Source organism: Saccharopolyspora montiporae, from assembly GCF_015209505.1.
Taxonomy (GTDB): Bacteria; Actinomycetota; Actinomycetes; order Mycobacteriales; family Pseudonocardiaceae; genus Saccharopolyspora; species Saccharopolyspora montiporae.
The window spans coordinates 1-53782 of record NZ_JADEYC010000013.1; the positions used below are offsets into that span (position 1 = coordinate 1).

At 71.7% G+C, this 53782-nt stretch carries 37 protein-coding genes, 3 tRNA genes and 1 riboswitch; of the genes, 23 read left to right on the top strand and 17 right to left on the bottom strand.

The features are described 5' to 3' along the window. Nucleotides 1-416: 416 nt before the first annotated feature. Entirely contained in the window at nt 417-2807 is a 2391-nt protein-coding gene (locus IQ251_RS08245; protein WP_228046404.1) for a glycoside hydrolase family 3 protein, read from the top strand. A 106-nt stretch (nt 2808-2913) separates the two neighbouring features. Here IQ251_RS08245 and IQ251_RS08250 read toward each other — a convergent pair. Then, nucleotides 2914-2985 (bottom strand) — tRNA-Lys (locus IQ251_RS08250). A 297-nt stretch (nt 2986-3282) separates the two neighbouring features. Here IQ251_RS08250 and IQ251_RS08255 point away from each other — a divergent pair. Beyond that, on the top strand, nt 3283-4473 hold the full coding sequence (locus tag IQ251_RS08255; RefSeq protein ID WP_228046405.1) for a L,D-transpeptidase: 1191 nt from the start codon (nt 3283-3285) through the stop codon (nt 4471-4473). Nucleotides 4474-4518: 45 nt separating this feature from the next. Here the strand turns inward: IQ251_RS08255 and IQ251_RS08260 are convergent. The 5 genes from IQ251_RS08260 to IQ251_RS08280 form a co-directional block, all read right to left on the bottom strand. Next, nucleotides 4519-4594, bottom strand: a tRNA-His gene (locus IQ251_RS08260). 96 nt (nt 4595-4690) lie between these two features. Next, complete coding sequence (gene orn / locus IQ251_RS08265) at nt 4691-5344, bottom strand: oligoribonuclease (RefSeq protein ID WP_193927897.1); 654 nt, start codon at nt 5342-5344, stop codon at nt 4691-4693. 33 nt (nt 5345-5377) lie between these two features. Further along, nucleotides 5378-7024, bottom strand: a complete 1647-nt coding sequence (locus tag IQ251_RS08270) for an AMP-binding protein (protein WP_370591272.1) — start codon at nt 7022-7024, stop codon at nt 5378-5380. Between the two features lie 137 nt (nt 7025-7161). Then, on the bottom strand, nt 7162-7383 hold the full coding sequence (locus IQ251_RS08275) for a hypothetical protein (RefSeq protein WP_370591273.1): 222 nt from the start codon (nt 7381-7383) through the stop codon (nt 7162-7164). Nucleotides 7384-7529: 146 nt separating this feature from the next. Then, complete coding sequence (locus tag IQ251_RS08280; RefSeq protein WP_193927898.1) at nt 7530-8267, bottom strand: hypothetical protein; 738 nt, start codon at nt 8265-8267, stop codon at nt 7530-7532. Between the two features lie 163 nt (nt 8268-8430). Then, nucleotides 8431-8526: riboswitch (TPP riboswitch) on the top strand. Here IQ251_RS08280 and thiD point away from each other — a divergent pair. The 3 genes from thiD (at nt 8514) to IQ251_RS08295 (ending at nt 10377) form a co-directional block, all read left to right on the top strand. Continuing rightward, nucleotides 8514-9311 carry a bifunctional hydroxymethylpyrimidine kinase/phosphomethylpyrimidine kinase gene (gene thiD, locus IQ251_RS08285; RefSeq protein ID WP_193927899.1) on the top strand — a complete coding sequence of 266 codons (798 nt, stop codon included), beginning with the start codon at nt 8514-8516 and terminating at the stop codon, nt 9309-9311. Its footprint overlaps the riboswitch before it by 13 nt. Before the next feature lie 33 nt (nt 9312-9344). After that, nucleotides 9345-10052 (top strand): thiaminase II, encoded by a 708-nt coding sequence (gene tenA, locus IQ251_RS08290; RefSeq protein WP_193927900.1) that lies wholly within the window; start codon nt 9345-9347, stop codon nt 10050-10052. A gap of 151 nt (nt 10053-10203) precedes the next feature. After that, on the top strand, nt 10204-10377 hold the full coding sequence (locus IQ251_RS08295) for a hypothetical protein (RefSeq protein WP_193927901.1): 174 nt from the start codon (nt 10204-10206) through the stop codon (nt 10375-10377). A gap of 12 nt (nt 10378-10389) precedes the next feature. Here the strand turns inward: IQ251_RS08295 and IQ251_RS08300 are convergent, their stop codons facing one another. The 3 genes from IQ251_RS08300 to IQ251_RS08310 form a co-directional block, all read right to left on the bottom strand. Further along, nucleotides 10390-11517 (bottom strand): polysaccharide pyruvyl transferase family protein, encoded by a 1128-nt coding sequence (locus tag IQ251_RS08300; RefSeq protein WP_193927902.1) that lies wholly within the window; start codon nt 11515-11517, stop codon nt 10390-10392. Between the two features lie 162 nt (nt 11518-11679). Continuing rightward, entirely contained in the window at nt 11680-12102 is a 423-nt protein-coding gene (locus IQ251_RS08305; protein ID WP_193927903.1) for a hypothetical protein, read from the bottom strand. A 13-nt stretch (nt 12103-12115) separates the two neighbouring features. Continuing rightward, on the bottom strand, nt 12116-13045 hold the full coding sequence (locus IQ251_RS08310) for a coiled-coil domain-containing protein (protein ID WP_193927904.1): 930 nt from the start codon (nt 13043-13045) through the stop codon (nt 12116-12118). A gap of 280 nt (nt 13046-13325) precedes the next feature. On the opposite strand from IQ251_RS08310, the gene IQ251_RS08315 reads away from it, so the two are divergent. The 11 genes from IQ251_RS08315 (at nt 13326) to IQ251_RS08365 (ending at nt 31241) form a co-directional block, all read left to right on the top strand. Continuing rightward, entirely contained in the window at nt 13326-14681 is a 1356-nt protein-coding gene (locus IQ251_RS08315) for a GNAT family N-acetyltransferase (protein ID WP_193927905.1), read from the top strand. Nucleotides 14682-14801: 120 nt separating this feature from the next. Then, nucleotides 14802-21971, top strand: a complete 7170-nt coding sequence (locus IQ251_RS08320) for a non-ribosomal peptide synthetase (protein WP_228046406.1) — start codon at nt 14802-14804, stop codon at nt 21969-21971. A 49-nt stretch (nt 21972-22020) separates the two neighbouring features. Further along, on the top strand, nt 22021-22224 hold the full coding sequence (locus tag IQ251_RS08325; RefSeq protein WP_304610914.1) for an MbtH family protein: 204 nt from the start codon (nt 22021-22023) through the stop codon (nt 22222-22224). After that, complete coding sequence (locus IQ251_RS08330) at nt 22224-23684, top strand: MDR family MFS transporter (protein WP_193927906.1); 1461 nt, start codon at nt 22224-22226, stop codon at nt 23682-23684. The genes IQ251_RS08325 and IQ251_RS08330 overlap by 1 nt, the downstream gene beginning before the upstream one ends. 92 nt (nt 23685-23776) lie before the next feature. Next, entirely contained in the window at nt 23777-24598 is an 822-nt protein-coding gene (locus IQ251_RS08335; RefSeq protein WP_193927907.1) for a siderophore-interacting protein, read from the top strand. 91 nt (nt 24599-24689) lie between these two features. Then, entirely contained in the window at nt 24690-26024 is a 1335-nt protein-coding gene (locus IQ251_RS08340) for a lysine N(6)-hydroxylase/L-ornithine N(5)-oxygenase family protein (RefSeq protein ID WP_193927908.1), read from the top strand. Nucleotides 26025-26170: 146 nt separating this feature from the next. Beyond that, entirely contained in the window at nt 26171-26563 is a 393-nt protein-coding gene (locus tag IQ251_RS08345; protein WP_193927909.1) for a DUF3817 domain-containing protein, read from the top strand. Then, nucleotides 26560-27495, top strand: a complete 936-nt coding sequence (locus IQ251_RS08350; protein WP_193927910.1) for a heme o synthase — start codon at nt 26560-26562, stop codon at nt 27493-27495. Before IQ251_RS08345 ends, IQ251_RS08350 begins: the two co-directional genes overlap by 4 nt. A gap of 161 nt (nt 27496-27656) precedes the next feature. Next, entirely contained in the window at nt 27657-30062 is a 2406-nt protein-coding gene (locus IQ251_RS08355) for a GTPase-associated protein 1-related protein (RefSeq protein WP_193927911.1), read from the top strand. Nucleotides 30063-30302: 240 nt separating this feature from the next. Beyond that, complete coding sequence (locus IQ251_RS08360) at nt 30303-30911, top strand: Rv1733c family protein (protein WP_193927912.1); 609 nt, start codon at nt 30303-30305, stop codon at nt 30909-30911. 72 nt (nt 30912-30983) lie between these two features. After that, nucleotides 30984-31241 (top strand): hypothetical protein, encoded by a 258-nt coding sequence (locus IQ251_RS08365; RefSeq protein WP_193927913.1) that lies wholly within the window; start codon nt 30984-30986, stop codon nt 31239-31241. Between the two features lie 103 nt (nt 31242-31344). On the opposite strand, the gene IQ251_RS08370 is transcribed toward IQ251_RS08365, so the two are convergent. Both IQ251_RS08370 and IQ251_RS08375 read right to left on the bottom strand, forming a co-directional pair. After that, nucleotides 31345-31418, bottom strand: a tRNA-Arg gene (locus tag IQ251_RS08370). Between the two features lie 128 nt (nt 31419-31546). Continuing rightward, nucleotides 31547-32098: a DUF3558 family protein gene (locus IQ251_RS08375; RefSeq protein ID WP_370591274.1), complete on the bottom strand. Its 552-nt coding sequence runs from the start codon at nt 32096-32098 to the stop codon at nt 31547-31549. Between the two features lie 97 nt (nt 32099-32195). Between IQ251_RS08375 and IQ251_RS08380 the strand changes: the two genes are divergently transcribed. The 6 genes from IQ251_RS08380 to IQ251_RS08405 all read left to right on the top strand — a co-directional run bounded on the left by IQ251_RS08380 (nt 32196) and on the right by IQ251_RS08405 (nt 45738). Next, nucleotides 32196-34385, top strand: a complete 2190-nt coding sequence (locus IQ251_RS08380) for a bifunctional copper resistance protein CopD/cytochrome c oxidase assembly protein (RefSeq protein ID WP_370591275.1) — start codon at nt 32196-32198, stop codon at nt 34383-34385. 347 nt (nt 34386-34732) lie between these two features. Then, the gene (gene ettA, locus IQ251_RS08385) at nt 34733-36409 is read left to right on the top strand and encodes an energy-dependent translational throttle protein EttA (RefSeq protein ID WP_193927914.1); all 1677 of its coding nucleotides are present in this window, start codon (nt 34733-34735) and stop codon (nt 36407-36409) included. Between the two features lie 11 nt (nt 36410-36420). Then, nucleotides 36421-39423, top strand: coding sequence for a hypothetical protein (locus IQ251_RS08390; RefSeq protein ID WP_193927915.1), 3003 nt, complete (start codon nt 36421-36423; stop codon nt 39421-39423). A gap of 130 nt (nt 39424-39553) precedes the next feature. After that, nucleotides 39554-44506 (top strand): NAD-glutamate dehydrogenase, encoded by a 4953-nt coding sequence (locus IQ251_RS08395; RefSeq protein ID WP_193927916.1) that lies wholly within the window; start codon nt 39554-39556, stop codon nt 44504-44506. A gap of 166 nt (nt 44507-44672) precedes the next feature. Beyond that, complete coding sequence (locus IQ251_RS08400) at nt 44673-45104, top strand: acyl-CoA thioesterase (RefSeq protein ID WP_193927917.1); 432 nt, start codon at nt 44673-44675, stop codon at nt 45102-45104. Beyond that, entirely contained in the window at nt 45097-45738 is a 642-nt protein-coding gene (locus tag IQ251_RS08405) for a DUF8010 domain-containing protein (RefSeq protein ID WP_193927918.1), read from the top strand. Before IQ251_RS08400 ends, IQ251_RS08405 begins: the two co-directional genes overlap by 8 nt. Before the next feature lie 9 nt (nt 45739-45747). On the opposite strand, the gene IQ251_RS08410 is transcribed toward IQ251_RS08405, so the two are convergent. The 5 genes from IQ251_RS08410 to IQ251_RS08430 all read right to left on the bottom strand — a co-directional run bounded on the left by IQ251_RS08410 (nt 45748) and on the right by IQ251_RS08430 (nt 52077). Next, a complete protein-coding gene (locus tag IQ251_RS08410; RefSeq protein WP_228046407.1) occupies nt 45748-47082 on the bottom strand; it encodes a heparan-alpha-glucosaminide N-acetyltransferase domain-containing protein in 1335 nt (444 codons plus the stop codon). A gap of 201 nt (nt 47083-47283) precedes the next feature. Beyond that, entirely contained in the window at nt 47284-48354 is a 1071-nt protein-coding gene (locus IQ251_RS20240) for an alpha-amylase family glycosyl hydrolase (protein ID WP_193927919.1), read from the bottom strand. A 31-nt stretch (nt 48355-48385) separates the two neighbouring features. Continuing rightward, complete coding sequence (locus tag IQ251_RS08420) at nt 48386-48760, bottom strand: globin (RefSeq protein WP_370591277.1); 375 nt, start codon at nt 48758-48760, stop codon at nt 48386-48388. 99 nt (nt 48761-48859) lie between these two features. Further along, nucleotides 48860-49840, bottom strand: coding sequence for a mechanosensitive ion channel family protein (locus IQ251_RS08425; RefSeq protein WP_193927921.1), 981 nt, complete (start codon nt 49838-49840; stop codon nt 48860-48862). A gap of 122 nt (nt 49841-49962) precedes the next feature. Beyond that, on the bottom strand, nt 49963-52077 hold the full coding sequence (locus IQ251_RS08430) for a prolyl oligopeptidase family serine peptidase (protein ID WP_193927922.1): 2115 nt from the start codon (nt 52075-52077) through the stop codon (nt 49963-49965). A 206-nt stretch (nt 52078-52283) separates the two neighbouring features. Between IQ251_RS08430 and IQ251_RS08435 the strand changes: the two genes are divergently transcribed. Next, entirely contained in the window at nt 52284-52913 is a 630-nt protein-coding gene (locus tag IQ251_RS08435; RefSeq protein WP_370591276.1) for an HNH endonuclease, read from the top strand. 3 nt (nt 52914-52916) lie between these two features. On the opposite strand, the gene IQ251_RS08440 is transcribed toward IQ251_RS08435, so the two are convergent. Further along, the gene (locus IQ251_RS08440) at nt 52917-53660 is read right to left on the bottom strand and encodes a right-handed parallel beta-helix repeat-containing protein (RefSeq protein ID WP_228046408.1); all 744 of its coding nucleotides are present in this window, start codon (nt 53658-53660) and stop codon (nt 52917-52919) included. Nucleotides 53661-53782 lie beyond the last annotated feature (122 nt).

The following is a 53782-nucleotide window of genomic DNA, read 5'->3' on the forward strand; positions in this document are numbered from 1 at the left end:
TGTGTGTTCCTGCACCCCCCTGCTTGTGTGTGTGGGTTGTGTGTTGTGGGGGTCCCTTTTTGGGGTCCCCACTTTTTTATGCCCAAACACAGTCGTGGGGGCGCGCGAGGATGCGTTGGAGCTGTCCCGCGATGCCTCGACCCGCCTGATCGGCCCGGCGGTGCGGGCGTGCAGCCCCGCTAACCCTCGCGGCTCTTGCGGTGCTGCTGGGCCCGCATCTTGTGCTGATGATCTCGATAGTGCGGAAGATGTCGGCGTGTCGGGCTTCCAGTCGACAACGCATATGCGGTGACCGAGACTTGCCCTCGAAGATCGGCAACCAGGGGCGCAGCAGCGCACGGGTGTGGCGGGATCTCGCCCCGCGCGCAGCACCGCTGGGGGGAGGCCGATCGCCAGTTGGCGAAAGGGACATGGCAATGCCGGACACCGATGAGGCGCAACTCCAGGCGCAGGTCGCGAAGCTGACCTTGGCCGACAAAGCGCGGCTGCTCACCGGCGCGGATTTCTGGACGCTGCATCCGGAGCCCGAGATCGGGCTGTCCTCGCTGGTGCTTTCCGATGGCCCGAACGGCGTGCGCGGAACGGCCTGGGACGAACGTGATCCGAGCCTGCTGTTTCCGGTGGGCGCTGCATTGGCCGCGACCTGGGACCGGTCCGCGGCGCGGACGGCGGGCGAGTGGTTCGGCGAGGAGGCGCGCAGGCGCGGGGTGCACGTCGTGCTGGGGCCGACGGTGAACCTGCAACGCAGCCCGTTCGGGGGCCGCAATTTCGAGAATTTCTCCGAGGATCCGCAGCTGGTTGCCGAGATCGGCGCGGAGGTCGTGCGCGGGATCCAGAGCCGGGACGTGGCCGCGACGCCGAAGCACTTCGTGGCCAATGACAGCGAGACCGACCGGTTCACCTACGACGTCGTGCTCGACGAGCCGGTGCTGCGCGAGTTCTACCTCGAACCGTTCCGCAGCATCGTGCAGCAGGCCGGCCCGTGGGCGCTCATGGCCGCTTACAACTCGGTCGCCGGGCAGACGATGACCGAGAACCGGCGGCTCAACAACGAGCTCCTCAAGGCGGAGTGGGGCTGGGACGGCCTGCTGATGTCCGACTGGTTCGCGGCGCGGTCCGTCGACGCCACCGCCCTCGGCGGTCTGGACCTGGTCATGCCGGGTCCGGGCGGACCCTGGAGCGGCGGCGAGCTGGAGAAGGCCGTGCAGGACGGCCGCGTCCCGGAGGACGTCCTCGATGACAAGGTGCTGCGTCTGCTGCGGCTGGCGTCGCGTACCGGCGCGTTGGGCGGGCGCGTGCATCCCACTGGCGAAGGCCCCTCCGAACAGGCCCGACCGGTGATCCGCCGCGTCGCCGCCGAGGGGTTCGTGCTGCTGCGCAACGAACCGGCAGGCGAGCGCCCGGTGCTGCCGCTGCCGGCCGACGAACTGACCAAGGTGGCGGTGATCGGGGAGAACGCGGTGCTGCCCGCTCTGCAGGGCGGTGGTTCGTCCCGGGTGTCCCCGGCGCATGCGGTGACCCCGCTGGACGGGCTGCGCGCGGCGCTTCCCGGCGCGGATGTCGTGCACCGCCGCGGCGTCCGGCACCGCAGGCTGCTGGACGCGCTTCCGCGGGAGCAGGTCATCGATCCGGACGGCGAGGGCACCGGGTTCCGCGTCGAATTCCTCGACGAGGCGGGCCAGGTGCTTTCCCGGGAGCTGCGCGGCACCGACCGGCTGTTGTGGATCGGGGGCACCGGCATCCCGGCCGGCACCCGGACCGTGCGGGTGCGCGGACAGCTGGCCGCTGAAGCCGGTGAGCACGTGTTCGCGGTCAACGGCACCGGCCGGTTCGAGGTGCAGCTGTCCGGGCGCGAGGTGCTCGACGAGGAGCTGGCCTCCGACGAGAACGCGAGTGATCCGCTCGCCGATCTGATCGCCCCGCCCGAGCGGCGGTTCGACGTGGTCCTGGTGGACACCGATCTGGACGAGCAGGGACATGCCCCGCTGAGTGTGCTGTTCACCCCGCCGGACACCTCGGGTCTCGTCAACGTCGGCATCGGGCATCGCGCGCAGGAGTGGGACGACGCCAGCGAGCTCTCGGCCGCGTTGGCCGCCGCGCGCGAAGCGGATGTGGCGGTGGTCGTCGTCGGTACGAACGACGAGGTGGAGACCGAAGGGCGCGACCGCGGTTCGCTGGACTTGCCCGGCGCGCAGGACGCGCTCGTCAGCGCGGTCGCCGAGGTGAATTCGCGCACGGTCGTGGTGGTGAACGCGGGGTCCCCGGTGCTGATGCCGTGGCGGGACGAGGTCCCGGCGGTGCTGTGGACGTGGTTCGGCAGTCAGGAGTACGGCGACGCGCTTGCCGATGTGCTGCTGGGCAGCGCCGAGCCGGGCGGCCGGCTCCCGGAGACCTTCCCCGCGGAGCTCGCCGACGTGCCGGTCCCGCTGCCCGCGCTCCAGCCGGTCGACGGTGCGCTGCACTACTCGGAAGGCGCCCTGCTCGGGTACCGGGCGTACGCGGCCGAGGGAGTGCTGCCCGCGTTCGGTTTCGGGCACGGACTGGGCTACACCGCGTGGGAGTACCTGGCGGCGCAGGACGAGGGCGATGCGGTCCGGGTGACGTTGCGCAACATCGGCGAGCGCCGCGGCAGGGAGGTCGTGCAGGTGTACGGCGACCCGGTCCGGTTGGCCGGGTTCGGTACCGCGGAGGCCGAGGCCGGTGAGCAGGTGGAGGTGCGGATCGAGCTGCTGCACCGGCCGGACGGTCCGCTGTCGGTCGGGGCGAGCGCGCAGGACCTGCGGCTCGCGGCGGAACCGGCTCGATGATCGGCGGCTGCTGGAAGAATGCGGCCGCGGATTCCCGGCGAGGAATGAATCGGCCTGATGCATGAAAAATCCGGTCCGGGAGAATTCCCGGACCGGATTTCGAAAGTGCGCCAACAGGGACTCGAACCCCGAACCCACTGATTAAGAGTCAGTTGCTCTGCCATTGAGCTATTGGCGCTTTCCGTCGACCGGCTCGTTCTCCGGATGCTTTCGCTTCCGTCTCCCTCGCTGGCGACAAGGAAAACATTAGCACAGCGTTCGCCGCGGGCCGGTACGCGGGGGTGGATAACGACTGGGACACCGCTCGGTCCTGCGGGAACGAGCGGGCCCCGGCGCGCGTTGGCACTGGTGGGAGGGGAGATCCGAAACCCGGGTCACGCTGTGTGCGCAGGTGGGGGCCTGCTCGTGGTGTTCGAGCGCTGCTGCACACTGTATCTACGGCGCAACCTCTCCTCAGATTGAACGGACTGTGCCCATGAACGTGTCGCGTCACCCGGTCGGGACGACTGTGCGGGGGTGGCGGCTGGTGCCGATGCTGCTGCTCGGCCTGGTCGTGGCGCTCGTGGCGAGCTGCGGCGGCGGAGGTTCGGAAGCCGCCCCGGCGGACTCCGGCCAGCCCGAGGTGCGCTTCGCTCCGGAGAACGGCAGCAAGGACGTCTCGCCGGCCGAGCCGGTGCTGGCCACGGCCGACGGCGGCCGCATCGTGGAGGCCACGCTCACCAACGAGGAGGGTGCGGAGGTCGCCGGCTCCGTTTCCGGTGACGGCCAGACCTGGAGCCCGGACGGCAAGCTCGGCTACTCGCGCACCTACACGCTGTCTGTGGCGGTCCAGCGCGAGGACGCGCCGCCGGTGCGCCAGCAGTCCACGTTCAGCACGTTGTCCCCGGACGCGCAGACCTACGTGTCGATGAACCCGCTCGACGGGGAGACCGTCGGTACCGGGCAGCCGCTGGCCTTCTACTTCTCGGGCGACGCTCCGCCGCCGGACAAGCGGGCGGCCGAGGAAGCGATCAAGATCCGCACGGAGCCGGCCGTCGAGGGAGCGTTCTACTGGTTCGACGACCGCGAGGTGCACTGGCGGCCGAAGGACTACTGGCAGCCCGGCACTCAGGTGTCGGTGGACGTGGACGTCTACGGCAAGAAGCTCGGCGACGGGCTGTGGGGCCAGGAGGACCGCCGGGCGGAGATCACCATCGGCGATGCCGTCGTGCTGCGCGCCGACGGGTCCAGCCACCAGATGCGAGTGGAGAAGAACGGCCGGCTACTGCGCACGGTCCCGATCGCGCTCGGCAAGCCGGACTTCCCGTCGAACAACGGCAGGCACGTGGTCACCGAGCACCACGAGACGAAGTTCATGGACTCCGCCACCTACGGGCTTCCGGTGGAAGCGGGTGGCTACGAGACCGAGGTGCAGTGGGCCGTGCGCATCTCGAACGGCGGCGAGTTCCTGCACGCGGCACCGTGGGCCGCGGCTGACCTGGGGCATCGCAACGTCAGCCACGGCTGCATCAACATGACCGACGAGGACGCCAAGTGGGTCTACGACCTGCTGAACAAGGGCGACGTGGTGGAGATCACCAACTCGGGCGGTCCGGATCTGGAGTCCTGGGACGGCTTCGGCGACTGGCAGGTCCCCTGGGACGAGTGGGTGCAGGGCAACCGCTGAGACGCGAGAAGGGCCCCGTCCGAACGGACGGGGCCCTTCTCGTCGTGGGGTGAGTGACGGGAATCGAACCCGCGACACCTGGGACCACAACCCAGTGCTCTACCGACTGAGCTACACCCACCGCGGCCGCCCGGATCCTTCCGAGCAACGTGTTACATCTTAGCGGGTGCCGCGAGGCGTCTTCCCACCGGCCCCCGCGCAGCCGATGTTGCGCCGGTCAGGAATCGGCCTCGTCGGCCTGCTCCTGGGCCCGGCGCGTCCCGCCGACCGCTTCGCCGCGGAGCAGTTCCGCGGCCACCGCCTGGGCCTGGTCCGTGCTGGGGCCGGGCTGCGGCACGAACGCGGTCCGCCGGTAGTAGGCGAGCTCCCGGATGGATTCGCGGATGTCGGCCAGCGCCCGGTGCGCCAGGCCCTTCTCCGGCTGCGCGTAGTAGATGCGCGGGTACCAGCGCCGGCACAGTTCCTTGACGGAGGACACGTCGACCATCCGGTAGTGCAGGTAGCCGTCGAGTTCCGGCATGTCCCGGGCGATGAACCCGCGGTCGGTGGCGATCGAGTTGCCGGCCAGCGGAGCCGAGCGCCCTTCCGGCACGAACTGCCGGATGTGCTCCAGCACCTGCTGTTCGGCATCGGCGAGGCTCACCGCCGAGCGGCGCACCTCGGCGGTGAGGCCGGAGCGCTCGTGCATGTCGCGCACCACGTCGGGCATGCCGGACAGCGCATCGTCGTCGGCGTGGATGACGATGTCCACGCCCTGGCCGAGGATGTTCAGATCGGCGTCGGTGACCAGGGCCGCGATCTCGATCAAGGAGTCCTTGCCGAGATCGAGCCCGGTCATCTCGCAGTCGATCCACACGAGACGGTCGTTCACCCGAGCCAGCCTAACTCGCCGCGAGCGGCGGATTCACCGCGGCAGTTCACGCGGAACCACCTTGCCGGTCGCGTTGCGCGGTAATGCGGCCAGGAACACGACATCGCGGGGCAGCGCGTACTTCGGCAGCTCGTCGCGCAACGACTCGCGCAGCTGATCGGCGCTCAACTCGGTGTCCGGTTCGAGCACCACGTAGGCCGCCAGCCGCTGCCCGAAGTCCGCGTCGTCGACCCCGATGACGGCGACCTCGGTGACCCCGGACATCTTGCCGATCGCGTCCTCGGTCTCCTTGGGATAGACGTTCTCGCCGCCGGAAACGATCATGTCGTCCTCACGCCCGACGACGTAGAGCCGCCCGCTCTTGTCGAACCGGCCCAGGTCGCCGGTGGCCATCATCCCGTCCAGTCGTTCCCGGGACTGACCGTTGGTGTAGCCCTCGAAGAGCATGTCGTTGCCCGCGAAGATCCGGCCCGGACGTCCGCGCGGGACCGGTGTGCCGTCCTCGTCGAGGATGCGCAGCGCCGTGCCGCGCGGGGGCCGCCCGGCGGTATCCGGCGCGGTGAGCAGGTCCTCCGGGGTGGCGATGCTGACCCAGGAAACCTCGGTCGAGCCGTAGAAGTTGTACAGCATCGGGCCGAAGGCGCGCTGGAACCGCGTCGCCAGGTCCGCGGGTAGGGCCGAACCGCTGGAAGCGACGATGCGCAGCGCGCCGACGTGGTATTTGCCGCGGGTCTCGGTCGGCAGGTCGAGGATCCGGCGCAGCATGATCGGCACCGCGAACAGCGACGTGCACCGGTAGCGGGCGACGGCGCTGAGCGCCTGCTCGGGGTCGAACTTGCGCTGCAGCACCAGGGTCGAGCCCAGCACCGAGCCCAGTTGGAAGGCAGCCAGGCCCCAGGTGTGGAAGATCGGTGCGCACACCAGCGTTCGTTCCCCGGCCTGCAGCGGCATCCGGGCGAAGATGGTGGCGGCGGGGGACAGGCTCGGTGGATCGGGCCGGCGGGCGCCCTTCGGCGTGCCGGTGGTGCCCGAGGTGAGCACGACCATTCGCGAGTGCCGGGTGGGGCGGGGCAGTCCCCGGTTCGTCGACGTCGTGATCAGGTGCTCCAGCGTGGGGCGCTCGGTCGAGCCCTCGGTCCAAGCCAGGACGACCTGCACGCCTTCCGGAACCTCGTCCAAGTGCGCGCTGAACTCGCTGTCCAGCACCAGGACGCCGACCTGCTGCTCGGTGAGCACGGTGGCCAGCTGGGGACCGGTGAGCCCGGTGTTGAGCAGCACGACGTCGGTGCCGAGCTTGCCGCCGGCCACGATCGTCTCGACCGGGCCGTGGTGGTTGCGGCACAGCACCCCGACCCGGTCACCGGGTTGGAGCCGTTCGCGCAGCGCATGGGCCAGCCGGGTGGTGCGCTGGGCGACTTCGGCAAAGCTGAGCGCACCGCGCTCGTCGATGATCGCCGGGCGGTCCGGGTGCCGGATGGCGCCGATCGCGTAGGCCAGCGGCGGGGTGATGCCCCACCGGCGCCAGGCCAGCGCGATGCGCACGATCTTGTCCGGCCGCATCGGCCGGATGACGCCCTGCTTCACCAGGACGTATCCCGTGTGCGCCGCTGTCGCGACGTGCCCGCCCCGACCGCCGGTCAGCCGGGCCAGCGCCGATCGCACTCGTGTCCACGTACCCACGCATCCACCTCTCGCCAAGCCAGGTTACCGGGAGTAGATGATGCCTGGGGTGCGCGGCGCAGTCACTGCCTTCCGGCGGGCAAAGATGGCCGGTTTTTCCCCCGGGCCCGGCCACGGGGCGGGCCCGGGAGATCCGGTCAGGTGCCCGCGGCCGCCCACACCGCCGCATCGCGGAGCGCCGCGCGCAGGCGGCCCACCTCCAGCGGTGAGAGCACGGCCGTCTCGCCGGGCGGGGTGACCAGCACCACGCTGCCGCCGTCGGTGCTGATCGAAACGCCCTGCCGCTTGCCGGTGATGTCCCGGCAGCTGACGTGCCATTCGTCGGCGGTACCCAAGATTCCCCAGCCTCCCTTGGTCAACCCTGCGTCCCCACTGTGCGGGTTGGTCGAGGGACGTGCCCGACCGGTGGGCGTGACGCGGAGGTGGGCGTGTTCATGGTGCCCGTCACAGCGAACGGGGCCGGGCGCGATCGATCGCGCCCGGCCCCGTTGCGGGAGTTCGCGGCTCAGACGGGGCGGACCCGCAGTCCGGAGGCCTCCGTGGCGAGCACGAGGGTGCCCTCGAAGTCGGCGATGGGCAGCTCGTCGCGCACCAGGCGGTGCTGGGCGTCGAAGGCCTGCACGCGCAGCCGGGAGGTGCGCAGCTCCTGCTCGGCGAGCTCGATACCGCCGACCTGCACCACGAGCTGCTGGTCCTGCGCGGTCGCGGTCAGCCAGCCGCCCGCGATCGAGAGCTCGCCGCCGTCGTGCTCGACGGTGATCCGGCCGGTGGACGGGTCCTCGGAGCGCAGGGCGACGTGGGACAGGGCCACATCGCGCTTGCCGGATTCCTCGCCGCTGACCGCGATCACGTCCCGCTCGACCTGATCCGCGGTTCCCTCGACCGGGTTCGGGGTGAGCACGGGGGCGCGCAGCTGCGCGGCCACCCGGTAGGGCTGCCAGGAGCCCGCGCCGATCAGGTTGACCACGGCGACGACCTCGTCGCCGACCAGCTGGTCGCTACCGGGGGCGGGGGTCAGTTCGACGGCCGTCACGTCCCGTTCGGCCAGCAGGTCGCGCAGCGCGCGGGCGCGGCGGCGGCTGTTGCGGTCGAACCCGCGGGTAATCGCGACCTGCCCCGAGCCGGCTTCGGCGGCGGCGGCTTCGGTGAGTTTCGCCAGCGGTGCCCAGATCGCGGCGGGATCCTCGGTGCGGCGCAGCCGGTCCGGGCTGGCGTAGCTGGGTGCGGTCGTCGTCGTTTCCATCCCCTCCAGTCTAGTCCGGTGTCCGGGCAGGTCATGCCTACCGGTGGCGGAGTCAGCGGTGTGAAATCGATCGCGCGGGAACCGGTTCGGCGCCGCCTCCCGGCGAGCTTGATCGGTCGAGTCCCCTGCGCGCGCTCGGGCGGGTGTGCGGGTTGCTAGCTTGGTGGCCGACGCGGGGTGCCCGGATGGCCGGGCTGAGAGCAGACCCGTTGAACCTGACCTAGGTCGCACTAGCGGAGGGACGTCGTGATTCCGAACGTGCTCAGCATCGCGGGCACCGATCCCAGCGGTGGCGCAGGTATCCAGGCGGATCTGAAGGCCTTCTCGGCGAACGGCGCCTACGGGATGGCGGTGGTCACCGCGCTCGTCGCGCAGACCACCACGGGAGTGCGCGAGGTGCGCGAGGTCCCCGCCGGGTTCGTGGCCACCCAGCTGGAGACGCTGCTGGACGACGTGCGGCCGGACGCGGTCAAGATCGGGATGCTCGGCGATGCCGAGGTGATCCTGGCCGTGGCCTCGGTCCTGGACCGCTACGCGCCGCCGCACGTGGTGCTGGACCCGGTGATGGTGGCCAAGAGCGGGGATCGGCTGCTGGCGCCGCGTGCGGTCGGTGTGCTGCGGGACGAGCTGCTGCCCCGGGTCGACCTGATCACGCCGAACCTGCCGGAGGCGGCCGATCTGCTCGGCGAACCGGAACTCGGCGCGGTCGGTGAGTTGCCCGACCAGGCGCGGCGGCTGACCGAGTTGGGTGCCAAGCGGGTGCTGCTCAAGGGCGGGCATCTGTCCGGCGAGGCCAGCGCGGACGTGCTGGTCGCTGACGGAGAAGCCGAATTCCTGCGCGACGAGCGCATTTCCACGACGAACGATCACGGGACGGGGTGCACGCTGTCCGCGGCGATCGCGGCCCTGCGCCCGCAGCGCCCGGACTGGTCGACCGCCGCGCACGAGGCGAAGCGGTACCTCACCGCGGCGCTGGCCGCCGCGTCCCGGCTGGACGTCGGGCGCGGTCACGGTCCGGTGCACCACTTCCACACCTGGTGGTGACGGGTCCGGTTCCCCCGAGCTGAGGAGTTGCCGATGAGCACGCTTCCCCCGCCCGCGGAGGGCGGCTTCTGCGCCCGGGCCTGGGCGCGTACCGAGCGGCTGCAGCGGGCCGTGGTGCAGCACCCGTTCAACGCGGCGCTGGCGGACGGTTCGCTGCCGCGCGAGCGGTTCGCCTTCTACATCGTGCAGGACGCGCGCTACCTCGTCGGGTTCGCGCAGGCCCTGTCCGCGGCGGCCTCGCGTGCCGACGATGCCGCGGATGCCGCGTTCCTGGCCGGCGCCGCGCAGGGCGCGCTGCTGGAGGAGCGGCAGCTGCACGCCGGTTACGTGCACGAGTTCGGGTTGACCGAGGCCGAGATCGAGGGCGTCGAGACGTCGCCGACCTGCCTCGGGTACACCTCGTACCTGCGCGCATGTGCGCTCGGTGAGCCGTATCCGGTGCTGCTGGCGGCGCTGCTGCCGTGCTTCTGGGTCTACCAGCACGTGGGCAGCACGATCCTGGAGTCCACAGGGGACGATCCGGAACACCCGTACAGCACCTGGATTCGCACTTACGCCGACGAGGAGTTCGCGGATTCCGTGCGGGCGGCCCGGGAGCTGACCGACCGGGCGGCCGCCGCGAGCACGCCGGAGGTCCGGGAGCGGATGCTGGCCGCGTTCACCACCGCGACCGAGTACGAGTGGATGTTCTGGGACAGCGCGTGGCGGCGCGAGCCCTGGCCCACGGCGGAGTGGCGCTGACCCGGCCGCCGCCGAACGTGATGCAACTGTTATCCAGCGCCCGAACAGCGCGGATAACAGCCGGCGCCGCCATGCGATGATCCTGGTGAGTCACCCGTTCGGGGACTTCTTCGATCATCATCTCTCATCCCGGGGACGGAGTGTCGGCGCAGTGGGGACGTCACTTCTCGTCGTGCTGCTGGGCATGCTCGTGCCGGTCCTGGCGGCGGCGCCGTTCTACGTCGCGGAGAGCCGTCGGGAACGCGCCGAGGAGCGCGAGCGGTCCGAGCGGTCATCGGGCGCCGCGTTCCCCGAGCAGTCCGCCGTCCGCGCTGAGGAACGGTGAGCAGCGCCGAGATCAGCCGCCGTAGATGGAGGCGGCCAGTTTCGCCTTCTGCTCCTGCGTCTCCTGCAGCGCGGCGGTGGAGAAGCCGCCGCCGGTCGGCACGGTGGGGATCTGTAGCCCCTCGCTGAGCGCCCATCCCGACCCGCGTTCGATCAGCGAGCGGTGCTTGTTGGTGTAGTAGCCGGAGTTGATCGACACCGCCACGCCGTGCGCGCCGACCGCCGCGGCCACCAGGTGCATGTGGAACCGGGTGGACAGCCAGCGCTGACCGGCCGCGGCGGGCAGCCCGGCGTCCATGATCTCGGAGAACGGGTAGAACCGGGCGCCGGGCAGGTCGTGCTCGACCAGGGCGAAGACCTCGCGGTCCACCCGGGGGATGCCTTCGGCGATGCCGACCTGCTCGGGGCGCACGCCCCACGCGCGCAGGGTGTCGAGCAGGAAGCCGGCGAGCGCGGGCACGGACACGTCGAGCATGTCCGACTGCACGCAGATCATGACCTCGCGCAGGTCATCGGTGCGGTAGAGGCTCTGCTCGATGCCGAAGAACATGTCGTCACCGGTCATCACCACCCCGTTGCCCACCAGGCCGGCCGAGGGCTCGTCGCGCACGTCCGCGGTGGCGAACTGGGCGACCAGGTTGCGCAGCAGCGGCTGCGCCTCCTCGGCGACCGGCCACAGGCCCTGCCCGGTCATCACCGCGCGCCCGCCGGAGCGGCGCACCGCGGCCACCGATGCGGCCAGTAGCCCGATGTGCCGCGGCCAGATCCCGTTGACGTAACCGCCGCCGATGACGTGCACCACATCCGCGCGGGCGGCGAGTTCGATGCCCGCGACCCAGCGCGGCGCCATTCCGGGGTTGTTGATCGCGTGCTGGACGAACGACGCGACCTCCCACGGCCCGTCCGAGGGCGCCTCCCAGCACAGCCGCCAGAAGGTGTCGGTGAACCGCACCCGCGGGTGCAGGTTCGCGAGCAGCACCGCCGACGACCCGGGATTGGGGCAGTCCACCCACACTTCGCTGTTCGGCGCGACTCGGGCCAGGTACTTCAGCCAGGTCGCGGTGATCAGCTCGTCACCGTAGTTCGGGTTGCCGGAGGTTCCGACCAAGTAGATGACGGGCGGGCGCTGTTGACTGGGCACGGGTCAGGACTCCAACTCGTCGGGTGCCGCACGGGTTGCCCGGAAAACTAGCAACTCCGCTCCGCTCCGGTGCCCTCGCGGGCCGCCGCGACCGGCGATGGGCCCGTTCGAGGCAACCAGTCGGTGCATGCACCCGGTGATAACAGCGAATACCGGATTCCGCTATTCGTTCTCCAGCTCCGCGCGCAGCCGAGCGAGCCGCTGGCGGGATCGGTTGAACTTCGCTTCGAAGTGCTTCTCGAACAAATCGGTCGGCAGGATCGGGATCTGGATCGGCTCGTTGGTGCGCTGCTGCGGCAGCACCGGCTGCAGGTCCGGCTGGGTGTCCTCGTCGATCCCGGCGACGGCGGGTGCGCCCGCGCGCGCGGCCTGCTCGGCGGATCCGGTCTCGGCCGCCGGCGTGACCGGTGCGGCGTGCTTGGGTCCGCCGGTGCTGGGGCGGCGTTGCGCGGGCGGGTTGGTGTTCGCCCGGCCTGCGATGGTCTCCCGGTCTGCGAGGCGTCGGTTCGCGCGGTGCAGCAGTGGCCAGAAGATCAGTGCGGCCAGCGCGAAACCGACGATGAACATCAGGACGAACAGGTCCACGGTGGGGCTCCGATCAGTTCTGCCGCGCCTGCTCGGCGGCGCCGGTCTGCGGTCCGCTTCCGTTGCTCGACTGCTCGGGGGTGCTGACGGCGGTGGTGTCCTGCTCGCGCGGTTCGGGGACGAGCGCCTGCTGCTGGATGTCGGTCTCCACGCCGATCGGATCCATCATGTCCGGGTGCTGGGCGCGCAGGTTGCTGGCCGAGTCGTCCAGCATCTGCCGCGCGCGGTCCATCGAGGACAGGACCGCGTCGCGCAGCTCCTCCAGCTGGGCCTGCTTGACCCGGATCTCCTCCAGCGCGTCGAGCCTGCGCTGCTCGGTCTCGGCGTCCATCTGCGCGCACTGCCTGCGGGTTTCGGTGATCAGCTCGTCGGACTCGGTCCGGGCCTGCTCGGTGATCCGCTTGTACTCGTCGCGGATCGTCTGGCGCATCTGGTGCTCGCGGTTGCGCAGGTCGCTCGCGTTCTGCTCGTGCTCCCGGCGCAGCTGGTTGCGGCGGGACTCGACGTCGGCCACGAGTTCGCTGCACTCGGTGCGCAGCTCGCCCGCGGCGCGCTCGGCTTCGCCGATCAGCTCACGGGATTCGGTTTCGGCGCTGCCGCGGATGATGTCGGCTTGGCGCCGGGCCTGGTCGCGGAGGGTCTGCACTTCCTCCTCGGCCATGGAGAGCATGTTCTGCACCCGTTGGGAGGCGGCGGGCAAGCCGGTGTCGGAGGATTCGATCCGCTTGAGCCTGGCCTCGGTCTCGTCCAGCGAGTGCCGGGTGTCGTCGCAGAGCTTGCGCAGGTCGGTGTTGAGTTGCGCGGCTTCGTCGCGATCGATGGTGAGCAGGCGGAGCTGGTCTTCGAGCAGCTCGATGTGCTCGACGACCTGGTTGCGGTTGAAGCCGCGAACCTGGATGTCGAATCCCGGCCGGAGCGGGACGACGGCTTCTGCGTCTTCCATGTATGGAACTCCTCTCCGGGCAGCGTTGGGCGGCATGCGATGTCGCCAGGCTAGGGTGGTTCTCGGGGCGGTGCCGGGTGGAAAACCGCTGCGCACCTGATCAGGTACCCCTTCGTGGAAGCCCCCCGGCCAACGCGTTCGGATCGTGGCACAGCGTGGTGGTGGTCGCACGGTGCGCGCACGGTGTGCGATCGCTGCGTTGCAGGTCAGCGCTGTGGAGGTGGGGGAGATCTTGCCTTGTTCGTTAGGTTAGCCTGGGCTTATCAACGGAGGAGGTTGCGTGCGGACTGAAGCTGATCTCGCCCGGCAGGCGCATCGGAGGAGCGCGGCGCTGCTGCGCCGGTGGCTGGCCGAGACGCACACGCCGGTTGCCGGAGGTCCGCTGACCCTGCGGATCGGGCCGCTGCGGGTGGCCACCGATGTCGTCCACGTGTCCCGGGTGGGGGCGCACGGCTTCGGGCCGATCGACGTCGTCGACGAGGACGGGGGCGCGGTGGTCGCCGCCGAGCCGGTGCAGCTGGCCGCGGCCTGCTCGGCCGATGCGCGGCAGCGGGCGCTGCCCGGGGCGCCGGTCAACGAGGCGGGTGCGGGTTCGCCGGTCGATTGGGCGCTGCGTTCGCTGGCCTCCCCCGAGTGCGATCCGGTGGGGCTCGCCGAGGACACGGCGGCCCTGGTGCGTTCGGTGGCCGACGAGTCGCAGGCCCGGCGCTGGTTGGTCGCGCACGTGGAGAGCGGGCTGCGGCCCGCGCTGCGCGAGCTCGCCGAGGGCGGCGCCGGGATGGACCGGGACGCCGCTACCGCCGAGCTGCTCACCGATGGTCCGCTCGCGGTGATCGGTGCGTTCGGCAGGCGTGGGATCGCGCGCGAGCAGGACCTGCTGGGCGACCTCTCCGGCCTGCTGCACGAGATCGCTGACAGCTATCCTTCCACCGAACCGATTGTGCGGCACTGGCTTTCGAATCCGACGCTGGCTTCGCGCGCGGCGTTGAACGGTTCCGAGCTGCGCTACCGCGACGAGTCGGGCCGGGTCCGCGTACAGCCGGTGCTGCGCCAGGTGCCCAATCCGTGGTTCACCGCGCCCGGCGATGTCCCCGGGGTGCCGCTGCCCGAGCTCGGCGGTGGCTGGTCGCTGCGTCCGGTGCAGCTGACCGGCGGGGACGGCGGTCCGGACGCGGAACTGGTGCACCGGTGGATGAACCGCGAGCACGTCGCGGTCAACTGGGAGCAGGACTGGCCGCTGGAGCAGTGGCGGCAGGAACTGGCCACTCAGCTGTCCGGGCGGCACTCGCTGCCGTGCATCGTCGCGCTGGACGGCCGGGAGGTCGGTTACCTGGAGCTGTACCGCGTCGTGCGGGACAAGCTGGCCGGCTGCTACCCGTACGCCCCGCGTGACCTCGGCGTGCACATCGCGATCGGCGAGCCGGACGCGATCGGGCGCGGGATGGGGTCGTCGCTGCTCGCGGCTGCGGCCAAGGGCCTGCTGGACGCCGACCCGGGCAGCGAGCGCGTGGTCGCCGAGCCCAATGTGCACAACCTGGCCTCCATCGGTGCGTTCACCAAGGCCGGGTTCCGGCGCGCCGCGGAAGTCGGTCTGCCGGGCAAGAATTCGGCGCTGATGATCTTCGACCGCGCCTGAACGCCGCGCGGGTCCGTCGGTCGGCGCGCCGTCCCAGGTGAGGCGGCCCACGGGGTCTGTCGCGACCTCGGAGCCTGGACTAAGGTAAGCCTTACTTGTGTCATGATCGTGGGGAGAACGATGTCGGAGCACGCTGCCGGATCGATGCCGTTGCGGGCTGCGGAGGCCGGATCGATGCCGCTGTCGGCCGCTCAGGCGGGGATCTGGTTCGCCCAGCAACTGGACGGGCAGAACCCGATCTACAACACCAGCGAGTACGTCGAGATCCGCGGTGCGGTGGACGGGCAGCTGTTCGAATCGGCCCTGCGCCAGGTGATCGCGGAGACGGACTCGCTGCGCATCCGGCTCGTCGGTGACCCCGCCGGAACCCAGCAGCCGCGCCAGGTCGTCGAACCGGCGGGTGGGTTCGAGCTGCCGGTGATCGACGTCAGCGCTGCGCCCGACCCCGGTGCTGCGGCGCTGGAGCGGATGCGGGCCGACCTGGCCGAACCGGTCGACCTCACCCGCGAACGCGGCCGCAGCGGCGGGCTGTTCACCGCCATGCTGTTCAAGATCGCCGACGACCGGTGGTGGTGGTACCAGCGCATCCACCACGTCGCCATCGACGGGTACGGCTTCTCCATCGTGCTGCGCCGGGTCGCTGAGGTCTACAGCGCCCTCGTCGCCGGGCAGGACCCCGGGCCGTCGCCGTTCGGTCCGCTGGACTCGCTGCTGGAGGCGGAGGGCAACTACCGCGGCTCCGACCGGTTCGGCACCGACGCGCAGTTCTGGAACGCGCATCTGGCCGACCGGCCGGACGTGGTCACCCTCGCCGGGCGCACCGGACCGGTCGCGCACTCCTTCCGCAGGCAGGCCGACCGGGCCCCCGAGGGGGTCGCCGCCGAACTGTCCGCGGTTGCCGAGCAGGCGCGCACCATCTGGCCGGACGCACTCATCGCCGCGTTCGCCGCCTACCTGCACCGGATGACCGGGGCGCAGGACGTGGTGCTGGGCCTGCCGGTGATGGGCCGGCTGGGCTCGGCAGCGCTGCGCGTGCCGGGCATGGTGGTCAACGTCCTCCCGCTACGGCTGCGCGTCACCGCGGAGACCACCCGGGACGAGCTCGTCGTGCAGGTCACCAAGGCCGTGCGGCAGCTGCGCAAGCACCAGAACTACCGCGGTGAGGACCTGCGCCGGGACCTGCGGCTGCTCGGATCGGACCGGCCGCTGTTCGGGCCGATGATCAACATCAAGTCGTTCGACTACGACCTGCACTTCGGCGACCACCCGGCGGTCGTGCACAACCTGGCCGCCGGGCCGGTGCAGGACCTCAACCTGCTGGTCTACCCGGAGGACGAGCAGCTGCGCTTCGAGTTCGACGCCAATCCGCGGCTCTACGGGGAGGACGAGCTCGGCGGGCACCGCGCGCGGTTCGCCCGCTTCCTCGGCGAGTTCGCCGGTTCCGCCGCGGACGCGGAGGTCGGCGACCTCGATCTGCTCGGCGCCGAGGAGCGCGAGCTGGTGCTGCACGAGTGGAACGCCCCGGTTCCCGGCGCGTGCGAACCGCGCGCGGCGACCCTGCCGCAGCTGTTCGAGGAGCAGGTCGCCGCCGATCCGGACGCACTCGCGCTGACCTGCGGCGACGAGACGATCAGCTACGCCGAGCTCAACGACCGCGCCAACCAGCTCGCCCACCACCTCATCGACCACGGCGTCGGACCCGAGCAGCTCGTGGCGCTGGCCCTGCCGCGCTCGGCCGAGCTCGTCGTCTCGCTGCTGGCGGTGCTGAAGGCCGGGGCGGCCTACCTGCCGCTGGACCCCGGCCATCCCGCCGATCGGCTCGCGCACGTGGTGGCCGACGCCCGGCCCTCGCTGCTGCTGACCGACCGGGCGCACGACGCGGCGATGCCGGACGGCGTCACCCGCATCCACGTCGACGATCCGGCGCAGGACGGGGAGATCTCCCGGCATTCGCACCGCGACCCCAAGCCCGGTGAACGGGGGCCGCTCACCCCGGAGCACGCCGCCTACGTGATCTACACGTCCGGATCCACCGGCAAGCCGAAGGGCGTGTCCATCCCGCATCGCAACGTGGTGCGCTTGTTCAGCGCCACCGAGCCGTGGTTCTCGTTCGGCCCGCAGGACGTGTGGACGCTGTTCCACAGCTACGCCTTCGACTTCTCGGTCTGGGAGCTGTGGGGCGCGCTGCTGCACGGCGGGCGCCTGGTCGTGGTGCCGCACGAGATCAGCCGCTCGCCGGAGCGGTTCCGCGCGCTGCTGGCCGAGGAACGGGTCACCGTGCTCAACCAGACCCCGTCGGCGTTCTACCAGCTCATCGAGGCCGACCGGGAACGCGCTGCCGACGATCTGGCGCTGCGCTTCGTCGTGTTCGGCGGGGAAGCGCTGGAACTGTCCAGATTGGACGATTGGTACGCGCGGCACGCGGATGACGATCCGGTGCTGGTCAACATGTACGGCATCACCGAGACGACCGTGCACGTGTCCTACCTCGCGCTGGACCGCGACCGCGTCGCCCGCCGGGACGGCAGCGTGATCGGCCGCGGGATCCCGGATCTGCGGGTGTACCTGCTGGATTCGCGGTTGCGCCCGGTCCCGCCCGGGGTGGCCGGCGAGCTGTACATCGGCGGTGCCGGGCTGGCGCGCGGTTACCTCGGGCGCCGGGCGCTGACGGCGCAGCGGTTCGTCGCCGATCCGTTCGGCCCCGCGGGCAGCAGGATGTACCGCTCCGGCGACCTGGCCCGCTGGCGCGCGGACGGCACGCTGGAATTCCTCGGCCGAGCCGACCATCAGGTGAAGGTGCGCGGATTCCGCATCGAACCGGGGGAGATCGAAGCGAACCTGCTGGCACATCCCGATGTCCGGCAGGCGGCCGTGCTGGTGCGCGAGGACCGGCCGGGCGACCAGCGGCTCGTCGGATACGCGGTCGGCGAGGTGGACTCCGCACAGCTGCGCGCCCACCTGGCCGGGCTGCTGCCGGACTACATGGTCCCCGCGGCGTTCGTCGTCGTGGACGCGTTGCCGCTGACCGCCAACGGCAAGCTGGACTCCGCGGCACTGCCCGCACCGGACTTCGCTTCCGCGGCAGGTGGGCGGCAACCGCGCGATGCCCCGGAAGCCGTGCTGTGCGCGCTGTTCGCCGAAGTCCTCGGCGTGCGCGAGGTGGGCATCGACGACGGCTTCTTCGAACTCGGCGGGCATTCGCTGCTGGCGACCCGGCTGCTGGCCCGGATCCGCACCCAGCTCGGCGCCGAACCGACCATCCGCGCGCTGTTCGAAAACCCCACGCCCGCCGGGCTCGCCGCGCAGTTGGACACCGGGCGGCGCGAGCTGCCCGAGCTGCGCCCGCTGCCGCGGCCCGAGCGCATCCCGCTGTCCTTCGCCCAGCAGCGGCTGTGGTTCCTGCACCGGCTGGAAGGGCCGAGCGCGACCTACAACCTCCCGCTGGTGCTGCGGATGGCCGGCGAGCTCGACGTCGACGCGCTGCGCAGCGCCCTGGCCGACGTCATCGGCAGGCACGAGAGCCTGCGCACCGCTTTCCCGGACGAGTTCGGCGAACCGCACCAGCAGGTGCTCGACGCAGTGCCGGAACTGCACGAGGTGCCCGTGGACGGCCAGGACCTCGACGGGCTGCTCACCGCCGCCGCGCAGCGCGGTTTCGACCTGGCCCAGGAACCGCCGGTGCGCACGGTGCTGTTCCGCGGCGGCCCGGACGAGCACGTGCTGCTGGTGCTGCTGCACCACGTCGCGGGGGACGAGTGGTCGACCGGACCGCTGGTGCGCGACCTGTCCACCGCCTACGCGGCGCGGCTGCGCGGGCAGGAGCCGGACTGGGCGCCGCTGCCGGTGCAGTACGTGGATTACGCGCTGTGGCAACGGGAGATGCTCGGCTCGGAGTCCGATGTGCACAGCCGTGCCGCGCGGCAGCTGCAGTTCTGGCAGGAGACGCTGGCCGGACTGCCCGAGGAGCTGGACCTGCCCACCGACCGCGCCCGGCCCGCGGTCTCCAGCCACCGCGGCGCGCACGTCGGCTTCCGCGTCGAGCCCGAGGTGCAGCAGCGGGTGCGCGAGCTCGCCACCGCGCGCGGCGCCAGCCCGTTCATGGTGCTGCAGGCCGCGCTGGCCGCGCTGCTGACCCGGTCCGGTGCGGGTACCGACATCCCGATCGGCACCCCGGTCGCCGGCCGCGGGGACACCGCGCTGGACGACCTGGTGGGCTTCTTCGTGAACAGCCTCGTGCTGCGCACCGACACCTCGGGCGAACCCGCGTTCACCGAGCTCGTCGACCGGGTGCGCCGTACCGACCTGGCCGCCTACGACAACGCCGAGCTGCCGTTCGAGCGGCTCACCGAGGTGCTCAACCCGACGCGCTCGCTGTCCCGGCACCCGCTGTTCCAGGTGATGCTGGCCTACTGGGCCAGCGGTGAGCAGGTTCGGGCCGAACTGCCCGGACTGGACACCCGGATCGAGCTCGCCGATGCGGGCGCGGCCAAGTTCGACCTCGCGCTGAGCCTCACCGAGAGCGGCGACGGCGGGCTGGACGGCCTGGTGCAGTACAGCACCGACCTGTTCGACGAGAGCACCGCGCGCGGGCTGGCCGACCGGTTCGCGCGGCTGCTCGACGCCGCCGCGACCAACCCGGACGTCCCGATCGGCGAGCTGGACGTGCTCGGCGAGCAGGAGCGGGCGCAGGTGTTCGACTGGGGCCGCGGCCGTCCGGCGGTGCGGTCCGCGCAGACCTTCCCGGAGCGGTTCGCCGAACAGGTGGCCGCGCACCCGGACGAGCAGGCGCTGGTGTTCGGCGAGCAGGAGCTGACCTACCGCGAGCTGGACGAGCGGGTGCAGCGGCTGGCCGAGGTGCTCACCGAGCGCGGCGCCGCGCCGGGGGAGATCGTCGGCGTGCTGCTACCGCGGTCGGCGGAGCTGATCATCGGGCTGCTGGCCGCGATGCGCTGCGGTGCCGCCTACCTGGCGCTGGACCCGGACTACCCGGCCGAGCGGCTGCGCGACATGGTCACCGACGCCCGGCCGAAGCTGGTGGTCACCGACGATCCGGCAGCGGACCTGCCGGTCGAGCTCGTCGACTGCGCCGCGCGGCCGGACACGCGCCCGCAGCTGCGCGCGCCCGGGCTCGATGACGCCGCCTACGTGATCTACACCTCCGGATCGACCGGGCGTCCCAAGGGCGTGGTGGTCCCGCACCGCGGCATCGGCAAGTTGCTGGCCACTCAGGCCGAACGGGTCGGCGTGACACGGCGCAGCCGGGTGCTGCAGTTCGCCTCGCCGAGCTTCGACGTCGCCTTCTGGGAGATGTGCATGGGGCTGCTCAGCGGCGGCACCCTCGTCGTCGTGCCCGCGGAACTGCGGGTTCCGGGCGAGCCGCTGGCCGAGTACGCGCGCAGGAACCGGGTGACCCACCTGGCCATCGGGCCCTCGGTCATGGGCATGTTCCCCGCGGGCACCGAACTGCCGGAAGGCGCCACGCTGCTGTGCGGGGCGGAGAAGGTCCCGGCGGAACTGGTGCAGCGCTGGGCCGGCGACCGGCGGATGCTGAACTGCTACGGCCCGACCGAGGCCACCGTCAACTCGACGCTGTGGGAGTGCACCCCGGAGGGCTCCGGCGATTCGGTGCCGATCGGCGTGCCCGACCCGGGCACCCGGATGTACGTGCTGGACGGCAACTTGCAGCCCGCGCCGCCCGGAGTGGTCGGTGAGCTCTACGTCGCCGGTGCGGGGCTGGCCCGCGGGTACCTCAACCGCCCCGGCCTGACCGCCGAGCGCTTCGTGGCCGATCCGCATGGCGCGCCCGGTGACCGGATGTACCGCACCGGCGACCTGGTGCGCTGGAGTTCCGACGGGGTGCTGGAGTTCGCGGGCCGGGCCGATGACCAGGTCAAGATCCGCGGGTTCCGCATCGAACCCGGTGAGGTGGAGGCGGTGCTGGACAAGCACGCCGCGGTGCTGCAGGCCGCCGCCGTGGTGCGCGAGGACACCCCGGGTGACAAGCGCTTGGTGGCCTACGCGGTCACCGACCGGGAGGTGACCAGCGCCGAGCTGCGCGCGCACGTGGCCGAAGCGCTGCCCGGGCACATGGTTCCGGCCGCGGTGGTGCTGCTGGACGCGCTGCCGCTGATGCCCAACGGCAAGCTGGACCGCCGCGCGCTGCCCGTCCCGGACCTGGCCGAGGCGGTCGGCGGTGAGATGCCGCGCACGCCCACCGAAGAAGTGCTGTGCGAGCTGTTCGCCGAGGTGCTGGGGCTGGCCAGGATCGGGGTGCACGACGGCTTCTTCGACCTGGGCGGGCATTCGCTGCTGGCGGCCAAGCTGATCGGCCGGGTGCGGGATGCGCTGGGCCTGCGGCTCAACGTCGGCAGCCTGTTCGCCGCGCCCACCGTGGCGGGACTGGCGCAGCGCCTGCACGACGGCGGGGAGAACGACGCGCTGGAGATCCTGCTGCCGCTGCGCACCGGGGGATCGCTGGAGCCGCTGTTCTGCGTGCACCCGGCGGCCGGGCTGGCCTGGCCGTTCTCCGGGCTCCTCAAGCACATCGACGCGCGCAGGCCGCTGTACGGCGTGCAGACCCGTGGGCTGGACGAGCCGAAGCCGGTCGCCGCGACGCTGCACGGGATGGCGGCCGAGTACCTGGAGCACATCCGGCAGGTGCAGCCGCACGGGCCGTACCACTTCCTGGGCTGGTCATTCGGCGGTGTGGTGGCGCACGAGATGGCCACCCAGCTGCAGGCCGCGGGCGAGCAGGTTCGGTTCGTCGGGATGATGGACTCCTACCCCAAGGACGTCTGGGACGAGCTGCCCACCGAGGAAGAGGCACTCAAGGCGCTGCTGTACATGGCGGGCTACGACCTGGCGCAACTGGGACCGGGGGCGCTGACCCGCGAGGGCGTGCTGGAGGTGCTCTCCGCGGAAGGCAGCGCGCTGGCCAACCTCGCCGAGCACACGGTCACCGCGATCATCGACAACTTCGCCAACTGCGCGGTGCTGGAGAACTCCGCCGACCACGACGTCCTTCGAGGCGACGTGCTGTTCTTCGACGCCACGGTCAACCCGGCGAAGGAATCGCTGACCGCGGCGATGTGGGAGCCCTACGTCGGCGGAACCGTGCACGGCGTGGACATCGCCTGCGAGCACAAGGACATGACCCGGCCCGGTCCGATCGCGGAGATCGGTGCGGTCGTCGACCGGTGGCTGGACCCGGCCGCCGACGACCCCGCCGCCGACGATCCCGCGGCCGGCGACCCGGCCCCCGCCGCAGCCCGGCCCGAACCCGCCCGGTGACGGGCCCGACGAGCACCCGGCAGCGTTGCCGAGACCGAGGAGTGGACTGTTGACGAATCCGTTCGAAGACCCCGACCAGTACTACTACGCGCTGATCAACGAGCAGGACCAGTACTCGCTGTGGCCGGCCTCGGTGCAGCTGCCGCCCGGCTGGGCCGTCGCGCACGGTCCGGCCGATCGGGACGCGTGCCTGGAGCACATCGAGGTGAACTGGACGGACATGCGCCCGGCGCGGACCGTCCCGGGCCGCTGATGGTGGCAGCGGCTCCCCGTTCCCGCCGCTGGGCGGATCCGCGGATCGCGGTGTGCCTCGTCTACGTGGCCGCGATGTTCATGAACGGGATGGACTCCACGATCGTCAACGTGGCGCTGCCGGCGATCGGTGGCGAGTTCGGCGTCACGCCCAGCGCGGTGTCGGCGGTCAACGTCGCCTACCTGGTCAGCCTCGCGGTGTGCATCCCGGTGTCCGGCTGGTTGGGCGACCGGTTCGGCACCAAGCGCGTGTTCCTGGCCGCGTTCGGCACGTTCGTGCTGGCCTCGCTGCTGTGCGCGGTGGCCGGTGACCTGACGCAGCTGACCGCGGCTCGCGCGCTGCAGGGCGCAGGCGGCGGGGTGATGAGCCCGGTGGCGCTGACCATGCTGTTCCGCGCCTACCCGCCGGACCAGCGGATCAAGCTGTCCCGGGTGCTGATCCTGCCGACCGCGGTGGCCCCGGCGCTGGGGCCGGTGCTGGGTGGTCTGTTCGTCGAGCAGCTGACCTGGCGGTGGGGCTTCTACGTGAACCTGCCGATCGGTGTGCTGGCGCTGCTGTACGGCTGGAAATTCCTGGCCGAACACGTTCAGAGCCACGGAAAGCGGTTCGACGGACTGGGTTTCGCGCTGGCCCTGCCCGGTCTCGGACTGGTCATGTATGCGCTGGAGGCGGTTTCGCGCACCGGACCGGGCTCGGTGGAGTTCTGGGGAAGTGGGCTGGCCGGGCTCGCGTGCCTGGCCGGGCTGGTTATCGCCCAGCTGCGGATGTCGGCGCCGATGCTGGACCTGCGGCTGTTCGGCGATCCGTCGTTCCGCAGGGCGAGCCTGATCCTGCTGCTGTGCGTGGCCGGATTCCTGGGCACGCTGTACGGGTTCACCCTCATGTACCAGAACGGACTGGGCGCCTCGGCGTGGCAGACCGGGTTGGTCACCCTGCCCAAGGCCGTCGGGCTGATGATCGCGTCGCAGGTCGTGGCTTGGGCGCACCGGCGGATCGGGCCGCGGGCGGTGATCGCGGCGGCCATGTTCGGTGCTGCTGCGTCGTTCGCGGCGATGAACCTGGTGCGCGCGGACACGGCCGTGCTGGCCGCCGTGGTGCAGCTGGCGTCCGGCTTCTTCGTGGGCGTGGCCTCGACCGAACTGCAGGTGGTCGCCTTCGCCACGATCAGCAGCGCGGCCACCGGTGCCGCCTCGACGCTGTTCAACGTGCAGCGGCAGGTGGGTTCGGCGCTGGGTGTGGCGGTGACCGCGTGCGTGCTGGCGGCCTGGGGCACCGGTTCCGGGCAGCCCGCGGGCGGTGGCGGCGATCTGAGCGCGTACCACGCGGCGATGCTGCTGGCGGCCGGGTGCGCGCTGGTGGGCGTGCTGGTGGCCCTGCGCATCAAGGATGCCGAGATCCTGCGCCCGACGCGGGTGGAGTCGGCGGTGGCCGAGGATTCCGCGCAGCGTCAAGAGATCTGAACCACGGCGGGGAAGACATCGCCTTCACCGTATGGTTAGGCTATCCTTAATTCACTGATCGTCCGAGTGCCGAAGAAGGGAGCGCCTTTCCGATGAACCACGCGGGACGGCACACGCACAACCGCCCTCCGGCACGGAATCTGGAAGTGCTGCGCACCGCCGAGATCAGCCCGTCGATGCGGCGGGTGACGCTCGGTGGCGCGGAGCTATCCGGGTTCCAGGACGACCGCACCGGCCCGAACATCAAGATCTTCGTGCCGCAGCAGCACCAGCAGCACCCGGAGCTGCCGGTCCTCGACCCGGACACCGGGCGCTACCAGTGGCCCGAGCTGCACGAGCGGCCCACGATGCGCACCTACACCGTGCGGCGCTACGACGAGGTTCGCGGCGAACTCGACGTCGACTTCGTGATGCACGGCGAAGGCATCGCCTCGACCTGGGCCGGGCGGGCGCGTCCCGGTGACCGGCTCGGGATCATGGGTCCGGGCGGCAAGACCTGCCGCGCCGCGGACTGGTACCTGCTGGTGGGCGACGAAACGGCCCTGCCCGCCATCGCAGGCATCGTCGAGCGCTTGCCCCCCACCGCGCGCGGCCAGGTGTTCGTGGAGATCGCCGACGCCGAGGAACGCCAGCACGTCGCATGCCCGCCGGACCTGCGGTGGACCTGGCTGGAGCGCGCCGGGCAGCCCGCGGGCGGATCGCAGCAGCTGATGGACGCGGTGCGCGACCTGGACCTGCCCGCCGGGGACGTGTCGGCCTGGGTGGCCGGGGAATCCGGCACCGTGCGCGGGATCCGCCGCCACTTGCGCACCGATCGCGGACTTGCCGCCGATTCCGTGCTGGCCGTCGGCTACTGGAAGAAGGGCTTGGTCGAGACCGAGTACCACGACAAGCACAACCACGACCGCGACTGACACAGCGACGGCCGGGTGCGCGCCGCGCGGAGCGCTCGGCGGGGCTCCGCCGGACCGCGCACTGCGCCCGGCACTGCGATGAGGGGACAACGTGACTGCCGTACCGACGGATGACCAAGTTCCCGTCTACGACGTTCTGGGCATCGGGTTCGGCCCGTCGAACCTGGCACTGGCCATCGCCATCGGTGAGCACAACGCCACCGCGGCCGCGGACGACCGGGTCCGGAGCGTGTTCTTCGAACGGCAACCCGCGTTCGGCTGGCACCGCGGGATGCTCATCGAGGGCACCACGATGCAGGTCTCGTACCTCAAAGACCTGACCACGATGCGCAATCCGGCCAGCACCTTCTCCTTCCTCAGCTACCTGCACGACAAGCAGCGGCTGGCCGACTTCATCAACCACAAGACGATGTTCCCCACCCGGATCGAGTTCCACGACTACCTGGAGTGGGCCGCGGCCCGCGTGGACGACGTCGTGCACTACGACTCCGAGGTGCTGGGCGTGCACCCGGTGCAGGGCGGGGAGCTGTTCGACGTCCGGGTGCGCCGCGGCGACGAGGTCGAGGTGCACCGGGCCCGCAACGTCGTGCTGGCGGTGGGTCTGGAAGCGAGCCTGCCGGACGGGGTGCGGTCCGGTCCGCGCGTGTGGCACAACCTCGACCTGCTGCACCGGGTGGGCGAGCTCGACGGCACCGATCCGCAGCGGTTCACCGTCGTCGGCGCCGGGCAGAGCGCGGCCGAGGCCGTGGACTACCTGCACCGCACCTTCCCGGGCAGCGAGGTCTGCTCGGTGTTCGGCCGCTACGGCTTCAGCCCGGCCGACGACAGCCCGTTCGCCAACCGGATCTTCGACCCGCAGGCCGTGGACGACTTCTACGCCGCCTCGCCGGAGGTCAAGGACGGGCTGATGGAGTACCACCGGAACACGAACTACTCGGTGGTCGACCTGGACCTCATCGAAGACCTCTACGCCCGCGCCTACCAGGAGAAGGTGCAGGGCAAGCAGCGGCTGCGGATGTTCAACGCCTCCCGGGTCACCGAGGCCGAACCGCACGACGACGGGGTGACGGTGTCCGTCGAGTTCCAACCGACCCGCGAGCGCACCGTGCTGGAGTCGGACGTCGTCGTGTACGCGACCGGCTGCCGCCCGCGCGACCCGTTCCCGCTGCTCGGCGAGAGCGCCCGCTACTGCGCCCGCGACGAGCAGGGCAGGCTGCAGGTCGAACGGGATTACCGGCTGCGCACCGCGCCGGACGTCCGGGGCGGCATCTACCTGCAGGGCGGAACCGAGCACACGCACGGCATCACGTCCTCGCTGCTGTCCAACGGGGCCGTGCGCGCGGGCGAGATCTGCGATTCGATCCTCGCGCGCCGCGCCACGACCGAGCCGCGGGCGGACGAGCACTACGCGCTGTCCCGCGGCTGACCTCTCGCCCCCGGTGTCCGCACCCGAACGCTGATCACCCGATGGTGGCCGGTACCACTCCGGCCGAGGTCCTGCGCGGATCCGCGCAGGCCGTGGCGTACGGTCAATCGACACCGGTGTACTAGGGCGGAATTGAGGGATTTGTCGTGCGGCCTGGTGTCCTGACCTTCTACCGGATCATGGCTTACGGCACCGCTGTGCTGCTGCTCGGCCTGTGCGTGGCCGTGGTGCTCAAGTACGGCCATTGGGTCGGCTTGTGGCCGGAGGGGAGCTCGACGCAGCAGCTCGGCACCCAGTGGTCGTTCCTCATCGGTGTCGTGCACGGCTGGCTGTACATGGTCTACCTGCTGGTCGCCGTGATCCTCACGACCCAGCTGCGGATCCCCAAGGGCCGGATGCTGCTGGTGCTGCTGGCCGGGACCGTCCCGTTCGGCGCCTTCGTCGCCGACCGCAAGGTGCTGCACTGGTACCGGTTGCGGGCGGCGGGCAAGCCGATCGTGCAGCAGACGGACGACCGGGTGGAATCGCGGGCATCATGAAGGCAGCAGCGCAACCGGGGCTGGCCCACGGCAGTCCGCAGTCCCCCGGGCGCCGCGGTGTCCTCGGGGCCTATGTCGCCCTGACCAAGCCGCGGGTGATCGAGCTGCTGCTGGTCACCACGATCCCGGCGATGTTCCTCGCTCAGCGCGGTTTTCCACCGCTGGGCCTCGTGCTGGTCACGCTGGTCGGCGGGGCGATGGCCGCCGGCAGCGCCAACGCGCTGAACTGCGTGGCGGACTCGGACATCGACGCGGTCATGGACCGCACCAAGAAGCGCCCGCTGGTCAACTACCGGGTCCCGCGGCGCGGCGCGCTGGTCTTCGGCCTGGTACTGGGCGCGGTGTCGTTCGCGGTGCTGGCGCTGGGCGCGAACCTGCTGTCGGCGGTGCTGGCGCTGGGCGCGATCCTGTTCTACGTCCTGGTGTACACGCTGGTGCTCAAGCGCCGCACCGCGCAGAACATCGTGTGGGGCGGCGCCGCAGGGTGCATGCCCGTGGTCATCGGTTGGTCGGCGGTCACCGGCACCGTCGAGTGGCCCGCGCTGGTGATGTTCGCCGTGGTCTTCCTGTGGACCCCGCCGCACTTCTGGTCGCTGGCGATGAAGTACCGGGACGACTACGCGCGCGCCGGGGTGCCGATGCTGCCCGTCGTGGCCACCGAGCGGCAGGTCTCCGCGCGGATCCTGGTCTACAGCTGGGCCACGGTCGCCAGCACCCTGCTGCTGGTGCCCGCGACGAGCTGGATCTACTTCGCCGGGGCGGCCGTTCTCGGCGCCGCCTTCCTGGTCACCGCGCAGCGGTTGCACAGCGCCGTGCGCAACGGCAGCGGGGCGCGCCCGATGAAGCTGTTCCACCTGTCGAACCTGTACCTGGCCCTGGTGTTCTTCGCGATCGCCGTGGACGCGGCGATCGGGCTGCCGCCGCTGGTCTGATTCCGCGGGCCGACCGTCCCGAAACGGGTCCGGTTCGCCCGGGTGCGGCGATAGGCTCTGTGTCGGGAGATCAACTCCTCACACCGGCGTGCGATGAGGCGGGGCGGAGCCATGCGCGAGCGACCAGGCGATCGGGCACCTGCGGTGCGGCGGTGCGCGCGATGAGCGGCGGGTTCCACTCGTTGCTCTACACCGACTGCCGCGCGGGTGAGGGACTCGGCGATGCCGACGGCCTGCAGTTCCAGGCGGTCTCTGCGGGATGCGCGGCGGGCGAGCAGGACGCGGTGCGCGACGCCGCGCTCTACCAGCCGCCGGCGCAGTGGATGCGGGACAACCGGCCCGCCGCGGAGTACCCGCCGTCCCTGGTGCACCTGCCAGGCGACGTGCTGATCACCGCGCGCGGTGTCTACCGCGGTGACGGGGTGCGGGAAGGCGCGCACTTCACCCATGCCCTGGCCACCACCGATCCCGCGTCGTACGGGGCGGTGCGCCCGGCGCAGCTGTGGCGCGCCCCCTGGTGGCGCGAACGCCCGGTGCAGGGCACCGAATGCCCGCCGCTGGCGGCCGAACCGGAGCCGGGACCGCTGCGCGCGGCCGCACTGCGCGACTGGGTGCTGGGGCAGCACGGCGGGCAGGCGTGGCTGATGAGCGTGCATTCGGCCATCGACCGGCTCAACGGGACCGGTGCACCGCCGGTGGTGTTCGTGGGGGCCGATGCCGAGACCGTCGTCCGCTGGATCGCCGCGGGAACGCTGCTGCTGCCGCAACGGCGCGCGCTGCAGGTCGGTTTCCGGGTGTTCGCCACCGATCCGCAGCACGAGCTGTCCCGAGCGGACGGTCCACGGATCGTGGCCGCGCATCCGGACTGGGCCGCGGAGTTCGCCGACCCGCAGGCCGCCGGCGGCGCCGTGGTGTTCAACCTCGCGACCGGGCAGTCCTCCCAGGTGGAACCGTCCGAGTCGGCGCTGCACTGGGTCCCGCGGTTCCTCAGCACAGACTCCGGCTCCGCCGGACCCGGGGACGTGCTCGATGCGGTCGAACTCGCGCACCGGCTGGGCCGGGATCGGGGTGCGACCACCCGCGGGGACCGGCTCGCCGCGGGAATCCTGGTGCTGGGAGAGCGGGTCGCCGACGCGGCCTCCGGCTTGGCGCTGGCCGGATGGCTGGGTTCGCCACCCGAGGTGTCCGCGGACGACGTGCTGGATCCGGTGCTGGACGCGGTGCTCGGCGCGGAACCGGAACCCGAGGTGCTGGCCGCGTTGGCCGATCCGGACGTCGACCGCGCCGGTCCGCTGCGGACCGCGTTGCTGCGCGCCGACGTCGAGGCGGTCGTGCGCGGCGAACCCGAGCCGTGCGGGCAGCAGCTGCCGGAGCGGTCCCGCGCCGAGCACGAGGCCGCGGAGGCGTCCCGGGCCGTCGATGCGGCGCTGCGCTCGGTTCCGCCGATCCGGCTGGGCGAGGTGCTCGCGGCCGCGCGGCGGCACGGTGCCGAGCCCGGTGCGGACCAGCTGGCCGAGACGTTGCGCGAGTTCGCGCGCTGGTGGCTGGACCACCCGCACGCCGCGGTCGACCCGTCCGGCTGGCCGTGCGCCGCACAGCTGGCCGGGGTGCTGCGGGCCGAACTCGCCCAGCGCCCGGCGCAGCGTCAGGCCGAAGCGGTCCGGGACGGCTGGTGGCGCCCGCTGGTGCCGGCGCTGGCGGATCCGGGCGATCCGGTCGACGTGCTGGTGGCGCGCGCGGCGGTCGCCGACGGCGGCGGGGCGCGGGCGGCCGCGCTGGACGCGTTCCGCGGGCTGGACGATCCGGCTGATCCGGAAGTCGTCTGGCAGGCGCTGTTCGCCGAAACGCCGCCGACCGTGCACGAGGTCGCCGTGCTCTTCGCCGGCACGTCGTTCACCGCGGTGCCGGAGGCCTTGGCGCAGCGGGCGCTCGACGTGCTGCGTGGCGCCCCGGTGACCGGTGAGGTGCTGGATGTGCTGCGCACGCTGGCGCACCACCTGGGCGCCGAGCACGCGGAACTACGTGCGCTCTGGGAGGAGGACGCCCGGTTGCGCACCTGGTTGGCGGCAGTGCAGCGCGCGGAGTCGCCGGACGAGCTCGGCGAGGTCTCCGAACCGGTGCTGGCCGCGCGCTCCGGCGATGTCATCGCCGCGCTGCTGGCCGCGCCGCTGCAGCGGGCTTGGGACGTGACGGTGCAGGCGGGCACCGGGCTGCAGCACGTGCTGGTGCGCGACCTGCCCGCGCGGTTCGCAGCCGCCGGTGCCGAGCAGGACCAGCAGCTGCGGGCCGTGGCGCTGGCCTTCCTCGTCGGGTGGTCGGACAGCTCCGAGCTCGACGTCCGCAAGGGCCTGGATCGGGCGTTGGAGCGGTGGGCCACCGAGCACGACCAGGCCGACTACCGGCGGGTCAGCCGGTTGCTGCGCGGGGTGGAGGCCGCGGTGGCCGCAGCGTGGCACGCGTGGATCAAGGAGCTCTCCGGTCAGCAGGCGGAGAGGCGGGTGCGCCGTGCGGCAGCGGAGTGGGTGCGGCGCCGGTGGACGGACCGCCGACGTCCGCGCGGGGAATGACCCGCCGCCGATCCACGCATCGCTCGCAGGAGTGAATTCTCGGTCCGGTGCCGCATTGGGTACCGCTGTCCCCAGCGCCGATGCCACTGAGTGATCACGCTGAGATAACGATGTCGGCGCGTGCGGGACATACTCCGACGCGGAATGTCGCCGCCTCGCCGGTCGCCCCGGCGGGAACCGGTGCGCGGCCGGGCGGCCGGCCGGGGCGGGGCGGCGGGAACCGGTCGGCAGGAGGTCGTCATGGTCGCCGCGCTGCGAGCGCACGTCGCCTGGTTGGTGCACGCGCTCGGTCCTTCGAAGAACCCGCTGCGCAGGCGGATCGACCGGGTCGCGGCGGCGGTGACGTTGCTGCTGCTGGTCGCCGCGGTGGCCGCGGTGCCCGCGGCGGCCGCGACCGGAGCCGCACTGCACGCTGACCTCGCCGCCCGCGCCGGGCATTCCGCCGCCACCTCCCGCCCGGTCTCCGGAACGCTGGTGACGCCGGCCCGGGCGGACATCCCGGTCGCCGAAGCATCCGGGCAGGTCCATCCGACCTCCTCCGCGCTGGTGCGGTGGAGCGCCGGGTCCGGGGCCCGCTCGGAAACCCTCCAGGTGCCGGAGGGCGGCGAACCCGGCGACACGATCCGGCTGTGGACCGACGAGCGCGGCGACCGGGTGCCGGCTCCGGCCGGTCCCGGCGAGGTCGTGCTCTCCGCGGTGTTCGCCGGGGCGCTGGTGCTGCTCGGCGCGCAGCTGACCTGCTTGGGGCTGATCGCCGCGACGCAGCACCTGGCGCGGGTGCAGGGCCAGCGCGGATGGGCACGCCAGTGGTCGTTCCTGCAGCACGGCGGGCGCTGGAGCCAGTTGTGAACCGCGTCGGCGGGTCGTCTGCCAGGCTGAGATCGACGTGCTGGGCTACCCGGCGCTGGTGACACTCGGGGCATGAGCGAGCGCGGATGGCCGGAGTCGGCGAGACCCCACGAGGCGTCCACGGCGCACGTGCCGATGGGCGCCTCGGCACCGCAGCTGAGCACCCCCTACGCACCGGTCAGCACCGGCCGGGTGATCCGGATCTTCGAGGCGGCCGAGACGGATCAGGCCGAGCTGCTGCACGCGCACTGGCCCGAACTCGCGCAGGCGCTGGGCGAACTGCTCCGGGCCAACGGCAGGGGGATCCCGGAGCAGTGGCGCCCGCGCTGAGGGGCGCGCGGGTGTGCCGGTGGACAGCTGCCCCGGGCGCGGGGGTAGTGTAGGAGTTGATCTTGCTCCCGATCCGACCCCGCGTCGCCGACCTGCGGTGAAGCGCCCCCAGCAGGACTCGAACCTGCGACCTAAGGATTAGAAGTCCTTTGCTCTGTCCAGCTGAGCTATGGGGGCCGGGGTGGACAGCTGCGCCGACCTGCGGATCGCAAGCGTAGCGGCCTGCGCGCCCGGCCGTACCACCGACATCGGAGGCGTTGCCGACCCGGTACCGAACGGCAAGCTGATCGACAACTGACCGTCGCTCACGCAGGTGGGAGTTTGTGCAGCGCCGCTGAAGTCAGCCCGTGCAGCATCCCCGCGGTATCGGCCGCCGAGGCGCCGCGCACCGACAGCAGGGTCAGCAGCGAGCGCTCGGGGGCGATCCCGGTGGTGGCGGTGCAGGTCTGGAACCCGTCGACCTCGGCGCAGTACAACCAGGCCGCATGCCCGTCCACCTCCACCGGCGTGCCCTCCGGCTGGCGATCGCGGGCGGCGTCGAGCGGTTCGTGGAACCCGGCGCCGGCCGAGTTCCCCGGCCCGGCACCCAGCATTTGGGTGCAGGCGCCGGGAAGCGGGTTGTCCGGGTGCGGCGGCCCGTCCGCTCCGCCCACCGGCTCCAGATCGTCCGGCGTGAGCAGCGTGCACGGATCCGTCCCCGCGGTGGTGCGGGCGACCGGTCCCGACGGGTCCCGGTGCTCCGGAGCGCTCGGCGCGAAACCCGCCGCGGGCACGGGTCGTCCGGTGACGAGCGTGCTGCAGCCGGCCAGCACCGGCAGCAGCACCAGCGCGGTGAGGCAGCGGCGGAGGCGGATCACCGCGCAACCGTAGCGCCGGTGCGCGCCGGGCGGCACTGACCCGTGCCGCTGCCATCCTGCGAGGGGATCGCGGTGGACCTGCGGTTACGCTCGGTGCGTGCCAACCGAGACCGCTCCTGCACCGACCCCGGACCGGCGAGCCGCATCCAGCACGGTGGGCATTCTCGTCGTCACCGCCGGTGTGCTCGCCGCCCTGGTCGCCGCTGCGCTGACCGCGCTGTCCGGGTCCGATGCCTACGCCCTGCTCGGTCTGCCGGACCCGGGTCCGGTGACGAAGTACGGGCTGCCCGTCGTCCGCGTGCTGGCCGAGACCGGCGCGGTGGTGTGCATCGGGTCGCTCCTGCTGGCCTCGTTCGGCATCCCCGCCCAGCGCGGCGGATCCCTCACCGCCGACGGTTACGCCGCGGTGCGCACCGCCGGATGGGCCGCCGCGGTGTGGTTCGCGGGCGCGGCGCTGATGGTGCCGTTCCTCGCGGCGGACGCCACTGGCCGCGGGGTCTCCGAGGTGCTCAGCGCCGACGTGCTGTTCGGGCTGCTGGACGCGCTGGAAGAGGTCAAGGCGTGGGGGCTGTCCGCGCTGATCGTGTTCGTCGTCGCGCTGCTGTGCCGGATCGTCCTGTCCTGGGGCTGGACCACCGTCGCGTTCGGTGCGGCGCTGCTGGGCCTGTTCCCGGTGATCGCCACCGGGCACTCGGCCAGCGGTGGCGCGCACGACATGGCCACGAACAGCCTGCTGTTCCACCTCTTCGGGGCGACGTTGTGGGTGGGTGGTCTGGTCGCGCTGCTCGCGCACGGTGCGCGCGGTGGTGCGCATCTGCCCCTGGTCGCGCGGCGGTTCTCCCGGATCGCGCTGGCGGCCTGGATCGCCATGGCGCTGTCCGGCGTCGTCAACTCGCTGGTCCGGGTCACGCCGGAGCAGCTGGTCACCACCACCTACGGCGTGCTGGTGCTGGTCAAGGTGGTCGCCTTGGTGGCGCTGGGTGCGTTCGGCTACGCCCAGCGCAGCAAGGTCGTGCAGCGGCTCGCCGGAGGTGCGGGCCGGGGGGCGCTGCTGCGGCTCGGGGCGGTCGAGGTGCTCACCATGTTCGCCACGATCGGCGTCGCGGTGGCGCTGGGCCGCACTCCGCCGCCGGCCGAGAGCGGGCCCACTCCCGGGCGCACCGAACTGCTGATCGGCTATCCGCTGCCGGAGCCGCCCGATGCGCTGAACCTGCTGTTCACCGGCCGGTTCGACCTCGTGTGGGGCACGCTGGCGCTGGCGCTGGCCGTGTTCTACCTGCTGGGTGTGCGCCGACTGCGCGCACGCGGGGACGCCTGGCCGGTGGGCAGGACCGCCGCGTGGCTGCTCGGCTGCCTGACGATCCTGGCGGCGACGTCCTCCGGGATCGGCAGGTACGCGCCCGCGGTGTTCAGCGTGCACATGGGCCAGCACATGCTGCTGTCCATGCTGGCGCCGGTGTTCTTGGTGCTGGCCGGACCGACCTCGCTGGCGCTGCGCGTGTTCAAGCCCGCGGGCAAGGAGCACCCGCCCGGTGCGCGGGAATGGTTGCTGGCCTTCCTGCACTCGCCGATCACCCGGGTGCTGACCAACCCGTTCGTCGCGCTGGGCCTGTTCGTGGGCTCGTTCTATGCGCTGTACTTCTCCGGGCTGTTCGACCTGGCGCTTCCCCAGCACTGGGCGCACATCGCGATGAACGCGCACTTCCTGCTGGTCGGGTACGTCTTCTACTGGCCGGTGATCGGCATCGACCCCGCGCCGCGGCAGCTGCCGTCGATGGGCAAGCTCGGGCTGGTGTTCGCGTCCATGCCGTTCCACGCGTTCTTCGGCGTGGTGCTGATGATGTCGCAGAACGTCATCGGGGAGAACTTCTACCGCAGCCTGGACCTGCCGTGGATGACCGATCTGCTCGCCGACCAGCAGCTGGGCGGCGGTCTGGCCTGGGCTTCCGGTGAGGTACCGCTGGTGGTGGTGATGCTGGCGCTGCTGATCCAGTGGTCGCGGGCCGACTACCGGGCGGCGCGGCGGATCGACCGCAAGGCCGACGCGGACGGCGAGGCCGATCTCGCCGCGTACAACGAGATGCTGCGCCGGCTCGCCGGGAACGACGGCTCCGCCGCCGGGGGATCCGGCGCTGGGGGATCCAGCGCGGAGGACTCCGGTGCTGCGGGATCCGGTGCTGCGGACTCCGGTGCGGGGGATGTCCGCGCCACGGGCTCCAGCGCCGAGGCGCCCGGCGAGGAGGGGGCCCGGGAGGACAGCTCCGCCGGGACCGACCGCGGGAACTGACCACCCGGTTCCCGCGCGCCGGGAGCAAGCCGCGGTGGTTCGTCCACAGGTCGGCGGTTCGTCCACAGATCGCGATCTCGCTCTCGCGGACCCCGGTCCGGGCGGGCCAACCTGGGAGAGCAGACCGGGAAGGGCCCGGTCCCCGACCGGGAGGTGCGGCGGTGTCCGAGACCAGCGCGACCGTGGTGCGGGCGGTGCGCACCGACCCGATCCGGCGGCCGGCGCCGCGCGCACCCGACCGGGTGCGCGCCCCAGGAACAGCCGCGTTGTTCCTCGTGTCACGCCACGCCCACGCGTGTGCCGACCGCATGCGTGGTCCACGACCGGACGCATCTACCATTCGTGGCATGGCCGAGTTCATTTACACCATGAAGAACGTGCGCAAGACGCATGGGGACAAGGTCATCCTCGACAACGCGACCATCCAGTTCTACCCCGGCGCGAAGATCGGTGTCGTCGGTCCGAACGGTGCTGGTAAGTCGACCGTGCTGCGCATCATGGCGGGACTCGACCAGCCGAACAACGGTGAAGCGTTCCTCTCCCCGGGCTACTCCGTCGGCATCCTGCAGCAGGAACCGCCGCTGAACGAGGAGAAGACGGTCCTGGGCAACGTCGAAGAGGGCGTCGGGGAGATCAAGCAGAAGCTCAACCGGTTCAACGAGATCGCCGAGGCGCTCGCGACCGATTACTCCGACGAGCTCATGGAGGAGATGGGCAGGCTCCAGGAGGACCTGGACCACGCCGACGCGTGGGAACTGGACTCCCAGCTGGAGCAGGCGATGGACGCGCTGCGCTGCCCGCCCCCGGAAGCCGAGGTCAAGAACCTCTCCGGTGGTGAGCGCAGGCGGGTGGCGCTGTGCAAGCTGCTGCTGAGCAAGCCCGACCTCCTGCTGCTCGACGAGCCCACCAACCACCTGGACGCGGAGAGCGTGCTGTGGCTGGAGCAGTTCCTGGCGAACTACGCGGGCGCCGTCCTGGCCGTCACCCACGACCGCTACTTCCTGGACAACGTCGCCGGGTGGATCCTGGAGATCGACCGCGGGCGGACCTACCCGTACGAGGGCAACTACTCCACCTATCTGGAGAAGAAGCAGGAGCGCTTGGCCGTGCAGGGCAAGCGCGATGTGAAACTGCAGAAGCGGCTCAAGGACGAGCTGGAGTGGGTGCGCTCGAACGCCAAGGCCCGCCAGACCAAGTCGCGCTCCCGGCTGCAGCGTTACGAAGAGATGGCCAACGAGGCGGAGAAGACCCGCAAGCTGGACTTCGAGGAGATCCAGATCCCGCCGGGTCCGCGCCTGGGCAATGTCGTCGTCGAAGCGGAGAACCTGCGCAAGGGTTTCGGCGACAACCTGCTCATCGACGGTCTGTCGTTCACGCTGCCGCGGAACGGCATCGTGGGCGTCATCGGTCCGAACGGCGTCGGCAAGACCACGCTGTTCAAGACGATCGTCGGTTTGGAGGAGCCGGACGCCGGAACCGTCCGGGTGGGCGACACGGTCAAGCTGTCCTATGTGGACCAGAACCGCGCGAACATCGACCCGGACAAGAACGTCTGGCAGGTGGTCTCGGACGGCCTGGACTACATCCAGGTCGGGCAGGTCGAGATGCCGTCCCGCGCGTACGTCAGCGCCTTCGGGTTCAAGGGCCCGGATCAGCAGAAGCCGAGCGGAGTGCTCTCCGGCGGTGAGCGCAACCGCCTGAACCTCGCGCTGACTCTGAAGAAGGGCGGCAACCTGATCCTGCTGGACGAGCCCACGAACGACCTCGACGTGGAGACCCTCGGTTCGCTGGAGAACGCGCTGGAGCAGTTCCCCGGCTGCGCCGTGGTCACCTCGCACGACAGGTGGTTCCTGGACCGCGTCGCCACGCACATCCTGGCGTGGGAGGGCGACGAGGAGAACCCGGCGAAGTGGTTCTGGTTCGAAGGCAACTTCGAGGGCTACGAGCAGAACAAGATCGAGAGGCTGGGGCAGGACGCGGCTCGTCCGCACCGCGTCACGCACCGGAAGCTGACCCGGGGCTGAACGGAGGCGCTGTGGCGAGCGTGGCCGGTCCACAACGCGACACGCCGGCAGCCCAGTTGCTCGACCCCGCCCGGCAGATGTGCTGGCGGGTGCCGGAGCTGGCGCTGCTGCTCAGCGATCAAGCGGTCGCCCTCGCCCGCAGCGAGGGCGACCGCCGGGGCCGGTTGCAGGCCGAGGCGCTCGCGCTGTTCGCGTTGAACCGGCTCGGCCGGGGAGTGGCCGCCACTACCCGCGCCATCGCGGCCGTTCGGGACGCCGAATCCGCCGGTGAGGACGGCTGTGCTGCCGAGATGCGGGTGGAGTTGGCGTGGTGCGCCCGCAGTGCCGGTGCCCACGACGCGGCGGGTCGAGTGCTGCAGCCGGTGCTGGAGCATGAGCGGGTCGACCCGGTGCTGCGGGCGCACGCGCTCGTCGCGTTCGCCGCGGTCACCCCGGCCGCCGCAGCCCGCGGCAGGTGCACAGAGGCACTTGATGAGGCGGAACGGCTCTATTCCGCCTGCGAGCTCAACCGGGACACCGTCCGGGTGCTCCGGGCGCGGGGAAGAGCCGCACGCGCAGCGCACCACCGCAGGTCCGGGGAGTTCGCCGAGGCGGCGCAGACCGCCGAGGACGGGCTCGACCTGCTGCGCCACCTCGGCGATCCGGTCGCGGAGAGCGGCGAGGTGCACGCCCGCCTCGTGCTGGAACGAGTGCAGGCGCTGATCGAGCTCGGGCAGGCGCCCGAAGCCACCGGGATCGCCGAGCCGGTGCTCAACCGGCCGGTGCGCGCGGCGGCCGCCGACCCGGTCGGCTGGCTGGGATTGGCCGTGGCGACCCGCACATACCTGCCGGACGGTGATCGCGCCGCGGCGATCCGGGTGCTCACCGACACCGTGGCCATCGCCGAGCGGCACCGCCTCGACGGACTGCTCGCCGAAGCGCTCAACGCGCTCTCGCACGCGTTGGAGCAGGGTGCGGAGTACGAACCCGCATTGCGCGCGCTGCGCGATGCCTACGCCGCCGATCGGCGCTGGCGCTCCGCGGTGCACGAGGCCCGCACCCGGCTCGTGGAGGAGTTCCCCGCGGTGCGGGGCGATGCCGTGCCGCGGGCGGATTCCCGCAGCGCCGCCGCGTCGCAGAGCGGTGCCGGACAATCTGCTGCGGCCGGGATTGCGGACGTGCCTGCGGAACCGCCGGACACACCTGCGTCTCGCGTCGGGGGTGCAGCGGAGCGGGTTTCGGTTGGCGGAAACGTCCGTGATCGACGGCCTGCTGCGGCGGGTGCCGCGCCGGCACGGGAACCGATGCCGGATCTCCCGTCGGCGCGAGAGCCGGAGTCGGAAACCGCTGCGCCGACCGGGACTCCGGCCGGAGATGACCCGGTCGTGGAGCCGCGGCCGGACGCCGGTGCGGGAGCTCTGCGCGAGTTACCCGACGAGGAAGACCTGCGCGCCACCGATGACGTGCGCGATGCCGCGCGGCGGTTGATGGAAACGCTGACGAGCCGTGCCGTCCTGCAGGACTCGGCACAGCGTCCCCAGGCGATGCCCCAGCCACGCGAGCCGCAGGAACCCGATCCGCCGCTCGCCGCGGGCGACTCGTCGCAGCACGACGCTCCCCGGTCCGACTCGCCCGGTCGGCACGAATCCCCGGATCGGAACGACGATTCGGGCCGGCACGCATCCCCGGACCGGCACGATGCTTTCGGTCGGCACGACGGCCCGGCTTGGTCCTCCTGGCAGGGTGTACCCGGCCAGCACGAAGCTCCCGACCGGCGCGCGTCCTCGGGGCAGGACGACGCCCCGGACGGGCTCCCGGGCGTTCATCCGGGTGCCGACGACACCTCCGGCGTACCCGGCTGGGCCGGATCTGCACCGCACGGATCCGGGACCGACCTCCCAGACTACGACAGCTGGGACGTCCCTCTCGACCCGTTGTCGCCGACACCGCTCGGTACCGGTGCGGTGGTCTCCGCGGAACCACCGGACGCCACTGGTGCGGATCCGCTGCTGGACCGGGATGACGAACCCGGCGGGGAACGTGCGCCCACCTGGGGCAACGTGCCCGAGCACGAGCAGGCCGACAGCGCGAGCGGGTCCCGCCCGGACCCGGACGCCCAGCGCGTCCACGACGATCCGCAGCCGGTGGAGGGACGCCGGTCCCGCGGGCGCAGCCTCGCCGAGATCCAGGCGTCGCTGCAGGTGTTCGAACAGACGGGGCGGCGCCGGTCGCGGCGCGCCGAGCCGGACGCCGAGGAGGGGGAACCCATGTCCGCGGCGGACTTGCTGGCCAGGCAGCACGACGAGGGGGGTGTGCCGAACCAGTCGGATGCCGCCCCCGAACCGGCAGGTTCCGGCACGGCGGGCAACCGGGCCGAGGCGGGGCAGCACGGCGCTGCGCACCGCGCACCGGCATCGGACTCGTTCGCCGATTCCGAGCAGCCGGACGAGCACGAGCCCGGTGCGCGCGTCCCGCGTGCCGACCGGCCGGACGAGCCCCAAACCGTAGGCGGCGAGGGGTCGGCCGGGGATCCGCCGTCCCTGAGCAGTTCGCTGACCAGCGAAGACGATGCTCCCGGCGGGTGGGACGAGCAGCACGGTGCCGACGCTGCACGGGCGGAACCGGGCGAGGTGGGGTTGGCCGATCTGCTGACCGAAGCGCTCATGGCGTACGAGTCGGGACGGCGCACACCCGTTCCCGACGACGCCCACGACCCCGACGACCCGGCTGGCGACGCCGACGACGCCGCCGGCGAGGAGGCACACCCCGACCCGGGCGACGACCGCGATCCCGGCGCGCGCCGGGAGGCCGCCGCCGCAGCAGAACCCGCCGGGCGGCACAGCCGCTCCGCCGCGGACGGTCCGGTAGCCCGCGGAGGCAGTCGGAACGCCACCGGCGCCGGGCCCGCGTTCGGCGCTGAGGCGACGGTCCGGCCCCGGCACGGCTCGGCGGTCGAAGCGCCCGGTCGCGACGTGGGAGCCCGGCACCGGCATCCGGCGTTCGAGTTCGATCCACCTGCGGAAACGTCCGGGTAATCCGGTGTCGTACCGGACTTCACCACCGTGTCGTGCTCGGCCGCCCTGCCGCCGGGATCGCGAATGGCACTCTTAGGGTGGAGTTCGTAGGGGCACAATGAGGTGCCGTCGAGCGTGGAGCTGCCTGAAGATGATCGCGAATCCCGGACAGTCGAAGCCCGGAAGCCAGTCGTGGACCGATGCGGACCGGCCCGGAGACGGGTCGGACAACCCGGAGCGGATCAAGAACGCCCTGCTCGCCGAGGCCGCCGGGAGCGCCCCCGACCTCGCCGAGCTGCTGCAGACCTACTACCGGCACGCGCCGGCCGAGGAAGTCGTGGCCGACGACCCCGCCGACCTGGTCGGTGCTCTGCGCTCGCACGCCAGGCTGGCCGAGGCTCGCGTCGCTGGGCGCCCACTGGTGCAGGTGGCCAACCCGATCCGCGAGCAGGACGGCTGGCAGAGCCCGGCGACCGTGGTGCAGATCGTCACCGACGACATGCCGTACCTGGTCGACTCGGTGATCGCCGAACTCGGCCGGGACGGCGCCGAAGTGCAGCGGATCATCCACCCGATCATCATGGTCCGCCGCGATGTGGCCGGTGCGCTGCAGGAAGTGCTGCCCTCGGCCGATCCGGTCAACCCGCCCCCGGGGGCGATGGCCGAATCGTGGATGTACGTCGAGGTCAACCGGATCAGCGATGCCGAACGGCTCGACCAGCTGCACAAGGGCCTGTCCGGCGTGCTCAACGACGTGCGCGAGGTCGTCGAGGACAGCGAGCGGATGCACGCCACGGCGCGCGAGCTGGCCGCGGGGCTGGAGCAGGCCCCGCCACCGCTGGACGGACCCGCGGTGCACGACGCGGCCGGCCTGCTGCGCTGGTTGGCCGACGGGCACTTCACGTTCCTGGGCTACCGGCACTACGAACTCGTCGAGGACGGGGGAGAACCGGCGCTGCACGCACTGCTGGCGTCCGGTCTGGGCGTGCTGCGCAGCGACAACGTCGCGGCCGGCAACGTGACCGCTGGCCCGGACCCGCTCTCCCAGGACCTGCTGGTGCTGACCCAGGCCAGCGCTCCGTCCACAGTGCACCGCCCGGTGCACCCGTTCTACGTGGGGCTGAAGACGTTCGACGCCGCGGGGCGGGTGACCGGTGAGCACCGCTTCCTCGGCCTGTTCACCACGACGGCGCTGCACGAGAACGTGCTGGACATCCCGTTCATCGAGCGCCGGGTCCGCGAGGTGATCCAGCGCGCCGGGTTCCCGATGCAGTCCTACTCGGGCCAGCGGATGCTGGAGGAGATCCAGAGCTACCCGCGCACCGAGCTGTTCTCCACCGACGAGGACACCCTGCTGGACACGATCACCGGTGTGCTCGCCCTCGCTGAACGGCGCAGGCTCAAGCCGTTCCTGCGCCGCGATCCGTACGGTCGATTCTACTCCTGCCTGGTCTACCTGCCCCGGGACCGCTACACGACGAGCTCGCGGCTGGCCATGCAGGAGGTGCTGCTGGAAGAACTCGGCGGGGACAGCCTGGAGTACAGCACCCGGGTCGGCGAGTCCGCGCTCGCGCGGGTGCACTTCGTCGTGCGCACCGACCCGGCGCGCCAGGTCGAACCGGACCTCGCCCGGATCCAGCGCCGGCTCGACGGGGCCATCCACACCTGGGACGACCGGATGGTCGAGGAGGTGGACGTCGAGCTCTCCGAGGTCGGGCCGGACGAACGACCGGTGCGCAGCGGTTCGGAAGCCGTCAGCCAGATCGCGCAGCGCTACGCCGGAGCCTTCCCGGAGAGCTACAAGGAGAACTTCACCGCGGGCGAGGGGCTCGTCGACCTGCGCAGGCTGGAGTCCCTCGTGGACTCCCGTGACCTGCGGATGTCCCTGTACGCACCGCGTTCGGCCGAAGAGGGCGAGCGGCGGTTCAAGATCTACGTGGTCGGCGAGCGCGTCACGCTGTCCCGGGTGCTGCCGGTGCTGCAGAGCATGGGCGTGGAAGTCGTCGATGAACGCCCGTACGAGATCGTCCCGGACGAGGGGCGCAACTACTGGATCTACGACTTCGGGCTGCGGGTGGAGCCCGGACTGCTGGACGGCGGTGCCGAACAGCTGGATTCGCTGCGCGAGCGGTTCGAGGAGGCGTTCCGGGCGATCTGGCAGGGCGATGCCGAGGTCGACCGGTTCAACGCGCTCGTGCTGCGCACCGGGCTGTCTTGGCGGCAGTCGGCGGTGCTGCGCGCCTACGCGAAGTACCTGCGCCAGGCCGGGGTGGCCTACAGCCAGGACTACATCGAGGACGTGCTACTGGCGCACCACGACGCGGCGGTCGAGCTGCTCGCGCTGTTCGAGACCCGGTTCGACCCGTCCCGCGCCGAGGACGCCCGCCACGACCGTGAGGACGCCGCGCTGCAGCGCATCGACGCGCTCATCGAGGAGGTGACCAGCCTCGACGCGGACCGGATCCTGCGCAACTACCTGAGCCTGATCCGCGCGACGCTGCGCACCAACTTCTTCCGCACCGACGGCGGGCACCCGCGTCCGTACCTGGCGCTCAAGCTGGAGCCGCAGGAGATCCCGGGACTGCCGGAACCCCGCCCGCAGTACGAGATCTTCGTGTACTCGCCGCGGACCGAGGGTGTGCACCTGCGGTTCGGTGCGGTGGCGCGCGGCGGCCTGCGCTGGTCGGACCGCCGCGAGGACTTCCGCACCGAAGTGCTGGGCCTGGTCAAGGCGCAGGCGGTGAAGAACGCCGTCATCGTCCCGGTCGGCGCCAAGGGCGGTTTCGTCGTCAAGCGCCCGCCCGCCGCGACCGGCGACCCGTCCGCCGACCGCGAGGCGGCGCAGCAGGAGGGCATCGCCTGCTACCGGATGTTCATCTCCGGGCTGCTCGACCTCACCGACAACCTGGTGGACGGCGAGGTCGCTCCGCCCGCCGAGGTGGTCCGGCACGACGGGGACGACCCGTACCTGGTGGTCGCCGCGGACAAGGGCACCGCGACGTTCTCCGACATCGCCAACGAGGTCGCCGGCACCTACGGGTTCTGGCTCGGTGACGCGTTCGCCTCCGGCGGCTCGGTCGGCTACGACCACAAGGCGATGGGCATCACCGCGAAGGGCGCGTGGGAGAGCGTCCGGCGGCACTTCCGGGAACTCGACCTGGACACGCAGAACGAGGACTTCACCGTCGTCGGTGTCGGGGACATGGCCGGGGACGTGTTCGGCAACGGGATGCTGCTGTCCGAGCACATCAAGCTCGTTGCCGCCTTCAACCACATGCACGTGTTCATCGATCCGGATCCGGATCCGGCCGCGTCGTTCGCCGAGCGCAGCAGGCTGTTCGCGCTGCCCCGGTCCAGCTGGGACGACTACGACCGCAGCATCATCAGCGATGGCGGCGGGATCTGGCCGCGCTCGCTGAAGTCGATCCCGCTCAACCCGGCGATCCGCCGCGCGCTGGGCATCGACGAGTCGGTGCAGCAGCTGTCCCCGCCGGAGCTGATCCGGGCCATCCTGCAGGCACCCGCCGACCTGTTGTGGAACGGCGGCATCGGCACCTACGTCAAGGCGGGCACCGAGACGAACGCCGAGGTCGGGGACAAGGCCAACGATCCGGTCCGGGTGGATGGCCGCGATCTGCGGGTCCGGGTGGTCGGTGAGGGCGGTAACCTCGGCCTCACCCAGCTCGGCCGCATCGAGTTCGCCCGGGCGGGCGGCAAGGTCAACACCGATGCGCTGGACAACTCGGCCGGGGTCGACTGCTCCGACCACGAGGTCAACATCAAGATCCTGCTGGACCAGCTCGTCGAGCAGGGCGAACTGGACCGCCCGCAGCGCAACGAGCTGCTGGTGGAGATGACCGACGAGGTCACGGACCTGGTGCTGGCCGATAACCACTCGCAGAACTCGGTCTTGGGTATCTCCCGGGCGCACGCGATGGACATGGTTTCGGTGCACGCCCGGCAGATCAGCTCGCTGGAGAAGTCCGGTGAGCTGGACCGCGAGCTGGAAGCGCTGCCGAACCAGAAGGAGCTGCGCGAGCGGGAGAAGGCCGAGCAGGGGCTTACCTCGCCGGAGCTGGCGACGCTGATGGCGCACGTCAAGCTGGCCCTCAAGCAGGACGTGCTGGCCAGCGGGCTCCCGGACACCGAAGCCTTCCGCGGCAGGCTGGTGGAGTACTTCCCGCGGCCGCTGCGCGAGCGCTACGCGGCAGCGGTTCCCGCGCACCCGCTGCGCCGGGAGATCATCACCACCCTGCTGGTCAACGAGATGGTCGACGGTGCGGGCATCTCCTACGCCTACCGGCTGGCCGAGGAGATCAGCTCCTCGGCCACGGATGCGGTGCGCGCGTTCGCGGTGGTGACGAAGGTGTTCGAGCTCGACGAGATCTGGCGGCGGATCGACGACCTGGCGGACACGATCCCGACCCAGGTGGCCGACGAGCTGGTCCTGGAGAGCAGGCGGCTGCTGGACCGCGCCTCGCGGTGGATGCTGGCCAACCGGCCGCAGCCGCTGGCGATCGGTGCGGAGATCACCCGATTCCGCGGTGTGGTGCAGGAGCTGTCCGGTTCCGTGCGGGGGCTGCTGCGCGGCCGGGCCGCCGACACCGCGGACGAGAAGATCGAGCGCTGGAAGTCCGACGACGTGCCTGCGGACCTCGCCGAGCAGGTCGGGGTGTTGCTGGATTCGTTCGCGCTGCTGGACATCACCGAGATCGCCGAACTCGCCGAACGCGATGCCGGGGTCTCGGCGGAGCGGTCGCCGCGGGAGAGCGCCGAGCTGTACTACGCGCTGTCCGAGCACCTGGACGTGGAGCGGATGCTGCAGGCGGTCAACGAGCTGGAACGGGGCAACCGCTGGCACGCGCTGGCGCGGCTCGCGCTGCGCGACGACTTCTATGCCTCGGTGCGGGCCATCACGGTCGACGTGCTGCGCAGCAGCGAGCCGGACGACCCGCCGGAGGACAAGATCGCCCGGTGGGAAACCACCAACGCGTCCCGGCTGGAGCGGGCCAACTCGGCGCTCGGGCAGATCAAGAACTCCGGGAAGCTGGACCTGGCGACGTTGTCGGTCGCCTCGCGGCAGCTGCGCGGCATGGTGCGCTGACCGGCGGCACGGGTGTCCACGATCATCCCAGGTCGCGGACACCCGGTCGGCTCCTGATGTCCGGATCGATACGCTGCGGGAGGGGCCGTGCGTCGGCCGGGGGTGATCCGCTCCCGGCGGGGTCGCCGGCGCCGAACCGGCCGGATCGTGGAAAGGGAGCTCGTCAGTGGGCGCATACGTAGCCGACGTGGCACTGCGCTGGTCCGACCTGGATGCGTTCGGGCACGTCAACCACGCCAGGACGATCACGCTGCTGGAAGAGGCGCGGGCGGGACTGCTGTTCGCCGAGGCCGAACGGCAGGGGATCCCGGGCATGGCCGACGGCATGGTCGTGGCCCGCGTGGTGATCGACTACCACAGCCCGCTGCAGTACAGCGCCGGATCCCTGCAGGTGCAGATGTCGGTGCGCGACCTGCGGGCGGCCTCGTTCCTCGTCGACTACACCGCCTACGCGCAGGAAGCGGTGGCCACCGCGGAGACGTTGATGGTGCCCTACGACCTGGACGCAGGCCGACCGCGGCGGGTGACGAGTGCGGAGCGCGACTTCCTGGTCCAGTGGCGCCTCGACGAGCCGGAACCGGGGTCCGCGGGTGGCTGAGCTGCGGATGCCCGATTCGGGCGAGCGCGAGGACCTCGGCGCGTTCGTGGCGCGCGCGGTGCGGCTGGACGGCCAATCGGTGCTGCGGCTGCGCAACCGCGAGGATTCCGGCCGGTTCGACGCCTGGTCGGCGACCCCGTTCGATGCGCTGTGCACCCGGGCTTTCGGCGGTGCGTCCGATCCCGCGGACCTGACCGTGTCCGGGAGCGAGCTGCTGGCCGCGCTGACGGTGGCCGGCGGACCGGTGATGGACCCGGGTCCGCCGCAGGACCTGCTGTGGCGGTCCGAGTTGCCGCCGCCGACCGGCTGGTACCGGGTGGATGATCTGCCCGCCAAGCTCGTCGGCGAGGTCGCCGAGCGCGGCATCGGGATGGCCAAGGAGAACGTGGGCCCCAAAGGAACCCCGCCCGCATCGCTGCTGGACCAGGAGGTCTTCACGGTCAGCGGTAGCGGTTTCGAGGTGAAGGTGCCGCTGCGGTGCCTGTTCGTCCTGTCCGGCATGGGCTTTCTGGTGAACCGGCCGGACGAGGGGGAGATCGTGCGGGTCAGCGCGACCGATTCCTGGCTGCGGCTGGACTCCCGGTTCGGTGCCGTGGTCCGGCGCAGGCACGCGCTGCTGCCGCTGCTGATCTGACCCGCCCGATCACGATCGCTGGCGCACCTCGACCGGGCTCCGCGCGGTGCGGGGTGCGCGCAGCAGCGGTTCGAACCGGGCGCTGATGACCCGAACCGCCTCGCTGAGCGCGGCTTCCAGCGGACCGCGGCGGAACACCAGGCACCACAGGACCGGCAGCACCAGCGACGCGATCGGGAACACCTCGGGCATCCAGGTGTGCACGAAGCCGAAGATCCCGTCCGGCTCGGTGGGGTCGACGGGGAAATCCGGCGTCTCCGGGGTGTCCGGCAGATCCGGTCCCATGTGCGCCATTTCCCACGCGCCCCGGGGCACGCCCTTCATCGGCCAGCCACCGCTGACGACCTGCCAGGTCAGCACCAGTGCGTGCGCCGCGTAAAGGGTCAGCGCCATCGAGCCCGCCGCGGCCACCGGGCGCAGCAGCAGGCCGAGCCGGTCGGCCAGCTCCAGGCACGCGGCGAGGATGACCAGCCCGGTCCCGGCCGCGCTGAGCAGTTCCAGCGTGGTGCCGCTGTGCGCGGTGGTGCCCAGCAGTGCGGTGGGCTCGTCGACGTCCACGCCGCCCCAGCCGGGCTCGGGCTGCTCGGCGCCGGCCAGGAGCAGCAGCGTCGCCGACCCGGCCCGGGCCATCGCGTACGCGGCCAGCCCGGCGATCCCCAGCCGGATCCGCACCCGGGTGCTGCGCAGGTCCAGCCGTCCCACCGCCATGCCGCACAGCACCAGCGGTACGTAGGCCACTGCCGGGTAGAAGCCGGTCAGCACCAGGTCCAGCAGTCCCGCATCGGCGAACAGGTGCGCCGGGTCGACGGACTCGACGGCCTCCTGCAGGCCCGCCAGGGGACCGCCGTCGGCGAGCAGACCGCGCAGCACGAAGGACAGCTGCGGGCTGAGCAGGACCCCGCAGCCGGCGGCGACGGCCAGCCCGCGCGCACGCAGCCCCGCGAACGGGACGCACAGCAGGAAGTACACCCCGTAGTACGGGATGATCACCGTGATCAGGAAGCCGGTCGCCTCGGTCGCGCGGGCCAGCAGCAGGCCCAGCACGATCAGCAGCACGGCACGTACCGCGATCCGCACCCGCGCCCGCCGCAGGTCGGTTCCGCGCGGCGGCTCGGTGCGGCCGGACAGCATCGCCAGCGACACACCCGCCAGCAGCGTGAACAGCGCGGTGGCCCGCCCGCTGGAGAACTGCGCCACGTAGCCGGCCGCGGGGCTGCCGAAGAACGGCACTCCGAAGTGGATGTTGAACATGCCCAGTACGGCGAGGAAGCGCGCGACGTCGACCCCGGCCAGCCGGCCGGTGCGCTGTGCCCGCGCGGATTGCGGTGCGGTGTGCGCAGTCATGGCTTCCAGCGGATCGCGGTACGGGCTGAGCTGAGCCGGAACCGTCGAATCCCGCGCTGGGGCGGGGAATTCGACGTGTTCTGGGACCGCGATTCTCGCTGAGGTGCGGGTTTTCCGATCGCCGGGCGCTCCGGCGCTCACCCGAAAGATGATCGCTGTCGGCGCGGGCCTGATCGCCGCAGCGGCAGCGGTGAGTCGTCCCTAGGCCAACCAGGCCGCGGTGCCGGGCGCGAGCCTGCCGCCCTCCAGCGGCCTGCTGGACAGCAGCAGCTCACCGGGCGGGATCGGCACCGGCGCGGCGGAGGTGTTCAGCGCGCAGATCAGTGAACTGCCCACGCGGCGGAACGCGAAGCAGCCCTCCGGGGCGCCGAACCACTCGACCTCCTCGCCGTGGAACGCGGGATGGTTCGCCCGCAGCTCCATCGCCTGCCGGTACAGCGACAGCGTCGACCCCGGGTCCTCCAGCTGCGACTCCACCGTGGAGCCGGCCCACTGCGGCGGAATCGCCGACCAGTCGGCGTCGGCCGCGGAGAAGCCGAACGGCGGCTGGTCGCCCTCCCACGGCATGAGTACCCGGCGAGAGCCGGGCAGGCCCAGTTCCTCGCCGTGCCGCAGGCATACCGCGCCGGGCAGCGCGAGCTGCACCAGCGCCATCGCCCGCACCGGGGTCAACGCGGCGTCGGAGCGCACCTGCTCGGTGTCCCGGCTGGCCATGGCCCACGCGGCCCGGCGGTCCCCGATCTTGCCCAGCACACCGGTGATCGCCGAACGCACCGATTCGGCCGCGAAGTCGGCGATGGCCAGGTCGAGGTTGAACTCCAGCTGCCACCGGCCGGAGCCGCTGCCGATCAGCAGCGCGTCCGGGCGGTCGGCCAGCACGGCGGCGGCCGTGCCGGACGGGTCGTCCCGCGGATCGAGGTGGACGCCGTCGATGCCGTGGTCGAGCCAGCCCTCCAGGACCGCCCGCGCGTCCGGGCGGCCGGGATCCAGGTCCATCGCCAGCAGCACGCGGATGCCGGTGTCGTGCGCCTCGGCCAGCAGCCGGGTGAACGCCTCGGCGGTGGGATCCAGGCCCGGAGCGCCCGCCAGCACGATCGCGTCCACGCCCAACAGCTCCAGGTACCCCAGGCGGGACCGCAGTCCGGCGAGGTCACCGGTGCCGTCGGCATCGCCGTCGGCGAACGAGCGCACGTCCACGCGGTAGCACACCGCGTTCCACCACCACGGGTGCTCGGTGTGCTCGCCGGGTGCGCCTGTCTCTCGCAGCGTCATCGCCGGCACCCGTCCCGGCGGCGGGGTTCGTTCAGAACCACGAGTTGACCATGCTCTGCGCGGCCATTTCCAGATACTCCCACAGCTGCTCGCGGTGCCGAGGCTCCAGGCCCGCCTCGTCGACGGCGATGCGCATGCAGCGCAACCACGCGTCGCGCTCGGCCGGGCCGATCTTGAACGGGGCGTGCCGCATCCGCAGCCGGGGATGGCCCCTGCTGTCCGAGTAGGTGTGCGGGCCGCCCCAGTACTGCATGAGGAACAGCCGCAGGCGCTCTTCGGCGGGCCCCAGGTCCTCCTCCGGGTACAGCGGGCGCAGCAGCTCGTCCTCGGCCACCTCTGCGTAGAACCGGGCCACGATCCGGCGGAAGGTCTCCTCCCCGCCGACCTGGTCGTAGAAGGTCTCCACGGAAGTCACCCCTCCATCCTCTCAGCAACCACCGCCGGGCGACCGCGGCCCGTTCCGGCCCGCCCGGCCGGTCGGCACCTGCCGGGCGGGCGGAGCACGTCAGTTCGTCTGCCTGCTGCTCGGTGGCAGCGGCAGGCCGTTCGGGTAGGGCGGCTGGATGCCCTCTTCGTCGTAGGTCCGCTTGATCTCGGCGCGCAGCGTGCGCTGCACCGCCCACTGCCTGCCCGGCCGGACCTTGGTGGTCAGCCGCAGCGTGATCGTGTCGCCGGTGATCTGGTCGACGCCCAGCATCTCCGGCGGCTCCAGCACGTCCTTGGCCAGCGGCTCGCTGCGGGCCGCCTCCTGCGCCACGCCGTTGGCGACTTCCACGGCCTTCTCCACGTCGCTGGTGTGCGCGATCGGCAGGTCCACCACCGCCACGGCGAACCCCTGGCTGGAGTTGCCCACGCGCAGGATCTCGCCGTTGCGCACGTACCAGACCGTACCGTTGAGGTCGCGCAGCGTGGTCACGCGCAGGCCCACGGATTCGACCGTGCCCGCGGCTTCGCCGAGGTCCACCCAGTCACCCACGCCGTACTGGTCCTCGACCAGCATGAACATCCCGGACAGGAAGTCCCGGACCAGGTTCTGCGCACCGAAAGCCACGGCCACGCCGAGCACACCGGCCGAGGCCAGCACCGGCCCGATCTCGATGTTGAGCACCTGCAGCGCGTAGATGGTGGCCATGCCGAAGATGACCAGTGAGGCGATCGACTTCAGCACCGAGCCGATCGTGCGGGCGCGCTGCATCCGGCGCTCGGACATCAGCTCGGCGGTCAGCGCGTCGGCCCGCCGCTCGCGCATCGGCTGCAGGAGTTTCGGGCCCCCGCCGTTGCCCTGGGTGAGGCGGTTGATCGCGCGGTGCGCGAGGTAGCGGATGCCGAACGCGATCAGCAGGATCAGCAGGATGTTCAGCGGTTTGGCGATGAGCAGGTCCGAGTAGCGGGCGAGCCACTGGTTGCCGGTCCATTCGTAGATGGTTCCGCACCAGCTCTCCGCATCCTCGACGCAACGGGGTTGGCTCAGCAGCGGCAGTGTCATGGGTCGGGGTCTCCATGCAGGTCATCCGGGGGAGGGCGCGGTGCACCGTCTCGGTCACCGCCCGGGTTCGTGGATGCCCCGCCAGCCACGAGCCCGATGCCGGCGCACCGCGCGCCCCGGGGTCACTCCAGTGCCAGTCCGGTGGCCTGTGCGAGGAAGGCGAGCTGGTCCGCCGACAGTCCCACGGTACGGGAGACCGAACGTGCGGCGTGTCCCACCTCCGTCTCCCTGCGCAGCAAGATCGGGCGTTCCGCCGGGTCGGATGAGGTGGCTTCCTGCAGCGCCGCGCACATCTTGCGGGCGTGGTTGGGATCCACCCGCGTGTCCGATTCGAAGACGGTGAACAGCACCGACGGGTACGGGGTACCCGGATGCACGTTGTGGTACGGCGAGTAGGACAGCAGCCAGTCCAGCTCGACCGGGTCCTCGGCGGTGCCGTACTCGTCGTTCCAGGTGCGGCCGAGCAGGAAGTGCTCGTAGCGGACCATGTCCAGCAGCGGTGCCGAGCACACGACGGCCCGGTAGAGCTCGGGACGCTGGGTCAGCGCGGCTCCCACCAGCAGCCCGCCGTTGGATCCGCCGGAGATCGCCAGCTGTTCCGGCGTCGTCCAGCCTTCGTCGATGAGGTGGCGCGCGGCCGCGTGGAAGTCGTCGAAGGTGTTCTGCTTGCGCTCGCGCATGCCGGCCTCGTGCCACTGCTCGCCCTCTTCACCGCCGCCGCGCAGCGCGGGCAGCGCCCACACGCCGCCCGCGGCGACCCAGGCCAGCGCGGTCGGCGCGTACCCGGGTTCGCGGGACAGCGAGAAGCCGCCGTAGCCGGTGAGGAATGCCGGACGCGGCCGGTCCGGTCCGTCGGCCGGGGTGAGCAGGAACATCCGCACCGGGGTGCCGTCGGCGGACCGGTAGGTCACCTGCCGGGTGCGCACCTGCGGAAGCTCGGTGGCACCGGGCGCCCGGTCGACGAGATCGGTGCGGCGCTCGGTGTGCGAATAGGCGTGCACGCACGGCGGGGTGGCGAAGTCGGTCCAGCCGATCCAGAGCCGGTCCCGCCCGCCGGTGGTGCCCTCGTCGACCGTGGTCAGCGCGGTGACCTGGCCGGTTCCCGGCAGTTCGACGGCGGAGTCGGCGCGACCGGTGGCCGGGTCGTGCAGGGCCAGTTCGGACACCGCGTGCCGGGTGCGCAGGACCGCCAGCCGGGGCGTGCCCGGGTCGAACCAGCGCACGGCTTCCAGCACCGAGTCCTCGTCCTCGCCGATGAGCTCGGTCCAGTTCTCCGGTTCCGGCGAGCGGGGGTCGGCCACGCACAGCCGCCAGCGCGGAGCGTTCAGCGTGGTCAGCACGTACAGCCGGCCGTCCCGATCCACCCACGCGCCGACCCGGTAGCCGTCGGTGGTGTCCACGATCTGCCGCAGCTCGGGCAGCTCACCGGACGCGGACAGATCGGCGATCCACACCGAATCCCGCCGCGCGGTGCCCGGGCTCCCCTCCACGATCAGCCAGCGGCCGTCGCGGGACACGGTGGTGCCGTAGTAGTAGGTGTGGTCCAACCCGTCGCCGAGCACGCGGACGTCGTCCCGGTCCGGATCGGAGCCGACGCGGTGCCGCCAGACGCGGCGGTGGAACTGCTCCTCGCCGTCCGGGATCTCCGCGGCGGGCAGCCTGCGCACGTAGAAGAACTCGGAACCGCCGGGCAGCCAGGAGATCGTGGAGTACCGGCATCGGTCGATCGGCCCCTCGACGGCGTCCCCGGTGGCCACGTCCATGACGTGCAGCAACGACTCCTCGTCACCGCCGACCGAGATCTGGTAGGCGAGCCGGTCGCCTTCCAGGCTCGGTGACCAGCTGTCCAGCGTGGTCAGTCCGGACGGGTCGAGCTCGGTGACGTCCAGCAGCACCCGCTCGGTGCCGTCGGATTCGCGCACGTGCAACGTCGCGAACTCCTGGCCGGGTTCGCGGCGGGTGAAGAACGCCCGACCGCAGCGCCACACCGGTGCGGACACCGATCCGGCGGACAGCAGCGAGTGCAACCGCTCGGCCGCCGCATCGCGCCCCGGCACCGCGTCCAACCGGGCGGCCGCGAGCTCGTCCTGGGCCGCGGACCACTCCGCGGTGCGCGGGTCGTCGGGGTCCTCCAGCCACCGGTACGGGTCGGCGACCTGCCGTCCGTGCAGGTCGTCCACGATGTCGTCCCGCTGCGCGGGCGGGTAGGTCAGGTGTGCAGCTCGAAGGTCGGTCACGGGGCCGACGATACGTGCGGCGGCCGGTGTTCCGGATCGTCCGGTTCGGTCCTCCCCGGTGCGGCGGGAATCCGCAACGCGGTCGTCCGGGCACGTTCCGGCGCGCACAACCCGCCGGGAGGGTGGTGCGGACGTGGTGAACGACACGTGCGTTCCGGCGGCGTCCTGTGTTCGACTGGGCTCGAAACCCCGGTGGAGGTGGTCGCGTGCCCGACCGACAACCGACCCGACAACCAGCGGTGCGCGGGGCGAAAGCTCCCGGCAACGCGCCGCGGGCCCACCTGTGCCTGACGAGCGGGACGGGGCCGGGTGCACCTGCGTGGCGCAAGCGGCGGGTGCTGCTGCTCAACACGACCTTCGAACCGCTCACGGCGCTGCCGCTGCGCCGCGCGATCGTGCTCGTGGTGTGCGGCAAGGCCGAAGTCGTGCACGGGGATTCGGCCGGGATGGTGCTGCACTCGGCGACTTCGGCCGTCGAGGTCCCCTCGGTGATCCGGCTGAGCACCTTCGTGCGGGTCCCGCACCGCAGCCGGGTCCCGCTCACCCGCGCGGCGCTGATGTTGCGCGACGGCCACCGCTGCGCGTACTGCGGTGCGCGTGCCGAGACCATCGACCACGTGGTGCCGCGCAGCCGCGGCGGGCCGCACACCTGGGAGAACTGCGTGGCGTGCTGCACCAAGTGCAACCACCGCAAGGCGGATCGGACGTTGGGCGAGCTGGGGTGGCAGCTGGAGACCGCACCCCGAGCGCCCCGGGGTCGGCACTGGCGGCTGCTCGCCGGGCTCTCCGATGCCGACCCGCTGTGGTTGCCGTACCTGGGTGAACCGGCGGCCTGACCCTCACCCGCTGATCCGCACGCCGGTGTCCCCGCTGATGCGCACCCCGGTGCGGCCGCTGATCCGGACGCCGCGGTGGTTTCCGCTGATGCGCACGCCGTGCCGGCCGCTGATCCGCACGCCGGCGTTCCCGCTGAACCGGACACCGCGACCTGGGCCGCTGACCCGGACACCGGTGTCCCCGCTGATGCGCACCCCGGTGCGGCCGCTGATCCGGACGCTGCGGTGGTTTCCGCTGAGGCGCACGCCGTGCCGGCCGCTGATCCGCACGCCGGCGTTCCCGCTGAACCGGACACCGCGACCTGGGCCGCTGACCCGGACACCGGTGTCCCCGCTGATGCGCACCCCGGTGCGGCCGCTGATCCGGACGCTGCGGTGGTTTCCGCTGATGCGCACGCCGTGCCGGCCGCTGATCCGCACGCCGCGCTGACCGCTGATCCGGACACCGCGACCTGTGCCGCTGACCCGGACACCGCGACCTGTGCCGCTGACCCGGACACCGCTGCGCCCGCTGATCCGCACGCCGGCGTTCCCGCTGATCCGGACACCGCGCCGGTTCCCGCTGATGCGCACGCCGTGCCGGCCGCTGATCCGCACGCCTTCGTCCCGTCCGCTGATGCGCACTCCGCTGCATCCGCTGATCCGGACACCGGTGTCCCCGCTGATGCGCACCCCGGTGCGGCCGCTGATCCGGACGCCGCGATGCGCCGCCGCCTCGCTGTGTTCGTTGCGTGTCCACCCAGCCATCGGGCGAGTGAAAAGGCTGGGCTGAGTGGCGGTTTCGGTGCCGAACATGGTGTGCCTCCCGCAGGCGAGAAGATCGTTTGAACGTATGTGATCAAGTACGCAAGACCCATACAGGTGAAAAG

Excerpts from the sequence above, each read along its gene's own strand:
- IQ251_RS08245 (WP_228046404.1), top strand. The coding sequence starts at position 417 with ATGCCGGACACCGATGAGGCGCAACTCCAGGCGCAGGTCGCGAAGCTG.
- IQ251_RS08255 (WP_228046405.1), top strand. The coding sequence starts at position 3,283 with ATGAACGTGTCGCGTCACCCGGTCGGGACGACTGTGCGGGGGTGGCGG.
- IQ251_RS08280 (WP_193927898.1), bottom strand. The coding sequence starts at position 8,267 with ATGGAAACGACGACGACCGCACCCAGCTACGCCAGCCCGGACCGGCTG.
- tenA (WP_193927900.1), top strand. The coding sequence starts at position 9,345 with ATGAGCACGCTTCCCCCGCCCGCGGAGGGCGGCTTCTGCGCCCGGGCC.
- IQ251_RS08310 (WP_193927904.1), bottom strand. The coding sequence starts at position 13,045 with ATGGAAGACGCAGAAGCCGTCGTCCCGCTCCGGCCGGGATTCGACATC.
- IQ251_RS08320 (WP_228046406.1), top strand. The coding sequence starts at position 14,802 with ATGTCGGAGCACGCTGCCGGATCGATGCCGTTGCGGGCTGCGGAGGCC.
- IQ251_RS08330 (WP_193927906.1), top strand. The coding sequence starts at position 22,224 with ATGGTGGCAGCGGCTCCCCGTTCCCGCCGCTGGGCGGATCCGCGGATC.
- IQ251_RS08335 (WP_193927907.1), top strand. The coding sequence starts at position 23,777 with ATGAACCACGCGGGACGGCACACGCACAACCGCCCTCCGGCACGGAAT.
- IQ251_RS08350 (WP_193927910.1), top strand. The coding sequence starts at position 26,560 with ATGAAGGCAGCAGCGCAACCGGGGCTGGCCCACGGCAGTCCGCAGTCC.
- IQ251_RS08355 (WP_193927911.1), top strand. The coding sequence starts at position 27,657 with ATGAGCGGCGGGTTCCACTCGTTGCTCTACACCGACTGCCGCGCGGGT.
- IQ251_RS08360 (WP_193927912.1), top strand. The coding sequence starts at position 30,303 with ATGGTCGCCGCGCTGCGAGCGCACGTCGCCTGGTTGGTGCACGCGCTC.
- IQ251_RS08365 (WP_193927913.1), top strand. The coding sequence starts at position 30,984 with ATGAGCGAGCGCGGATGGCCGGAGTCGGCGAGACCCCACGAGGCGTCC.
- ettA (WP_193927914.1), top strand. The coding sequence starts at position 34,733 with ATGGCCGAGTTCATTTACACCATGAAGAACGTGCGCAAGACGCATGGG.
- IQ251_RS08395 (WP_193927916.1), top strand. The coding sequence starts at position 39,554 with ATGATCGCGAATCCCGGACAGTCGAAGCCCGGAAGCCAGTCGTGGACC.
- IQ251_RS08410 (WP_228046407.1), bottom strand. The coding sequence starts at position 47,082 with ATGACTGCGCACACCGCACCGCAATCCGCGCGGGCACAGCGCACCGGC.
- IQ251_RS20240 (WP_193927919.1), bottom strand. The coding sequence starts at position 48,354 with ATGACGCTGCGAGAGACAGGCGCACCCGGCGAGCACACCGAGCACCCG.
- IQ251_RS08425 (WP_193927921.1), bottom strand. The coding sequence starts at position 49,840 with ATGACACTGCCGCTGCTGAGCCAACCCCGTTGCGTCGAGGATGCGGAG.
- IQ251_RS08440 (WP_228046408.1), bottom strand. The coding sequence starts at position 53,660 with ATGGCTGGGTGGACACGCAACGAACACAGCGAGGCGGCGGCGCATCGC.